Origin of the sequence: Enterococcus sp. DIV0546 (genome assembly GCF_051712785.1) — a bacterium.
GTDB classification, from domain to species: Bacteria; Bacillota; Bacilli; order Lactobacillales; family Enterococcaceae; genus Enterococcus; species Enterococcus faecalis.
In genome coordinates this window covers 2,221,614-2,278,865 of record NZ_JBIOPO010000001.1, presented here as the reverse complement: position 1 = coordinate 2,278,865, position 57,252 = coordinate 2,221,614, and the positions used below count along the sequence as shown (strand labels likewise).

59 protein-coding genes, 1 tRNA gene, 2 pseudogenes and 2 riboswitches (2 of these 64 running past the window's edge) are annotated in these 57,252 nt (G+C 37.4%); of the genes and pseudogenes, 52 read left to right on the top strand and 10 right to left on the bottom strand.

The features are described from left to right. The 7 genes from IGJ24_RS11035 to IGJ24_RS11005 all read left to right on the top strand — a co-directional run. A protein-coding gene (locus IGJ24_RS11035; RefSeq protein WP_002359399.1) for a peptidoglycan D,D-transpeptidase FtsI family protein crosses the window boundary here: on the top strand, positions 1–554 show its 3' portion. It extends 1,582 nt beyond the left edge of the window; 554 of the gene's 2,136 nt are visible here — the last part of the coding sequence; its start codon lies beyond the left edge, outside the window; the stop codon is at positions 552–554. 125 nt (positions 555–679) lie between these two features. Continuing rightward, on the top strand, positions 680–829 hold the full coding sequence (rpmG, locus tag IGJ24_RS11030; protein WP_002356321.1) for a 50S ribosomal protein L33: 150 nt from the start codon (positions 680–682) through the stop codon (positions 827–829). Between the two features lie 95 nt (positions 830–924). Continuing rightward, positions 925–1,014, top strand: a tRNA-Ser gene (locus IGJ24_RS11025). Between the two features lie 89 nt (positions 1,015–1,103). Further along, positions 1,104–1,355 carry a hypothetical protein gene (locus IGJ24_RS11020; RefSeq protein WP_002382470.1) on the top strand — a complete coding sequence of 84 codons (252 nt, stop codon included), beginning with the start codon at positions 1,104–1,106 and terminating at the stop codon, positions 1,353–1,355. Positions 1,356–1,610: 255 nt separating this feature from the next. After that, positions 1,611–2,675 carry an FUSC family protein gene (locus tag IGJ24_RS11015; protein WP_202562638.1) on the top strand — a complete coding sequence of 355 codons (1,065 nt, stop codon included), beginning with the start codon at positions 1,611–1,613 and terminating at the stop codon, positions 2,673–2,675. 716 nt (positions 2,676–3,391) lie between these two features. Then, positions 3,392–3,772 (top strand): hypothetical protein, encoded by a 381-nt coding sequence (locus IGJ24_RS11010; RefSeq protein WP_002362349.1) that lies wholly within the window; start codon positions 3,392–3,394, stop codon positions 3,770–3,772. Positions 3,773–3,864: 92 nt separating this feature from the next. After that, on the top strand, positions 3,865–4,992 hold the full coding sequence (locus IGJ24_RS11005) for a lysozyme (protein WP_010777904.1): 1,128 nt from the start codon (positions 3,865–3,867) through the stop codon (positions 4,990–4,992). Between the two features lie 569 nt (positions 4,993–5,561). On the opposite strand, the pseudogene IGJ24_RS11000 reads toward IGJ24_RS11005, so the two are convergent. From IGJ24_RS11000 to IGJ24_RS10990, 3 genes and pseudogenes are all read right to left on the bottom strand, one after another. Continuing rightward, a pseudogene (locus IGJ24_RS11000) lies at positions 5,562–5,742 on the bottom strand (glucosyltransferase domain-containing protein); the annotation flags it as partial. Between the two features lie 253 nt (positions 5,743–5,995). After that, positions 5,996–7,549 carry a hypothetical protein gene (locus tag IGJ24_RS10995; protein WP_289865787.1) on the bottom strand — a complete coding sequence of 518 codons (1,554 nt, stop codon included), beginning with the start codon at positions 7,547–7,549 and terminating at the stop codon, positions 5,996–5,998. A gap of 89 nt (positions 7,550–7,638) precedes the next feature. After that, entirely contained in the window at positions 7,639–8,214 is a 576-nt protein-coding gene (locus IGJ24_RS10990) for a DUF805 domain-containing protein (protein ID WP_002356327.1), read from the bottom strand. A 165-nt stretch (positions 8,215–8,379) separates the two neighbouring features. On the opposite strand from IGJ24_RS10990, the gene IGJ24_RS10985 reads away from it, so the two are divergent. The 8 genes from IGJ24_RS10985 to IGJ24_RS10950 all read left to right on the top strand — a co-directional run bounded on the left by IGJ24_RS10985 (position 8,380) and on the right by IGJ24_RS10950 (position 14,447). Continuing rightward, positions 8,380–9,150, top strand: a complete 771-nt coding sequence (locus IGJ24_RS10985; RefSeq protein ID WP_002356329.1) for an alpha/beta fold hydrolase — start codon at positions 8,380–8,382, stop codon at positions 9,148–9,150. An 87-nt stretch (positions 9,151–9,237) separates the two neighbouring features. After that, positions 9,238–9,780 (top strand): 5-formyltetrahydrofolate cyclo-ligase, encoded by a 543-nt coding sequence (locus IGJ24_RS10980; protein WP_002425449.1) that lies wholly within the window; start codon positions 9,238–9,240, stop codon positions 9,778–9,780. 10 nt (positions 9,781–9,790) lie between these two features. Beyond that, positions 9,791–10,501: a rhomboid family intramembrane serine protease gene (locus tag IGJ24_RS10975; protein ID WP_002362481.1), complete on the top strand. Its 711-nt coding sequence runs from the start codon at positions 9,791–9,793 to the stop codon at positions 10,499–10,501. 17 nt (positions 10,502–10,518) lie between these two features. Beyond that, a complete protein-coding gene (locus IGJ24_RS10970) occupies positions 10,519–10,737 on the top strand; it encodes a YqgQ family protein (RefSeq protein WP_002356332.1) in 219 nt (72 codons plus the stop codon). Continuing rightward, positions 10,738–11,709: an ROK family glucokinase gene (locus IGJ24_RS10965; RefSeq protein ID WP_002356333.1), complete on the top strand. Its 972-nt coding sequence runs from the start codon at positions 10,738–10,740 to the stop codon at positions 11,707–11,709. Positions 11,710–11,724: 15 nt separating this feature from the next. Then, on the top strand, positions 11,725–12,123 hold the full coding sequence (locus tag IGJ24_RS10960) for a rhodanese-like domain-containing protein (protein ID WP_002356334.1): 399 nt from the start codon (positions 11,725–11,727) through the stop codon (positions 12,121–12,123). A gap of 121 nt (positions 12,124–12,244) precedes the next feature. Next, complete coding sequence (locus IGJ24_RS10955; protein ID WP_002359411.1) at positions 12,245–12,595, top strand: DUF488 domain-containing protein; 351 nt, start codon at positions 12,245–12,247, stop codon at positions 12,593–12,595. Between the two features lie 13 nt (positions 12,596–12,608). Next, complete coding sequence (locus IGJ24_RS10950) at positions 12,609–14,447, top strand: FAD/NAD(P)-binding protein (RefSeq protein WP_289865788.1); 1,839 nt, start codon at positions 12,609–12,611, stop codon at positions 14,445–14,447. A gap of 162 nt (positions 14,448–14,609) precedes the next feature. Here the strand turns inward: IGJ24_RS10950 and IGJ24_RS10945 are convergent, their stop codons facing one another. Then, positions 14,610–14,777 carry a DUF3042 family protein gene (locus tag IGJ24_RS10945; RefSeq protein ID WP_002356337.1) on the bottom strand — a complete coding sequence of 56 codons (168 nt, stop codon included), beginning with the start codon at positions 14,775–14,777 and terminating at the stop codon, positions 14,610–14,612. A gap of 267 nt (positions 14,778–15,044) precedes the next feature. Here IGJ24_RS10945 and galE point away from each other — a divergent pair, with 267 nt between their 5' ends. The 8 genes from galE (at position 15,045) to thiD (ending at position 22,561) form a co-directional block, all read left to right on the top strand. Continuing rightward, on the top strand, positions 15,045–16,037 hold the full coding sequence (gene galE / locus IGJ24_RS10940; protein WP_002388439.1) for a UDP-glucose 4-epimerase GalE: 993 nt from the start codon (positions 15,045–15,047) through the stop codon (positions 16,035–16,037). Then, a complete protein-coding gene (locus IGJ24_RS10935) occupies positions 16,018–17,268 on the top strand; it encodes a UDP-glucose--hexose-1-phosphate uridylyltransferase (protein WP_025191025.1) in 1,251 nt (416 codons plus the stop codon). The genes galE and IGJ24_RS10935 overlap by 20 nt, the downstream gene beginning before the upstream one ends. Before the next feature lie 71 nt (positions 17,269–17,339). Beyond that, positions 17,340–19,100, top strand: coding sequence for a DNA polymerase III subunit gamma/tau (dnaX, locus tag IGJ24_RS10930; RefSeq protein WP_104845939.1), 1,761 nt, complete (start codon positions 17,340–17,342; stop codon positions 19,098–19,100). A gap of 20 nt (positions 19,101–19,120) precedes the next feature. Further along, positions 19,121–19,435, top strand: coding sequence for a YbaB/EbfC family nucleoid-associated protein (locus IGJ24_RS10925; protein WP_002384048.1), 315 nt, complete (start codon positions 19,121–19,123; stop codon positions 19,433–19,435). 147 nt (positions 19,436–19,582) lie between these two features. Next, positions 19,583–19,671: riboswitch (TPP riboswitch) on the top strand. A 140-nt stretch (positions 19,672–19,811) separates the two neighbouring features. Further along, positions 19,812–20,300, top strand: coding sequence for an energy coupling factor transporter S component ThiW (gene thiW / locus IGJ24_RS10920; RefSeq protein ID WP_002376474.1), 489 nt, complete (start codon positions 19,812–19,814; stop codon positions 20,298–20,300). Further along, a complete protein-coding gene (locus IGJ24_RS10915; RefSeq protein ID WP_289865789.1) occupies positions 20,284–21,102 on the top strand; it encodes a hydroxyethylthiazole kinase in 819 nt (272 codons plus the stop codon). Before thiW ends, IGJ24_RS10915 begins: the two co-directional genes overlap by 17 nt. Continuing rightward, positions 21,099–21,734, top strand: a complete 636-nt coding sequence (thiE, locus tag IGJ24_RS10910) for a thiamine phosphate synthase (RefSeq protein ID WP_289865790.1) — start codon at positions 21,099–21,101, stop codon at positions 21,732–21,734. The genes IGJ24_RS10915 and thiE overlap by 4 nt, the downstream gene beginning before the upstream one ends. Continuing rightward, positions 21,731–22,561, top strand: coding sequence for a bifunctional hydroxymethylpyrimidine kinase/phosphomethylpyrimidine kinase (thiD, locus tag IGJ24_RS10905; RefSeq protein ID WP_002362487.1), 831 nt, complete (start codon positions 21,731–21,733; stop codon positions 22,559–22,561). The genes thiE and thiD overlap by 4 nt, the downstream gene beginning before the upstream one ends. Positions 22,562–22,653: 92 nt before the next feature. On the opposite strand, the gene IGJ24_RS10900 is transcribed toward thiD, so the two are convergent. Beyond that, positions 22,654–23,010, bottom strand: coding sequence for a winged helix-turn-helix transcriptional regulator (locus IGJ24_RS10900; RefSeq protein ID WP_002356348.1), 357 nt, complete (start codon positions 23,008–23,010; stop codon positions 22,654–22,656). Between the two features lie 144 nt (positions 23,011–23,154). On the opposite strand from IGJ24_RS10900, the gene IGJ24_RS10895 reads away from it, so the two are divergent. Beyond that, positions 23,155–24,345 carry an MFS transporter gene (locus IGJ24_RS10895; protein WP_289865791.1) on the top strand — a complete coding sequence of 397 codons (1,191 nt, stop codon included), beginning with the start codon at positions 23,155–23,157 and terminating at the stop codon, positions 24,343–24,345. 51 nt (positions 24,346–24,396) lie between these two features. Here the strand turns inward: IGJ24_RS10895 and IGJ24_RS10890 are convergent, their stop codons facing one another. Together IGJ24_RS10890 and IGJ24_RS10885 are read right to left on the bottom strand one after the other, a co-directional pair. Further along, positions 24,397–25,758 carry an MFS transporter gene (locus tag IGJ24_RS10890; protein WP_002382490.1) on the bottom strand — a complete coding sequence of 454 codons (1,362 nt, stop codon included), beginning with the start codon at positions 25,756–25,758 and terminating at the stop codon, positions 24,397–24,399. A 163-nt stretch (positions 25,759–25,921) separates the two neighbouring features. Further along, positions 25,922–26,707 (bottom strand): TraX family protein, encoded by a 786-nt coding sequence (locus tag IGJ24_RS10885; RefSeq protein ID WP_002362333.1) that lies wholly within the window; start codon positions 26,705–26,707, stop codon positions 25,922–25,924. 178 nt (positions 26,708–26,885) lie between these two features. Further along, positions 26,886–26,976: riboswitch (TPP riboswitch) on the top strand. A 104-nt stretch (positions 26,977–27,080) separates the two neighbouring features. Here IGJ24_RS10885 and IGJ24_RS10880 point away from each other — a divergent pair. The 14 genes from IGJ24_RS10880 (at position 27,081) to dinB (ending at position 38,180) form a co-directional block, all read left to right on the top strand. Further along, positions 27,081–27,644: an ECF transporter S component gene (locus IGJ24_RS10880; RefSeq protein WP_289865793.1), complete on the top strand. Its 564-nt coding sequence runs from the start codon at positions 27,081–27,083 to the stop codon at positions 27,642–27,644. Next, positions 27,641–28,999 (top strand): ABC transporter ATP-binding protein, encoded by a 1,359-nt coding sequence (locus tag IGJ24_RS10875; RefSeq protein ID WP_002379779.1) that lies wholly within the window; start codon positions 27,641–27,643, stop codon positions 28,997–28,999. Before IGJ24_RS10880 ends, IGJ24_RS10875 begins: the two co-directional genes overlap by 4 nt. Further along, positions 28,990–29,643 carry a CbiQ family ECF transporter T component gene (locus tag IGJ24_RS10870; RefSeq protein ID WP_002362491.1) on the top strand — a complete coding sequence of 218 codons (654 nt, stop codon included), beginning with the start codon at positions 28,990–28,992 and terminating at the stop codon, positions 29,641–29,643. Before IGJ24_RS10875 ends, IGJ24_RS10870 begins: the two co-directional genes overlap by 10 nt. Before the next feature lie 11 nt (positions 29,644–29,654). Then, positions 29,655–30,317, top strand: coding sequence for a thiaminase II (gene tenA, locus IGJ24_RS10865; protein WP_085443702.1), 663 nt, complete (start codon positions 29,655–29,657; stop codon positions 30,315–30,317). A gap of 175 nt (positions 30,318–30,492) precedes the next feature. Continuing rightward, a complete protein-coding gene (gene recR / locus IGJ24_RS10860) occupies positions 30,493–31,089 on the top strand; it encodes a recombination mediator RecR (protein WP_002356363.1) in 597 nt (198 codons plus the stop codon). Between the two features lie 208 nt (positions 31,090–31,297). Then, positions 31,298–31,936: a dTMP kinase gene (gene tmk / locus IGJ24_RS10855; protein WP_002356366.1), complete on the top strand. Its 639-nt coding sequence runs from the start codon at positions 31,298–31,300 to the stop codon at positions 31,934–31,936. Between the two features lie 19 nt (positions 31,937–31,955). Then, a complete protein-coding gene (locus tag IGJ24_RS10850) occupies positions 31,956–32,285 on the top strand; it encodes a cyclic-di-AMP receptor (protein ID WP_002356367.1) in 330 nt (109 codons plus the stop codon). A 1-nt stretch (position 32,286) separates the two neighbouring features. Further along, positions 32,287–33,237: a DNA polymerase III subunit delta' gene (gene holB / locus IGJ24_RS10845; RefSeq protein WP_002404418.1), complete on the top strand. Its 951-nt coding sequence runs from the start codon at positions 32,287–32,289 to the stop codon at positions 33,235–33,237. Between the two features lie 116 nt (positions 33,238–33,353). After that, a complete protein-coding gene (locus tag IGJ24_RS10840) occupies positions 33,354–34,193 on the top strand; it encodes a PSP1 domain-containing protein (protein WP_002356371.1) in 840 nt (279 codons plus the stop codon). After that, positions 34,186–34,533 carry a DNA replication initiation control protein YabA gene (locus IGJ24_RS10835; protein WP_002356372.1) on the top strand — a complete coding sequence of 116 codons (348 nt, stop codon included), beginning with the start codon at positions 34,186–34,188 and terminating at the stop codon, positions 34,531–34,533. Before IGJ24_RS10840 ends, IGJ24_RS10835 begins: the two co-directional genes overlap by 8 nt. Before the next feature lie 111 nt (positions 34,534–34,644). Further along, a complete protein-coding gene (gene rsmI / locus IGJ24_RS10830; protein ID WP_002359438.1) occupies positions 34,645–35,517 on the top strand; it encodes a 16S rRNA (cytidine(1402)-2'-O)-methyltransferase in 873 nt (290 codons plus the stop codon). A 14-nt stretch (positions 35,518–35,531) separates the two neighbouring features. Next, positions 35,532–36,194, top strand: coding sequence for an ABC transporter ATP-binding protein (locus IGJ24_RS10825; RefSeq protein WP_002359439.1), 663 nt, complete (start codon positions 35,532–35,534; stop codon positions 36,192–36,194). Then, positions 36,178–36,936 (top strand): ABC transporter permease, encoded by a 759-nt coding sequence (locus IGJ24_RS10820; RefSeq protein WP_002356377.1) that lies wholly within the window; start codon positions 36,178–36,180, stop codon positions 36,934–36,936. The genes IGJ24_RS10825 and IGJ24_RS10820 overlap by 17 nt, the downstream gene beginning before the upstream one ends. Positions 36,937–37,064: 128 nt before the next feature. Continuing rightward, entirely contained in the window at positions 37,065–38,180 is a 1,116-nt protein-coding gene (gene dinB, locus IGJ24_RS10815) for a DNA polymerase IV (RefSeq protein ID WP_023894966.1), read from the top strand. A gap of 44 nt (positions 38,181–38,224) precedes the next feature. Here the strand turns inward: dinB and nrdG are convergent, their stop codons facing one another. Beyond that, complete coding sequence (gene nrdG / locus IGJ24_RS10810; RefSeq protein ID WP_002356379.1) at positions 38,225–38,821, bottom strand: anaerobic ribonucleoside-triphosphate reductase activating protein; 597 nt, start codon at positions 38,819–38,821, stop codon at positions 38,225–38,227. A 32-nt stretch (positions 38,822–38,853) separates the two neighbouring features. Next, the gene (nrdD, locus tag IGJ24_RS10805; protein ID WP_002385686.1) at positions 38,854–41,037 is read right to left on the bottom strand and encodes an anaerobic ribonucleoside-triphosphate reductase; all 2,184 of its coding nucleotides are present in this window, start codon (positions 41,035–41,037) and stop codon (positions 38,854–38,856) included. Between the two features lie 405 nt (positions 41,038–41,442). On the opposite strand from nrdD, the gene IGJ24_RS10800 reads away from it, so the two are divergent. The 11 genes from IGJ24_RS10800 to IGJ24_RS10750 all read left to right on the top strand — a co-directional run bounded on the left by IGJ24_RS10800 (position 41,443) and on the right by IGJ24_RS10750 (position 52,959). After that, the gene (locus IGJ24_RS10800) at positions 41,443–42,210 is read left to right on the top strand and encodes an ABC transporter ATP-binding protein (RefSeq protein ID WP_002356382.1); all 768 of its coding nucleotides are present in this window, start codon (positions 41,443–41,445) and stop codon (positions 42,208–42,210) included. Continuing rightward, positions 42,200–44,296: an ABC transporter permease gene (locus tag IGJ24_RS10795; protein ID WP_016633788.1), complete on the top strand. Its 2,097-nt coding sequence runs from the start codon at positions 42,200–42,202 to the stop codon at positions 44,294–44,296. The genes IGJ24_RS10800 and IGJ24_RS10795 overlap by 11 nt, the downstream gene beginning before the upstream one ends. A gap of 203 nt (positions 44,297–44,499) precedes the next feature. Continuing rightward, positions 44,500–44,649 carry a teichoic acid D-Ala incorporation-associated protein DltX gene (locus IGJ24_RS10790; protein ID WP_002356384.1) on the top strand — a complete coding sequence of 50 codons (150 nt, stop codon included), beginning with the start codon at positions 44,500–44,502 and terminating at the stop codon, positions 44,647–44,649. Positions 44,650–44,663: 14 nt separating this feature from the next. Continuing rightward, the gene (gene dltA / locus IGJ24_RS10785; protein WP_002368807.1) at positions 44,664–46,184 is read left to right on the top strand and encodes a D-alanine--poly(phosphoribitol) ligase subunit DltA; all 1,521 of its coding nucleotides are present in this window, start codon (positions 44,664–44,666) and stop codon (positions 46,182–46,184) included. After that, the gene (gene dltB, locus IGJ24_RS10780) at positions 46,181–47,386 is read left to right on the top strand and encodes a D-alanyl-lipoteichoic acid biosynthesis protein DltB (RefSeq protein ID WP_016616063.1); all 1,206 of its coding nucleotides are present in this window, start codon (positions 46,181–46,183) and stop codon (positions 47,384–47,386) included. The genes dltA and dltB overlap by 4 nt, the downstream gene beginning before the upstream one ends. 32 nt (positions 47,387–47,418) lie before the next feature. Beyond that, positions 47,419–47,655: a D-alanine--poly(phosphoribitol) ligase subunit DltC gene (dltC, locus tag IGJ24_RS10775; RefSeq protein ID WP_002356389.1), complete on the top strand. Its 237-nt coding sequence runs from the start codon at positions 47,419–47,421 to the stop codon at positions 47,653–47,655. Then, positions 47,655–48,929 (top strand): D-alanyl-lipoteichoic acid biosynthesis protein DltD, encoded by a 1,275-nt coding sequence (gene dltD, locus IGJ24_RS10770; protein WP_016615049.1) that lies wholly within the window; start codon positions 47,655–47,657, stop codon positions 48,927–48,929. The genes dltC and dltD overlap by 1 nt, the downstream gene beginning before the upstream one ends. A gap of 212 nt (positions 48,930–49,141) precedes the next feature. After that, a complete protein-coding gene (locus IGJ24_RS10765; protein ID WP_010823133.1) occupies positions 49,142–50,224 on the top strand; it encodes a M42 family metallopeptidase in 1,083 nt (360 codons plus the stop codon). A gap of 20 nt (positions 50,225–50,244) precedes the next feature. Further along, a complete protein-coding gene (locus tag IGJ24_RS10760; protein WP_002356392.1) occupies positions 50,245–51,036 on the top strand; it encodes a DUF975 family protein in 792 nt (263 codons plus the stop codon). A gap of 145 nt (positions 51,037–51,181) precedes the next feature. Further along, complete coding sequence (locus IGJ24_RS10755) at positions 51,182–51,922, top strand: MBL fold metallo-hydrolase (protein WP_002356393.1); 741 nt, start codon at positions 51,182–51,184, stop codon at positions 51,920–51,922. A gap of 32 nt (positions 51,923–51,954) precedes the next feature. After that, positions 51,955–52,959, top strand: a complete 1,005-nt coding sequence (locus IGJ24_RS10750; protein ID WP_010817611.1) for a lipoate--protein ligase — start codon at positions 51,955–51,957, stop codon at positions 52,957–52,959. Between the two features lie 75 nt (positions 52,960–53,034). On the opposite strand, the pseudogene IGJ24_RS10745 reads toward IGJ24_RS10750, so the two are convergent. Beyond that, positions 53,035–54,437: pseudogene (locus tag IGJ24_RS10745) on the bottom strand (IS3 family transposase). A gap of 652 nt (positions 54,438–55,089) precedes the next feature. Here IGJ24_RS10745 and IGJ24_RS10740 point away from each other — a divergent pair. The 3 genes from IGJ24_RS10740 to IGJ24_RS10730 all read left to right on the top strand — a co-directional run. After that, positions 55,090–55,779 carry an O-methyltransferase gene (locus IGJ24_RS10740; RefSeq protein ID WP_082153371.1) on the top strand — a complete coding sequence of 230 codons (690 nt, stop codon included), beginning with the start codon at positions 55,090–55,092 and terminating at the stop codon, positions 55,777–55,779. 240 nt (positions 55,780–56,019) lie between these two features. Then, a complete protein-coding gene (gene ahpC / locus IGJ24_RS10735; RefSeq protein ID WP_002356396.1) occupies positions 56,020–56,583 on the top strand; it encodes an alkyl hydroperoxide reductase subunit C in 564 nt (187 codons plus the stop codon). A gap of 96 nt (positions 56,584–56,679) precedes the next feature. Further along, positions 56,680–57,252, top strand: the 5' end (the start) of a protein-coding gene (locus tag IGJ24_RS10730; RefSeq protein ID WP_289865612.1) for an FAD-dependent oxidoreductase. It continues 1,110 nt past the right edge of the window; the window shows 573 of its 1,683 coding nt (coding positions 1–573); it begins with the start codon at positions 56,680–56,682; its stop codon lies beyond the right edge, outside the window.

Here is a 57,252-nt window from a genome sequence, read left to right as displayed (position 1 = left end):
ACTTTAAGGATTCGTCATCTGCGCCACAAGGCGGTAATCTTCTTGACCTATCTTTTGGGCAATATGATACCTATAGCGCGTTACAATTAGCACAGTACGTTTCCACTGTCGCAAATAATGGCATCCGCGTACAACCCCATGTGGTAGAAGGAATCTATGGCAATGATGAAAATGGAGCTTTAGGAAAAATTTTAAAAGAAATTGAACCAAAAGTTTTGAATAAGGTGAATATTTCTGAAGACCAGATAGGAATTCTTCAACAAGGTTTCTATAATGTGGTAAATGGAACTAGTCCTTTTACAACTGCACGTGGTTTAAAATCAGACAAGTTTTCGATTGCTGCTAAAACAGGGACCGCCGAAACGCAAGCAACAGATGCTAATGGAGTAAACCATACAACGGTTAATAGTAACTTGGTGGCTTATGCGCCGTACGAAAATCCTGAAATTGCAATTAGCGTTGTTTTACCACACTTAAATGATGAATCTTCCAAACCAAATCAAACGATTGCCAAAGAAGTTTTAGAAGCGTATATGGAAATGTACAAAAAATAAAATTTGTAAAGTAGTTCTACTTTACAAATTTGCCCAAAAGGGTAGTCAAATGACAAAAAAAATGGTATGATATTCAAGTCTAAGAAATCTCTTGGAAAGATCAATTATTAGTAGGAGGGGAAAACATGCGCGTAAACATCACTTTAGAGTGTACTTCTTGTAAAGAACGTAACTACTTAACAAATAAAAATAAACGTAACAATCCTGATCGTTTAGAAAAACAAAAATATTGCCCACGTGAAAGAAAAGTTACTTTACACCGTGAAACTAAATAATTTAGTTAGATAGAGCCTAGAATCCTTGTTGTGTAAGGGTCTAGGCTTTTTATCTATTGATTCATTACATGTTCATTTGTAGATGGAATGTAGAGGGAGGATTACCCAAGTTTGGCTGAAGGGGACGGTCTCGAAAACCGTTAGGCGAGTAACATCGTGCAAGGGTTCGAATCCCTTATCCTCCGTACCGAGAAGCAGTTGAGTTATTAGTTGCAAATAAAACGACAGAGACGTACACTTAAAGTAGAAAAATACTTAAGAAGAGGTGTCTATTATGTCAAACTATGAAGAAAAAGAAGCGCAAGCATTAGCAAAAATTGCCGACGTTTTGAACAAATTGGATGCAAGTTTAGAAGAGTTGGGCTCGCTAGATGAGGATACAAAAAAACATAGTATGAAGAAATGGATTGTTGAAAAAAAAGCCATTCATGAGATTAAAAAAATTGCACACGAAGCTGGTAAGTATGACAAGTATGATGAAAAAGAATTAGAAAAAGAAATGGATCTGTTGGAAAAGTTTATGTAAAAAAGCGCTAGCTTTTGTTCAACAGTTATTTAATTTTGAGTCTAGAATTAATCGTTTTGATTTTTTCTAGGCTTATTTTTTATGAAGTAAGCAAATCGTATCGGGAGAGGTATTGAATTAAGAAATAAAGCATGTATTGATTCAGAAAAAAAGTTGTAGTAAAATGTTCGTCACAACTACTTTTCTTCTGATTTCATAGAAGGAAAAGTTGGAATAATGAATTGAGAAGAGTCGATTTTTAGGAGATGATTTTAGGTGACTTTTTATCAATTATTGCAGTTAGATCCATTTATTTTAAAACAAAAAATTCATCAAGCGGACACTAAAAAACAGCGGAGATATTTTTGGCGCGCCTTGTTAATAAGGGATATCTTATTAGTTTCGTTTGCGATTTTATGGGTGTCGACGATTACTTTTTTCTTTGGAAAAGCTATAGCGCCTTTTTCAATTGTATTATTTTGTTTGCTGTTGAGTATCCGTTTCGTCTCATATGGCTACAGGGAAAAACAGGCCTTGCTTAGTTTAGGAATCGTGTTAACAATTCTAGGTGTTAGTCCACTAATTTCACTGATTTCTGTATCATTTTTACAATGGGGTCTTCATTTTATCTGCTTGCTGGCATTGTTTTTCTTAACTGGTAAAAACCCTAAAATGGGTAATCCTGGCTTGTATACGTTCTCCTACTTATATTTAGTTGGCACGGTTCACTATCAATCGTTTCAGCAATTAGAACAAACTTTCTTTGTATTAGTGTTTGCTTATCTACTTTTAGCTTTTGTTTATCATGTGAAACATAAAAAATTGGATCAAGATATTACTTTTATACAGATGGTTACAGAAAATGGTTTTTTTAATCAAAGAAATATTTGGTTTGGTTATTACGCTTTAGGCATTAGCTTATTACTTTTTATAGGAACGCACCTTCAGATTGACCGCTTTATGTGGGCAACATTTGCTAGTTCGTCATTATTTTCTGGGTATGATACGTTTAAATTGTCTGAACGAGCCAAAGAACGAATAATAGGGGTCGTTATTGGTTCTCTAGTATCGGCTATCTTGTTATTTTATTTACCAACGAACCTACTTGGTATTTTAGGTGGACTTTGTTTAGGTTTATGCACATCTTATAAAAGTAAAACGATTTTCAATTGTGTTGGTGCTATCATGGCAGCTTCTATGATATTTGGGCTAGAAACAAGTCTTTACTTAAGAATTTTGTTAAATATGTTGGGGCTAGCTTACGGTTTGCTTTATCATTTTGTCTTTGTAAAAACTATGTCCTATTGCAATCGCAAAGAGTGGCTGAAATTGTCTGAATAAAAGGAGCCTAACATTCTTTCTTGAAAGAATGTTAGGCTCCTTTTATTTTTAAATAGAATCATTGACTATATTTTTTGTAAATAAGAGTTTAAAAGTGGCAGAAGCTGGTTACTAATTTGGCTACCAAATGGCTACACAGGATAGTATAGGTAAGGTATAGGTAAGGATAGTATAGGTAAGTATAAAGTAGGATATAAACAAATGAATTCAGTGAACACAAGTTACGTAGTAAAATTGTATTTTTGAAAGATAAGTAGAAGTAATTTCATATTGGGAATTTATTGGGAAATTTTAGTATAGTCAACATGATAAATTAGTAGTATAAAGAATCTCTGAAAATGAATTATCAACGCTATAGATGCTTGTTTATATAGCTAAGTTTTCAGAAATAGAATGTTCAATATCTTTAAATCAAGTTAAGTATATTTAAGTGGAAAAACAGAATCGCTTAAATCTAAGAAAAAGAATAAGTTTTGTCATTATAGATCGCTTAAGGAGTGGTCTATTTTTGTATATAAAATAATCTAGGAGGTGGACAGTTATTGATAAAAGGGAAAAATAGGAGAGGTACAAACGAATAAGTTAGATTTTGAAAATGAATGTGATCAAAAATAAGAGTAGATGGATAAAAGGAATACATGGAGGATGAACATACTATTTCTATTATCTGTAAAAGTTCTACAAATAAAATATTAAGTGGTTAGAGGAGAGGTACAATGAAAGCTGGAATAAAAAAACATATTCGACAATTATTATGGGATTATCAACATATTGAAAAAAAATTACAAGAGTACGAGGATGTTATGTTAATGAATCGTAATCCTTTTTTAGAATACCCTGTAGAGCAACCAACTGAAAAAATAACTATCAGTCAAATTGCATTTCATAAATTATTTTTACAAACGGTAGAAGATATCTTAGCTGATTCTACAAGGGATGTACAGGATATCTTTTTAGTGAAATATAAAAATGGTTATCCATATAAAAAGAATGAATTTGTTGCTTGTGAGACGTTTTTGAGCGAGTCTACAATTGCTCGACGAGATACAGAATTTATCCATGAAATTGCTTATCGACTGGGTTGGTACGAAATTTGACAAAACGAAACAGGTCAATTCAACTATACTAGGTTTATGAACATATGTTCGCCGTGGACGCACGGAATAATGATTTAAGGAGGTAAATATAAGTGGTAAAAACAATTGGAGAAGTACGTAGTTACCTAGATAGTCTTATTGGAACAATAACTATTGATAAGTCAGACCGTTCTCTTGATGGCCAATGCGTAAGTTTAATTAAGAATTTACTAGAATTTCTCGGAGCACCTAATCCATATGCTGCAAGAGGACATGCAAAAGATATTCCGTCTACGTATGTTCCTCAAGGTATTGCGAAAACAGGCTTAGGAACACTAAATATAGCAGTTAATCGCTATGGCGGTAGCGGATACGGACACGTTTGGGTAAAAATTGGTTCTGATAGTTGGCAAGCAAATTGGGCTGGCAGACCCGTAAAGAAAAATGTTGGTGAAGATCCTATTACAGACATTTTAAATTTAGATCAATGGATTTCAACAGGTAGTAATCCGGTTGATGAAGAAAAAGCTACGACCTTAGGATCAAATGGGGAAGCGCTAATTAAAAAATTTGAAGATTGTCGACTTACAGCCTATGATCTTGGCGATGGTATGATTACTATTGGTTGGGGGCACGCTGAACCAAAAGGGCAAACAAGATTAATCCCAGGAGTAACTAGATGGTCACAAGTGCAAGCAGATAGTCAGTTTTGGAAAGATATAAAAGTTTATGAAAGTGCAGTAAATAGCTACTTTATCCGTTCTTTTAATCAAAATCAATTTGACGCAATGGTAAGTTTTACTTATAACAATGGTACGGGAGTATTTGCAAATTGGAATTGGGATAGAAATGCTTCTAATAGCTATATCACTGAATCATTTGCAAATTATATTAATAAAGGAACTGAATATGAGGAAGGATTGCGGCGACGTCGTCAAGAAGAAATTAACTTATTTAATAAACCAGTGAGTAATGAAGATTCTAGTTCGATACTAAATACAGAGGAGGAAGATGAAATGATTAAATTAACAGTTGTAGAAGGACTATATAAGGGAACAAAAGGCTATCTATATAATGGTCGATTTATCGTAGGTGGAAATACGGGAGACTATAACATTGTTTATCAAAAATTAAGATTGATGGAATCACAAGGTAAAATTAAACCAATCAATGATGATATTAATACTGCTGAATACGAAAAATTAATTAACATTTTCCCATCTTACAAAAATTCTAAATAATTGAGTAAAACAATCTTGATAAAGTTATTTAAGTTCTATTCAACAAATTTACTTAAGTTGTAATTTAAGTTTTTTTAAGCACAATATCTTGTGCGCGCTGGCTTATTATTCAATTTTTTTATGGTCGATGTATTTTCTAAATAGTATATTGTAATTAATAGACGGCAATGCCTCCATATCCGAAAGCACAGTTATGCTCGGATATGGGGGCTCTTTTTTTTTGAGGAAAAAGAATGGATGAACTATCGTATTTAAGTTGACAAGCATAGTTTGACTCATTTTTTTCCGTAGGTAAGTGTGATGTAAATAAACTTGAACATATTAATTACTAAAGATTAAAGGAGTTTACTAGACTAATATCTAAAATAAAAAAAGACGTTGCCCTGATTGGCGAAAATGAAGTCGATTTCTAGGACATAATACAATTCAGATTTATAATTTCGCTAGGAGAAGTGAAGAATATATATCTGAAGAAAATTCATTTGAAAGAGAAGCTGAATAGTGTGAAACGGTAGCTGAATTTTCTGATGATAATAGAACTGCTATATTATAGTAGTTTCGAAAACAAAAGAATATAGGAATAGAATAAAATGGTCAATTTTGAATGCATAGTCTGTAAAAGAAATTTTAAGATTATTTAACTGAGCAAAATACAATGCCATTAAAATCTTGAATAAAATTAAGGTGCACGCAAATACAAAAAAATGATTGGTACATAGTAAACGTAAATATCAGTAACAAAAATCCAAATGATTAGAAAATTTTTTAGAACGAAGTAAAATGGTTCACTAAATAATTGACTGGTTGGAAAAACGTTTGGAATAATGATTAAAGCCCTTTTTTAGATAAATGAATGACTAGACTAAAATCATATAGTTACTATATCTCGAAAAGTTATACTATTAATAAATGAAAAATACTAATTCACTGTACAAAATGAATATTTTTTTGATTGAAAAATATCATTTAAGTAGTTTGAAATATATAAATAACTTATCTTTACTTAATTTTTGTCCAGCGTATCTCTCAACCCCAGCCAACCACTCGCTGATAACAAGTACCAAAACGGCATAAACTGGATTAGATAGCGAGAGCGGCCGCCTTCAAAGAGCAATAAATACAGAATAGCTCCAATGAAAGCTAATTTTAAAATCGCGTAGTTATTTTTTGAATCTTTTAGAGGGATACTGAACAATAGACCTAGTAATGTGAGTAAATAGAAAAAATGCATATAAATTCGTAGATAGTTACTTTTTTGATTTTGCGGATAATACAGTGACCGCAAGTGTTCTTGCCAACGATTTTTAGAAGGTGTTTCTGGGATTAAATCACCGCCATCCCAACCCCAGTCAAAATCACCATTGGCAGTATTATGACGATTTTTTTGAGCCAGAAAACGGAGATAACCGAAGAATCCTTTATTTTTTAAACGGTCTTGAATCGTTTTTATGGTATAAGCTTTTTTGGCTTCTTGTGTAGGCAACTGATTTACTGCTTGTGTATCTGCATCATTGTAACCGCCAGTTCCCGTCAAACCCATCATTACAAAAAGTGTCCAAGGTTTGGCTTGTTCTTTATCGATTTCCGTAATCGTTTGTTTTTCCACAAAAAATTGAAAACTATAATATGCGCTGGCGAAACCAGTCAGTAAAAAGAGAGCAACCACGGTTAATTTTACGATAGACTGTTTGTTCCGATTTACTAAAAGAAGTTGCAGCACTTTGATACAACTAAATGCAATAAAAAAGATAATAGACGAAGGTTTCATTAAAAAACACCAAGCTAGGCCAATTCCAATAAACAGTAATAAACAATATTTTACGAAGGGAGGGGAAACCTGGTCAAAAAGGCTATATGCAAAAAAGACTAGGTTGATGAACAATAAGACGGCCGTATCTGTATAAGGCGTTAGTAACCATGGAGATAATCCGAAAGAAAGAAAAAATAAACTGTAAGCAACGAAGGCCGTTAATGGATTAAAGACACGTTTAGAGGCATGATAAAAGAGAAATAAACTGCTATTAATAAACAAGCAATTAACCGCTTGCCAACTAAACCAAGTATTGCTCCAGCTCTCTGTTACATCAATGAAACGCAAAAATTTATTAAGGTAATACATCATGAAAAAGAAAAATTCGTTATTGGGGTTTAAAGAAAGTACGATTTTTGAATAATTCCTATTTTCAGTGGTAATACTATGAAAGTTGTCAAAAACATCCCAACCAATCGGCACAGTAATCTGCGTCAGGAGTAAAAGTTGCAGTAAAAATAAACTGATCAAACTACCAATAATAACCACACGATCATGGGCTTTTATTAAGTGCCAGAGCACTTGAATCTTAGTGTAAAGAAATTTTTTGTTTTTATAAATAATCAACAATAGAATAATTAATAGAGGAAGTAAAACAAGCAAGTGCTTAGGCTTTTCCCAAAGAATTTTTACCAGCGAATAGGGAGAGTTAATTGCGCCGTAAAAGACAAATAAAATAAAAAAAGTAAAAATATAATTTTCTAGATTCAGAATCCGTTTAAAAGTAGCCATATTTTCTCCTTCCATTTTTTAGCTAGACTAGTTCTTATTTTATCATAAAGATTTTAAAATAAGAAAAAAGCCCTTCTTTTAAAAGAAAGGCTTAAAACTTTTCCTTACTTCACTTCTTTGTAACGGAAGAAGAAGCGTAAGACGCTATTTTGGCTAGTTGTTGTTAGTTTATCTGTCGGTAAGACTGTTAGTAAGAAGAAAAACAGACTAATCACAAGAGTGAAAAATAAGAAGACAGGACTGCCACCTGTTATCACAGTATCTGTTTGAACATCATATTTCAGTGTTGACATAACAGAGAAAACTTGTGTATAGCTACAGGCAATAGAAAGTAGATATAAAACAAGCACGCCCCAACCTGTCATCCCAGCATCACGATACCGACGTACACACATTGCCCACGTTGGTAATAATAAAGCTAACCATAAAACAAGTGCAAAAAGCATCAACGGTAATAAGTTTCCAAAATCATAGGTTTCAAAATATTCAGCTGCTAAAATTGCTGACACGGCTTTGCCGACAATGGCAATATAAAAAATAAGTGCTAAAATGCTTAATACCAATGTCATCCACCAATAACCAGCACGTGTGGTCCGACCTTTAAAATCAACATATCCACGAAAATAATCTTTAAAAGCTTGTCCAAATGTTACTTTACCTTTTTCCTCAATTTTAACCATAAAAACACCCCTTTGTATTTAATAAAATGATTATAACGGAAAGTAATAAAATAGGAAAATGCGAATTCGCATATTTTGTGGTTTTTTTGATAAATCATATAAAGAGCAGGTTTTATCAAAAAACGGTAAAATAAGAGAAGATATTTTATAATGGAGGAATCATGAATGAAAATCAGTATTAGACATCGCTACATAGCAAAAATTCCAGCATTAGAAGTGACAACAGAAGAGCAAAAAAACGAAGCATTACCTTTAATTGTTTACTATCATGGTTGGCAATCAGCTAAAGAATTATCTTTAACACAAGCAAGAAAATTAGCACACGAGGGGTTTCGGGTCATTTTACCAGATGCCATGAACCATGGAGAAAGAAAAACAGGACCTATTTCCACGATTCCATCGATTACATTTTGGAGTAGCATTCAATATAATTTGATTGAATTTCCAGTAATTATCCATCATTTTCATAAATTAGGGTTGATTAAAGAAAATTGGATTGGCGTGGGTGGTGTATCCATGGGCGGTATTACTACCAGCGCTCTTATGACCCAACATCCTGAGATTCAAGCTGCCGCTTGCTTAATGGGAACACCCTATCCGGCGCGCTATATTCAGCGAGTGATTCAACGGGCGAAAGAATTTGCTATTTTTGTACCTAAAGACTTGCCACTGTTGCTAAGTTGGGTACATCAATACGATTTATCACAAACGCCAGAAAGACTACAAGAACGACCGATGCTGTTTTGGCATGGAACGGAAGATGAAAAAATTCCCTATGAAGACATGGCTGATTTTGAACAATTAGTGTCTGGGAAAACGTATGCGAGAAATACGCAATTTATAACGGAAATCGGTGAGCGGCATTTAGTGAAAGGAGAAACAATGGATTTGGTTGTTGACTTTTTTAAAGAAGCGTCAAAAACGTTAGAAAAATAACGGGATTTTTCAAAGAGAAAAGGGGAATCAGCTTGTTTTTTAAGAACACTTTCTATAAACTTAACAGAAAAGGGGTTGAAGGTGTACATGGAGAAAAACAAGTTGAGAAAAGTGGGCTTAACTGCCCTAGAATGGCTAAAACAACATCCAGAAATTAAACAACATAAAGAATCAAGTCTCTATGAACAGTTGTTTGCTAGTCAGCAATGGCAACAAGCACAAACAATCGGAATGATTCGGTCGTTACCGCTAGAATTATCAACACAGCCAATTTTCGAACGGGCCATGCAAGAGGGCAAGCAAGTGGCGGTGCCGCGAACATTTAAAGGAGGCAAAATGCACTTTTATCAAGTCTTTCCAGAGACGGTTTATGACACCAGTGCATTTGGCGTGGAAGAACCTCCATTAACAGCGGCAGAAATAACAGCTACAGCGATTGATTTATTGATTGTGCCAGGGATTATTTTCAATCGTGCTGGCTATCGAATAGGCTTCGGCGGTGGTTTTTATGATCGTTATTTGGAACATTTTTCGGGCCATTCATGTAGTTTAGTTTTTAGTGAACAACTCCATGAACAATGGCAACCAGAAGCGTTTGATCAGCCAATCGAACAATTATTTATACAATAGGAGGAATGGAATGAACTATCAAACAGAAATGAAATTGAAACGGCTAAAAAATCAGCCGTTCATTACGTATGCCCTTTTAGGTATTTCAATCATTGTTTTCCTTGGATTGGAATTAACTGGAGGATCAGAAAATATTTTAAACTTAGTTAATTGGGGGGCAATGGTTCGTCCACTGGTAGCTCAAAATCATGAATACTGGCGGTTTATCACGCCAATGTTTCTTCACATTGGGTTTATGCATATTATTTTGAATATGGTTACTCTTTATTATATCGGCGCACAGGTTGAGGCAATTTATGGGCATTGGCGCTATTTGGGAATTTATTTATTGAGTGGGATTGCTGGAAATATCGCCAGTTTTGCCTTTGGGACACCCAACAGTGTCTCAGCGGGTGCTAGTACAGCGCTTTTTGGTTTGTTCGGCGCATTTGTTATTTTAGGACGCCATTTTAGAGACAATCCAGCGATTATGTATATGGTGCAACGCTATTCAATGTTTATTGTGATTAATTTGTTATTTAACTTGTTTAGTAGCTCTGTAGATATGATGGGTCATGTTGGCGGTCTAATTGGTGGACTATTAGTCGCGACGGCTTTTGCTGTTCCAAATCGTGAAGAAGCATTTAATAAGCACGAGCGAATTATGGCCACGTTAATTTTTATTTTTCTTGTCGTAATTTGTCTGTTATTGGGTTTTAAAAAATACGGTTTACCTGTATAATAAGGAAGTGTTTTCGTATGGAAACGTTATATGATGTACAACAACTTTTTAAACAGTTTGGGATGTATATTTATGTCGGTGCACGGATTTATGATATTGAGTTAATGATGATTGAATTAAAAAAATTGTATGAAGGTCAATTGGTAGACCGAGATACGTATTTACAGGCCCGGCATATTTTGCAAAGAGAGCATCGAATAGAAGAATCTAGAGGGAAGCAGAAAGGAATCGACTAAATGGATAAGAAGATTATTGGGATTGATTTAGGTGGAACGACCATCAAATTTGCTATTTTAACAACCGATGGCGTTGTTCAACAAAAATGGAGTATTGAAACGAATATTTTAGAAGATGGCAAGCATATTGTGCCATCAATTATTGAAAGTATTCGTCACCGTATAGATCTTTATAATATGAAAAAAGAAGATTTTGTGGGAATTGGTATGGGAACACCAGGAAGTGTCGACATTGAAAAAGGAACTGTTGTAGGTGCCTATAATTTAAACTGGACGACTGTACAGCCTGTCAAAGAACAAATCGAATCTGCTTTAGGAATTCCGTTTGCCTTAGATAATGATGCCAATGTTGCCGCTTTAGGTGAGCGTTGGAAAGGCGCGGGGGAAAACAATCCCGACGTGATTTTTATTACTTTAGGAACAGGTGTCGGCGGAGGCATTGTTGCAGCGGGAGAATTGCTCCACGGTGTTGCTGGCTGTGCTGGTGAAGTTGGGCATGTGACGGTTGATCCTAACGGCTTTGACTGTACCTGTGGGAAACGTGGCTGTTTAGAAACTGTTTCTAGCGCCACTGGTGTCGTTCGTGTTGCACGTCATTTATCAGAAGAGTTTGCAGGTGACTCTGAACTGAAACAAGCGATTGATGATGGACAAGATGTTTCGAGTAAAGATGTTTTTGAATTTGCTGAAAAAGGCGATCATTTTGCTTTAATGGTTGTGGATCGTGTTTGCTTCTATTTAGGCTTAGCCACAGGAAACTTAGGGAACACGTTAAATCCAGATAGCGTGGTTATCGGTGGAGGTGTTTCTGCAGCAGGAGAATTTTTACGTAGTCGTGTCGAAAAATATTTCCAAGAATTTACTTTCCCACAAGTTCGAAATAGTACAAAAATCAAATTAGCAGAGCTAGGTAATGAGGCCGGCGTCATTGGTGCCGCTTCACTAGCATTACAATTTTCAAAAGAGAAATAGAGAGGGCTTTTTAGAATGAGTATTTTATGGGTAATCAATGGCATTTTGCTAGTTATTGTACTAGCGATGGTATTCAATGAATTATATTTGAAAATTATGGTGAAACGTTCAGCAAAAATGCTGACGGAAGAAGAATTTAAAGAAACAATGCGTAAAGCACAAGTGATTGACGTTCGTGAGAAAGATACATTTGATGCTGGGCATATTTTAGGGGCGCGCAGCATGCCATACAGCATGTTAAAAACAACAATTGGTTCTCTTCGTAAGGATCAACCTGTTTATCTTTATGATCAGAAGAAAGCTTTAAGTATCCGAGCAGCTAATTTATTACGCAAAAATGGCTATACTGATATTTATATTTTAAAAGGCGGCTATGATGGCTGGACTGGGAAAGTGAAAAAGAGAAATAGTTAATAACAAAAAGAGTTGGTCTTCATTGAGACCAACTCTTTTTGTATAGGAAAGCTTAATAGAGATGTTGCTTTTTGTCAGTCCTCACTTTTTGAGCTACAATAAAGAGAAGAGGTGAAGGCAGATGATTCAAATCAAGCGAGCATATGAAGCACCGACAGAGCAAGATGGCTACCGTGTTTTAGTTGACCGTATTTGGCCACGAGGAAAATCCAAGGAATCTGAAAAGTTAGATGAATGGCTCAAAGAAGTGGCCCCAAGTACAGAGCTACGGAAATGGTTTAATCATGAAGCAAATAAATATCCTGAGTTTAAACAAAAATACCAAGAAGAATTGAAACATGAGCCAACTGCCACAGCATTTAAGCAGTTACAGACGATTGTAAAAAATCAGCCAGTAGTCACGCTGGTCTATGGGGCGAAAGATACAGTGCATAATCAAGCGGTTGTCTTAAAAGAATTATTAGAAAAATAGAGTAGGTGATTGGATGAAAATTGCAATTGTAGGTGCTGGACCCAGAGGCTTATCAGCTGCAGAACGAGTCATTGAATGGGCTCGTAAAACGGAAATAAATGTTCAGCTCACGTTGTTTGATCCATACGGTCCAGGTGGGAAAATTTGGCGAGCAGAGCAACCTAATTATTTATTAATGAACACCGTGATTAGTCAAGTCACTTTATTTACAGATGAATCTTTTAGTGGCGAAGGACCAATTGTTAAGGGCCCTACTCTCTATGAATGGACCCAAACAGAAGCTGCGCAGTACATTCAACAGAAACAACCCTATAATTATCTTGAGTTGTTGAAAGAATGTCATCGCTTTGGACCGAATGATCACTGTTCGAGAGCTTTTTATGGCATGTACCAAAAATGGTTCTATACGTATTTAGCCACGCGATGTAACGAACAAACATCGCTGACGTTTTTTAAAGAGCCAGTAACTGCTGTGCGGGCAGGAGAGGATAACTATTATGTGTACACCCAATCCATTGAGTTTACGGCAGACAAAGTAATTTTAGCTTTGGGTCACCAAGAAAATGAATTAACGACTGTTGAACAAGAGCTTGCGGACTACGCCAAGGAGCATCGTTTGTTTTATTCTTCTCCTAAAAATGCGGCGGATGCTTTATTGGCACTTGCCAATATACCCGCAAAACAACCCGTTGTGTTAAAAGGCTTAGGTTTGGCATTTTTTGACTATTTATCTGCCTTGACGATTGGCCGCGGGGGTGTTTTTTCTCGTCAAAATGGCCGCTTACGTTATGAACCTTCTGGAAGAGAGCCTATTATTATTGCTGGTTCTGGTCGCGGTTTTCCTTCTCATCCTCGAGGGATTAATCAAAAAGGCTACGGGGAAGCCTATCAGCCTGTTTTTTTAACCGAAACGTATTTAGCTGAATGTCGTAAAAAAATACAGGTTACAGGCGCAGAGTTTTTTGGGTATTTAAAAAAAGAAGTGGAATATGTGTATTACACTTGCTTAATCGAAGAAAAATATCCGCATCTTTCTAAAGAGGCCTTTCAACAGCTGTTTATTCAAACCAAGGGAGCGCCAGAAAGCTTAGCCCACTTTGAAAAACAAGATTGGTTTGATTGGCAAGCGTTAGAACATCCTGAAACAAAGAAAACCACTCATGAAAGTTTTCGGTCGTTTTTACTAGAGTATTTAAAATGGGATATTCAAGAAGCAGAGAAAGGCAATCTTAGCGGTCCTTTGACCACTGCTTTAGACAGTTTAAAAGATTTAAGAGATCAGATTCGCTTTGTTTTGGATGAAGGATTATTAACGAATGACGAGAGTCAAAAGTGGTTGTGGCATTGGTTTACCCCGTTGAATACCTTTTTGTCAGTGGGACCTTCTGTTGAAAGAACAGAAGAGCTACAGGCGTTAGTTGAACTGGGATTGGTCACGATTCTGGGGCCAGAAATGCGTGTCGAAATGAAAGCGGGTCAATTTATTACTTATGCTAATTTGTTTCCGGAAAATCGGTATAATAGTCACTTTTTAATTGAAGCACGCATTCCCAAAGTTAATAATGAAAAAAGTTTGAATCCTTTAACGAGGCAGTTGTTAGCCGATAAGCTAGCTACGCTCCATCAACTGGCATTAGCTGATGGTCAAATAGTCAAAACAGGTGCACTCTTGATTGTGCCTGCCACGAATCAAGTCATCACAAAAGATGGGCAGGTGACGACAGGCCTTTTTAGTTGTGGTATTCCAACAGAAGGGATTCATTGGTTAACAGCCGCTGCAGCTCGTCCTGGTGTGGATCCTTGGAATATGCGTGATATGGATCGGATTGCTGCTACTATTTTTAATAGTTAAGAAAAATAGTCAGCTCCTTTGGTAAAAAAGAAAGCATAACAAGTGGTCATCCATCGCTTTGATGGATGACCACTTGTTATGCTTAAGAGAATCAACCGAACCAGAAGCGCTCCTGTTGATTTCTTGGCGTTAGATTTTTTATCTCAACGTCACAGCTATTTTTTAACGTGCAATACGCTTACGCATCGCTTTTTTACGGTTTTCTTCAATCATATCTTCTTTTTCTTCAATTGGATCAATGACTGTTTTTTTAATAGTTGTAGCCACACCGGCTAAAGCAGCAACTGTGATAGCAGTACCGACTAACATACCTGATACAAATTTTTTCATCGTTCATTCCTTCTTTCAAATTGTATTTGTTTCTATTATGACGGAAAAAAGTAAAAAAATCCAATAGTTACAATGATTTTTCATAAACTCTACGACTAATTTAGAGATTTGTTAAAATTTACCAAGTCTTTTCTGTATTTTTATAGGAAAAATGAATAAGGAGAAATGGCCAAATTAAATCCTGTTTACAAAATGAAATAATTCAGAAGTAAACCTTATTTAATGGTACAATAGAAAAAGAAATTAGAGAGTAAAAGGAGCGTATTTATGTCTATTTTAGTATTAGGTGGCGCAGGCTACATCGGCTCACATGCCGTCGATCAATTAATTTCAAAAGGATATGCCGTTGTGGTTGTTGATAATTTATTAACGGGACATCGTTCAGCAGTTCATGAACAAGCGACTTTCTATGAAGGCGATATTCGTGATAAAGCTTTTTTACGTAGTGTCTTTGAAAAGGAATCAATTGAAGGGGTGTTGCACTTTGCGGCCAATTCTTTAGTAGGAGAATCCGTGGAGAAACCGTTAATGTATTTCAATAACAATGTTCATGGCACTCAAATTGCCTTGGAAGTCATGCAAGAATTTGGAGTGAAACACATTGTTTTTTCTTCCACAGCGGCCACTTATGGCGAACCAAAAGCAATGCCTATTACAGAAGAAACCCCAACGAATCCTAAAAACCCGTATGGGGAAAGTAAATTAATGATGGAAAAAATCATGAAATGGTGCGACAACGCTTATGGAATGAAATATGTTGCTTTGCGTTATTTTAATGTTGCGGGAGCAAAAAAAGATGCCTCAATTGGTGAGGATCACACGCCAGAAACGCATATTGTGCCAATTATTTTACAAGTGGCATTAGGCCAACGAGCAGAGCTAAGTATTTTTGGGGATGATTATGATACACCAGATGGCACGTGCATTCGAGATTATGTTTATATTGAAGACTTGATTGCAGCACATATTTTGGCTTTAGAATACTTGAAAAATGGCGGAGAAAGTGACGTCTTTAACCTTGGTAGCAACAACGGCTATTCTGTTAAAGAAATGTTAGATGCTGCTCGCGAAGTGACAGGTCAAGAAATCCCTGCGACAATCGCGCCACGCCGAGCAGGGGATCCTAGTACGTTAATTGCTTCTAGTGAAAAAGCCAAACGAGTTTTAGGCTGGCAACCAGAAGTAACTGAGGTCAAGGACATTATCGCTACCGCTTGGCAATGGCATCAAGCTCATCCACATGGATATCAAGAAAAGTAATAGGAGGAATGAATCGATGACCACGAGTCAAATGATTGCCGATTTTACCACACTTGCTATTCAAGCAGGTGGTTGGATGGAATTGGATCGCTTATATCTTCAGAACCGTTTATTATCAATGATTGGTGAACAAGAATTAGGCGAAGTAGACATACGGCCTGTGGCAACACCCGCCGCTGATTTGGCGGAACAATTGTGTCAAATTGCGAGTGCCAACCAACTTGTAAAAACAGAGCAACAAAAAGAACAGTTCATGGTGCAATTGATGGATTTGTTAACACCGCCACCTTCTGTGGTTAATGCTTTTTTTGCACAACATTATGCTAAAGAGCCACAAGAGGCTACCGAGTATTTTTACCAACTTTGTCAAAAAAACGGTACGGTCATTGAACAGGAAAAACCTGTTGTTTTTTCAACAGTCTATGGTGATTTTTTAGCAAATAAGGTCCACAGTGAGGCGCCAAAAGCAACGCTCTCTGCACAAAACTATCCCCGCTGTGAATGGTGCATGGCAACAGAAGGCTACCAGGGAAGTCAGCAATTTCCTGCGACTACGAACCATCGAGTGATTCGAATGAACTTAGATGGCGAAAGCTGGGGGTTTTCCTTTGTAAAACAGGCACAATATCAGCAACAAGGTGTGATTGCGTTTGAAAAACATCAGGCAGCGAAACGTTCAGTTAAGACTTTTCAGCAATTGTTGAAAATTGTTGAGGTCTTTCCTCATTATTTTGCTGGGATTGATGCTGACTTTGAACAAAATGAGCATGTCTATTATCAAACGGGTTTGCAACAATTTCCATTAGCCGAAGCGAGCATTTCAGAATATGTTGAGTTAGCTAACTATCCTTTAATCAACGCAGGAATGGTGAATTGGCCAGTTGCGACATTTCGCCTAGAGGGACCGAATGCGTCAGAAGTTGCCCAAGCCGCAAATGATATTTTTGAGCAGTGGCAAACGCTGAAACTGCCAACGGATGAGATACAAATCGTTGCACGACGAAAAGAACTTTTATATGTCATGGACTTAATTTTTAGTCGACCTCAAGCAAAGCCTTCGTTAACGTTAGCAGAAGTCCAAGGTTTAACGACTTGGAGCAACCAGAAAACGCAGGCACTTGAAACGGTCGCTTCAGCGTATCAACAGCGACTAAAAGAAGCCAGTGCGTTTGCAGAAACAAGTGAAGGAAAAGCGGCTTTTTTAGCAATGGTTGCACCAGTGACTCGTTAAAAGAAAAAAGATGCCGAATGACTAAAAATCACGTATAATAGATAAGAATGAAAAATAAGGGAGGGTAAAAAATGGCTTATCAAGCACTTTATCGGGTCTGGCGTTCACAACGTTTCGATGACGTAGTAGGACAAAAAGCAATTACTCAGACACTGAAAAATGCGATAGTGCAAAAGAAAACATCTCATGCCTATTTATTTACTGGCCCTCGTGGTACAGGTAAAACCAGTGCCGCAAAAATTTTCGCTAAAGCGATTAACTGTAAACATAGTCAAGATGGTGAACCTTGTAATGTTTGTGAAACCTGTGTAGCCATTACGGAAGGTCGTTTAAATGATGTCATTGAAATTGATGCGGCGAGTAATAATGGCGTGGAAGAAATCCGTGATATTCGTGATAAAGCAAAGTATGCACCGACACAAGCCGAGTACAAAGTTTATATTATTGATGAAGTTCATATGCTATCAACAGGCGCGTTCAATGCACTTTTAAAAACCTTGGAAGAACCACCACAAAATGTTATTTTTATCTTAGCAACGACTGAACCACACAAGATTCCGTTAACGATTATCTCACGGACTCAACGCTTTGATTTTAAGCGAATTAGTACGCAAGATATCGTCGATCATATGGCCCATATCATGCAGGAAATGGCTCTCGATTATGAGGAACAAGCCCTTTATGTGATTGGGCGTGCTGCGGAAGGTGGGATGCGAGATGCCTTGAGTATCTTGGATCAAACGATTTCCTTTAGTGATGAAAAAGTAACACTGGAAGATGCAATGCAAGTGACAGGCAGCCTAACCTATGAAATGATGGATCATTATATTCGGTGTTGTGTCGCTGGTGATGTTGAACGAGCATTAGAAGGCTTGGAAAGTATTTTAGGCGAAGGCAAAGAAGCGCGCCGTTTCTTAGAAGATTTGTTATTATATTGTCGAGATTTGCTGATGTATCAGCAAGCACCGAAGTTATTAGCAGAAAAAGCAGGAACTTTGACAGAAGCATTTAAGGAACTAGCTACACAAACGTCTGCTGAAAAAATCTACCAACTAATCCAAATTTTAAGTGACACACAAAATGAAATCCGCTTTACCAACAATGCGAATATCTATCTGGAAGTAGCCACTGTCAAATTGGCTAAAACGGTGCAACCCAATAAACACAACACGCCAGAAACAACTAATCAAGGTGGTAGTGCAGAGGGAAATCCAGAATTAGCAGATTTACAAAATCAAATCGGGCAACTGAAGAAAGAACTGGCTGAATTAAAGAAACACGGTGTAACTGCCAAAGAAGCAGATGCGCCACGTCAACAAGCACGACCACAAGCGCCAAAAAGTTCGTTCCGCGTACCCACAGAACGGGTATATCAAGTCTTAAACGAAGCGACGAGAACACATTTAATGAATGTGAAAAATGTCTGGGAAGACTTACTGCAAACATTATCTGTGACTCAACGAGCGATGCTAAAGGCTAGTGAACCTGTCGCAGCGAGTCCTAAGGGCATCGTGGTGGCATTTGACTATGAGATTGTTTGTGCTCGTGCAACAGATGATGAAGAGATGCAGTTAGCTTTCAATAATAATTTAAGCCGTTTGATGGACTATACACCAGAGATGGTCTGCATTACTAGAGAAAGCTGGCCAAAACTAAGACAAAGTTTTATTAACCAAAATCAGGGCAGTTTGAATCATTCTGAACCTGAAAATGAAATGGCTCGTCTAGCGGACGAACCGCCTGTAACAAATGAACATTCACAAGAAAATCCAGTAGTAGATGAAGCAATCGCTATGTTTGGTGAAGAGCTTGTCGAAGTACTAGATGATTAATATGAAGGAGTAGAGGAATTATGATGCGAGGAATGGGCAACATGCAAGGCATGATGAAACAAGTACAAAAAATGCAAAAAGAAATGGCCAAAGCGCAAGAAGCGCTAAATGAAAAAGAATTTATCGGTGAAGCCACCAATCAACTTGTGACAGCGACATTTACTGGTGATCGCACAATGAAAGATTTGATCATTAAAGAAGACGTGGTTGATCCTGAAGACGTTGATATGTTACAAGATTTAGTCATTATGGCTGTCAACGATGCGTTAGTAAAAATTGAAAAAGAAACCGAAGCAACTTTAGGTAAATACACCAAAGGAATGCCAGGATTCTAAAAAATAAGACAAACGAAAGTATGAAAAACGTCATGCCCAAAAAATCGAACTTTTTGGGCATGACGTTTTTTCTATTTTTGTGGGAAAACTCTTTGGCAATTTTAGTAGTCGCTTCCAAAAAACTATGCTATACTAAAGCCAATTGAAGAGAAACATTTGGGGTGCTATTAGCTGAGATTATACCCATGGAACCTGAAACAGTTAGGACTGGCGCAGGGAAATGTCTTGAAATTTTGACCGATTATTGCACCCAACTACGTTTATTTGTGGTTGGGTTTTTCTGTCTTTTTCAGTCGCGCCTCCTTTTGCTTCTCGCAGAAAGGAGTTTTTTTACGTGGAAAAAAATCGAATCCACAGAGTTACGTTACTAGCTTTAATGATTGCGATGGACGTCGTATTATCGCCGTTAATGCGAATTGAGGGAATGGCCCCTATGTCCAGTGTCATGAACATTATTGCCGGAGTTTTATTAGGTCCTCTTTACGGAACGATCATGGCACTTGTCTGCGGCTTAATCCGTATGACATTCTTAGGTATTCCGCCATTAGCGTTAACAGGTGCCGTCTTTGGCGCGTTTTTTGCTGGTTTATTTTATCAATGGGGACAAAAATTAGGCTGGTCGATGCTAGGGGAAATTTTTGGGACAGGCATCATTGGCTCGTTATTGTCCTATCCTGTAATGGTTTGGTTTACTGGCAGTAAGCAGAATTTTTATTGGTTCATTTATACACCACGATTTATTGGTGCCACACTGATTGGTTCAGTGATTGCTTGGCTTGTCTTAGTAAAACTGAAAGAAACTCGGGTATTTAAACAAACACAGGAATTATTTTTAGGAGGGTACTTTTATGAAAACAAGCGTTAAGTTTGAAACGATTTTTCCACTGACAACGGCACCATTAATTCAGTGCATTACGAATGAAATTACGTGTGAGTCTATGGCGAATGCATTACTTTATATTGATGCTAAGCCCATTATGGCAGATGATCCCCGGGAATTTCCGCAGTTGTTTCAGCAAACCAGTGCCTTGGTTTTGAATTTAGGCCATTTATCACAAGAACGAGAGCAGAGCTTGTTAGCAGCTAGTGATTATGCTCGGCAAGTGACTAAACCGACCGTGGTCGATTTAGTCGGGTATGGCGCCAGTGATATTCGAAATGAAGTCGGGGAAAAGCTGGTGCACAATCAGCCAACCGTTGTGAAAGGAAATCTTTCAGAAATGCGGACTTTTTGCCAGTTGGTGAGTCATGGTCGAGGAGTAGATGGCAGTCCTTTGGATCAAAGTGAAGAAGCAATTGAGGAACTGATTCAGGCTTTACGTCAACAAATACAAAAGTTTCCCCAGACGGTATTTTTAGCAACAGGGATTCAAGATGTTTTGGTTAGCCAAGAGCAAGTGATTGTCTTACAAAATGGCGTTCCTGAGTTGGATTGTTTCACTGGCACGGGCGATTTAGTCGGCGCATTAGTTGCCGCTTTATTAGGTGAAGGCAACGCGCCAATGACTGCGGCAGTAGCCGCAGTGAGCTATTTTAATCTTTGCGGAGAAAAAGCCAAGACTAAGAGCCAAGGGCTGGCCGATTTTCGCCAAAATACGTTAAATCAGTTATCTCTTTTAATGAAGGAGAAGGATTGGTTTGAGGCGGTGAAAGGACGAGTGCTATGAGAGAGCAATTGAAAGTTTATTTGGTGACAGGTCGGTATGATTTTAGTGATACTGAATTTTTAAAACGAATTGAAACTGCTTGTCGCAGTGGAGTGACATTGGTCCAACTGCGCGAAAAGGAAGTGTCAACACGGCGCTTTTACGAATTAGCAGTGAAAGTTAAAGCGGTAACAGATGCGTATCAGATTCCGTTGATTATTAATGATCGTGTCGATATTTGCTTGGCAGTGGATGCGGCAGGTGTGCATATAGGGGATGATGAATTACCGGTTGCTCTTGTGCGAAAACTGGTTGGGTCCACAAAAATCGTAGGTGTTTCAGCCAAAACGGTGGCACGAGGAGTTGAAGCGGAAAACGAGGGCGCCGATTATTTAGGCGTGGGCGCAATTTTCCCCACAACGACTAAGGACAGTCCGTTAACTTCATTGCAGACACTTTCTGAAATTGCCGCAGCAGTCACGATTCCTGTTGTAGCGATTGGTGGAATCAAAGAAGAAAATATAGAACAACTTATGGGAACGGGAGTGGCTGGTGTTTCACTGGTCAGTGGAATTATGCTGGCTGAACAGATAACCGAGAAAGTTCAAGGGTTGATGCATGTAACGGAGCGAATGTTGGAGGCGAGAAAATGACCGAATATAATTTGACCCCACAAGTAGTCACGATTGCTGGTTCTGATTCTGGTGGGGGAGCTGGCATGCAAGCAGATTTAAAAACATTTCAAGCACGGCAGGCATTTGGCTTAAATATTGTCATTGCATTGACGGCACAAAATACGTATGGCGTGCAAGATAGCTTACCGATTCCTAGTTCATTTATTGATGCACAATTTCAATCACTGGCGGCTGATTTTAAAATTGGGGCAGCGAAAACGGGGATGTTAGCAGATAGTGAGCGTGTCGAAGCTGTTGTTCGCAATTTGCAGAAAGTTGATTTTGGTCCGTTGATTGTCGATCCTGTAATGGTGGCTAAAGGTGGACATCATTTGTTAGAAGCCGAGGCAGTTCAAACGATTAAAGAGCAACTGTTGCCATTAGCAACGGTCGTGACACCTAATTTACCAGAGGCGGAAGTTTTACTAGAGACGACCATCAAGACAGAACAAGAAATGCAGACCGCAGCAAAAAAATTACAGCAATTGGGCACAAAAAATATTATTATGAAAGGCGGACATAGCACAAATCAACAAGCGGCTGATTATGTGTTAATGGAAGACGGTTCGAGCTTTTGGCTAAGTGCACCACGAATTGTAACGAAAAATACTCATGGAACAGGAGATACTTTTTCAGCGTGTATCGCAGCCGAATTAGCAAAAGGCACGCCGTTAGAAGCGGCGATTGTGATTGGCAAACAGTTTATACAAGGGGCCATTAGCCAAGCAATCTCTGTTGGACATGGTCACGGACCTACTAATCATTGGGCCCAATTAACGCAAGATATTCAAGTTATTAAAGCATAAGAAGAGCCTGGGGAAAAATCTAAAATGATTTTTCCCCAGGCTTTAAATAGCTTAAAGTTCCCTCTTAATATAGTTTATAAACGTTTTGTTCACTAATCTTCACATTTTAAATAAATTTCTTGGCCTTGTTCTTGCAAATGAGCCACGTGGGATTCTCCCCAATTACATAAGTTATCTAAGACAGCAGAGAGGCTTTGACCATAATCGCTTAAATAATATTCGACTTTTGGTGGAACTTGGTTGTAAACTTTTCGCTCGATAATGTTGTCTTCTTCGAGTTCCCGTAATTGTTGTGTCAGCATTTTTTGACTAATGCCAGTAATACCGCGTTTTAAATCGCTGGGGCGCATGGCACCGTGCCGTAAATTACACAGAATAATTGGTTTCCATTTGCCGCCAATAACATCCATCGTTGCTTCGACACCAATCGCATATGTACGAGTTTCCAAAAAACATTCCTCCTTAATAGGTTGATAATAAACAAAAGTTACTAAAAGGTACCTATGATACAAAAAAGTAGGTACTTATCAAAATTTCAATCTTAGTATATAGTAATTTTTGTTGAAATTCAAATGTTTTTTAGGAGGAAGAGAATGGAAAAGAAAATTTCACCAAATTTAACGCTCTTTGCATTAGCTATCAATGCTTTCGCAATCGGTTCAACAGAATTTATTAGTGTGGGTTTATTACCAATGATTGTTAAAAGTTTTCATATTAGTCTTTCCCAAGCAGGTTTGACTGTTTCTTTATACGCTTTAGGTGTGACGATTGGGGCGCCGTTATTAACAATTTTGACAGGAAAATGGAATCGTCGCTCATTAATGCTAGGGATTATGATTCTTTTCATTAGTGGGAATTTAATTGCTGCATTTGCGCCAACGTTTATTATTTTATTGGTAGGGCGGATACTTTCTGCATTGGCGCATGGTATTTTCATGTCTATTTCGACTGTCATCGCCGCAGATGTTGTGCCGCCGTCACGTCGAGCCAGTGCCATTGCTATTATGTTTACGGGCTTAACGGTTGCAACAGTGACTGGTGTACCTTTAGGGACGTTTATTGGGCAACAAACAGCTTGGCATATGTCCTTTCTTTTTATAGCCAGTATTGGCTTGGTGGGACTGATTGCTAGTTATTTTTTAGTTCCCAAAAATTTACCGATACCAGGGAAGGTTGACTTAAAAGGAATCACGCGGATTTTTACGAACAAACCCCTCGTTTTATCTTTTCTAATTACTGCTTTTGGTTATGGTGGAACGTTTGCTGCATATACGTACTTGTCACCGTTATTGGAAAATTTAGGCTTTTCAGCCAACGCGGTAGTGATTATTTTAGTTGTTTATGGCATAATGGTCGCAATTGGCAATACAGTAGGTGGTCACTGGGCAAATAAAAAACCTTTAGATTCGTTAGTAAAAATGTTTAGCTTATTAATTCTGTCCTTAGTCTTTTTATTCATTACTGTTTTAATGGATAACAGTCTTCTAGGCTTATTAGCAAGTTTGATGTTGGGCCTATTTGCCTTTATGAATGTACCTGGTTTACAACTATATGTTGTAGAATTAGCGGAAAAGTATGTTCCAGAAGATATCACTTTGGCCTCAGCTTTTAATATTGCAGCCTTTAATATTGGGATTACCGTCGGCTCAATGACAGGTGGGGTGGTCACAGATCATTTATCAGTAACATATACACCGATTTTTGGTGGTTTTATCGTGCTAATTGCTGTCTTGTTCGTACTTTATATTCGGAAGCAAGAAGAACAAAAAAACAACTATCTTTAGAAAACTAAAAAAAGCAGCTGGTCACTATGGAACTGACCAGCTGCTTTTTTTTTAAGCTTTTTTGCGGAAATAATTCCAGCAAGCAATTAAAACAATTACTAATAAGGTTAACAAGAAAATCAGAGAAATGAGGGAGCCCATCGTTGTCCCCTGAGCAAAATTATCTGCGTGGTCTTGAGCGATATTAATAATCGTCGCTACAATGGCCGTCGCAATAGCGCCAGAAAATTGTTGAAGTGTATTAAATAACGTATTGCCGTCGCCAAAATCTTTCTCCTCTAACAAGCTCATACCAGTCGTCATCATATTACTGTATGCAAAACCTAGACCAATCATATAGGTAACATGTCCAGCGACGAATCCTAATAAAACAGGCATCTCTAGTAAAATTGTTAAAGCTAGCCAACCGATTGTCGCCAAACTTAAGCCAAATAATATAGGTTTTTTAGCGCCGTATTGATCCAACACTCGTCCAGAAAGTGGTGCCAAAATGGCCCCGACTGTAGCACCTGGCAGCATGACTAGCCCAGCTACAAACGCATTTTTTCCAAGGACGATTTGAACAAAGTTTGGTAAGACAAAGGAAATACCTAACAATAAGAATTGACAAACTAAAAAGCCACATAAAAATAAAACGAAGGCGGGATTTTTTAAAATTGTCAAACGAACTAGTGGCTGTTCAGCGGTTGTTGCTCGTTTATAAAAAATAACAAAGCCAATAACGGCTGCCAGAAGTGAAAGCCAGCCAAACAATGTACCAATTTTACTTAAAAACATCAACAAACCACTAAATAACAGGGCAATACCAATTAAACTAACCAAATCAAGAGTGGTGGTTTTTTTAACAGGTATTTCTGGAATAGCAGATAATCCCATAAACAAAGAAAGCAGTAAAATAGGAATTAAGAATAAAAAGATGGCGTGCCAAGACAGGGAAGATGTTAAGATTCCACCATACGTTGGACCAATGGCTGGAGCAATTGAAGTGGTCAATGTGCCTACCCCCATCATCGTTCCTCGTTTTTCCAGCGGGGTAAAGTTCAAAATAATATGAAACATCAGTGGCAAAGCAATCCCAGTGCTAGCCCCTTGGAAGAGTCGGCCTAATAACAAGATACTGAAAGATGGCGAATAGACATCAATCGCTAAACCAATCAAAAAGAAAAGATTCGCAACGATAAATAAGCGTCTTAGCGAATAGGTTTTTAATAAATAATTGGATAAGGGCACCATGATAGAAATAACTAATAAATAAATCGTTGTCACCCACTGCACGGTACCGGTGGAAACACCAAATTCCTTTGTTAATGTCGGAAAGGTTACATTCATTGCTGTTTCAATTAATACGCCAGCAAAAGACATAATTCCTGTCGCTAAAACGGCAGGGAATAATCGTACGTTTTTTTGTTCCATTTAATCACCTCTATAGTTTTCATTTTTTCGTAAAAAAATAGAAGCAGTTTCTATAAAAATAGAAACCGCCTCTCTCTCGACACGCAACTTGCGTGTTATCTGTACGATTTGTTTACATGTTGCATTGTAAACAGTTTTTAGGCAATCGTCAAGCAGAAAATAATTAACGTTGCATGAAGAAACTAATAATTGCAAAAATAGCAATGTGAGCTGGATAGAAAATATAAAAGAAATTCCGCATGCCACGGCCTTTTTCACCATTATAAAGAACAATTGGAATCGCTGCTAAAATCATCATCCATTGGTGGTTCACCCCGAATAGTTCTTGGAAATTATAGCTGGCTGCTGAAATCAACGCAACAACGCCAATCGCTGAAATTTGTAACCATTTTTTGCCATGGAATAAATAAAAAGCCACGGCCAAGAGAACAAATAAAAACCCACCTTCTGTCATCATTAGTGATGGCACAATCAGATTGAAAAGTTGGAAACCAATTAAGATAGCAGGGTTGCTTAATATGTCTGGAGAACTAAAAACAACGAGAGGTAGAGCACTGATTAATAAAGGCACAATAAACCAAAGAAGCCCTTTACCAATTTGTTTTTGTTTAAAATAGTCCATAGACTGCATGTAGACCGTACCTAAAAATAACGTCCCAAAAATATTATTGATAATTAAGCCACCTGTTGAAAAATACGCATTTAAAATGCCGTTCAGAATCCCCATAATCCAGAAGCCTAACAATAACCGGAACATGTATTTTCGCCGATTGCTTGTGTGAATGAAGCCTTCAGAACTTTCAAATAAGAAAATAGGTGCAGCAATTCGTCCAATCCATCCGAACCAACCAGGCACGCCTAAAAAACTAAAAAATTGCAATAGATGGTCAAAGACCATTGAAATAACCCCAATGACTTTCAAATGAAAGCCAGTTAATGTTTTACCCATAGTATAAACGCCTCTCTTTCATAAAGAACAATATAACAAAGTTCATAAAAACCAACCATTTATTTGCCTAACAGTTATCTTACAAAATTGTTTGATTTCTTCAGCTTTTGATGAAAGAAAAAAGTACCAAGACTAGTTTTTATAATTATTCTATGCTATAGTAAAAGTACATTTTAATAAAAAACATTTGGGGTGCTGTTATGGCTGAGATGATACCCATTGAACCTGATGCAGTTAGTACTGTCGCAGGGAAATGCCGATTTACTTTGATTTTTCACGCACTCATTCTGTCCTAGGATGAGTGTGTTTTCTTTTATCAGGGTTTATTTAAGTCACTCCTTTTGCTTTTTGTTAAGAGAAAGGAGTTTTTTTATTGAAAAAATGGTCATTGCAACAAGTCGTCTTACTCGCTTTTTTAGCCTTTTTGTTTGGCGGTGTTTTTATGGGGGCAGGGTTCCTCTATGCGTTATTGAATGCTGCGCTGTTACCATTAGGCCTGAGTCCATTTGCCAATGAGCTTTTATTTGGAATGTGGACCATGGTGGCACCAATTGCAGCGATGCTGATTCCACGAGCGGGAAGTGCTGTTTTGGCGGAAGTTTTAGCCGCTTTGGCAGAAATGCTTTATGGTTCGTATTTCGGACCTAGTGTATTAATTTCTGGTGTGATTCAAGGCCTAGGTAGTGAAAGTGGCTTTTTTGTGACACGCTACAAACGGTACGATACACTAACGTTATTTTATAGTGCGATTGGGACGACTATTTTTAGTTATGTGTATGAATACTTTAAGTTTGGTTATGGCAATTACGGTCTGGGGATGAACATTGCTTTAATTAGCGTTCGGTTCGTTTCTATTTGTTTCTTTGGTATTTTATTAACGAAAGTTATTTTACGAATGTTTCAGTCTGCGCAAGGGTTAGCTGTGAAGGCAAAATGAATAGTATCCAATTAAAAGCTGTGTCCTTTTCACGAGAACAACCCTTGTTTGAAAAGACAAATTTAGCAATTCCTCAAGGAACGTTTTCCTTATTAATTGGCGATAGTGGTAGTGGAAAATCAACGCTCTTACGATTGATTGCCGGATTTGCTCCGCTTGATTACCAAGGAGAAATTTTGATTGAAGGAATGGAACGCCGACAATTATCAACTCGTGAAAAGGCGCAAAAAATTGGCATGCTGTTTCAAAACCCCAGTCAACAATTTACAATGAAAACCTTGGAACGAGAACTGATTTTTGCTTTAGAAAATTTAGGAATCTCGCCTGAAGAAATGAACCGAAAAATCCAAACAGCGCTTCAACTTGTTCAGACTCAAACCTTATTCACACGAGAATTAGCGACGTTATCTGGTGGTGAAAAACAAAAAGCGGCGTTGACAGTTCTGCTAGCAATGAACCCAGATATTCTTTTATTAGATGAACCTTTTGCAAGTATTGATCCAACCTCTCGAAAACAATTTATTCAAATTTTAGCAAGACTCCATCAAGCAGGCAAAACGATTTTGGTGTGCGACCACGATTTCAACGATTACGCTGATGTTGTGGACCAAGTCGTCACGTTGAAAAACGGCCAGTTTGAAAAACAACCGTTGACGTTTATCAAAACAAAACCGCAGACATTTCAGCTTACAACTTCTGTGGTAAAACAACCAATGCTCCAATTGAAAAATTTTCGTTTGTCTCAGGGAAAACGAGTGCTACTTGAAGAAAAAGAAGCGCTTTTGTTTAAAGGAATTACCACGTTGACGGGGCCAAATGGGGCGGGAAAATCCACCTTATTAAAAGCCATCGTTCAGAGACAAAAATATCAAGGGAAAATGTTCTTGGCAGGCCGCCGCTTGCGGGCTTCAAAAAAATTGTATCAACACATGACATTAGCGGTGCAACAAGCCAATCGTCAGTTTGTCACGTTGACTTTACGAGAAGAGCTTTTGTTTGGTCAGAACATGACAGCAGAAAAAAGAAGAAAACAAGAGGAAGCCTTAACTTTTTTAGGTTTAAAAGAAAAACTAGAGCACAGTGTTTTTCAACTAAGTGAAGGGCAAAAAAAGATGGTGCAATTAATTAGTTTGCTGAGCTTAGATTTGGACTGTTTACTTTTAGATGAACCTTTTGCTGGATTAGATGAGCGAGCATGCAATTATTTTGTTGAATGGATCAAAGAAAAAAGTGCGCAACAAGATTTTCTAATCGTCACGCATCGGCTAGAACCTCTCTCTGGCGTGAGCAATTACCGAATAGAATTGCTGCAGCAACAACTGATTATCTGGCAGGAGGGAACCACATGCAAATAAAGCAAACAAATGCAGCAATTTATGCTTCTTTGATTCTTATTTTGACCTTTGAATTATCTTTTTCTCAGTCAATTTTGGCAAATTTGGCGGTTTTTATGGGTTGTGTCATTTTTTTAATAGGCCAGCGAAAATCCCGCTTACTGCTTTGGTTATTTTTCTTGCCACTTTTACCAGCAATCGGGACGTTTTGGTCTATTTATTTGCATGGTACGAGTAGTCAACAAGCCTGGCTTTTGTTTAGTCGAACGTATGCCTTTGCCGGTTTAGGACTAGCTTTTGCTGTAGGCGTTGATTTTGAAGAATTATTGTTGTTATTGGAACAAAAGGGGCTAGCACCAAACTTTGTTTATGGAATTTTAGTGGTGGTTCACGCCTTACCGGAAGTGAAAAGAGAAATTAATGATTTAAAAGAAGCGAGCCTACTCCGTGGCAAAACGTTTCATTTTTGGTCGCCGATGCTTTATGTAAAAACACTCCTCGTTGCTGTTTCTTGGCGAGATAAATATACGGAAGCAATGTCTGCCCATGGCTATGAAGAAGGAGCCACCAGAAGTCGAAAAGAGCATTTTGTGTCAGCAAAAGTCAGTCTTGGGCTTGCTATTTTGATCATCATTTTTACCAATTTGTTTATTTTTCTAACGTAAAGGAGAAACCTATGACATTTACAGAACAAGCCAAAGATCAAGCGCAAGCTTCTTGGCAAGGGAGTTTTCAGCATCCTTTTATCACAGAGTTACATGAAGGAACCTTGAGTCCAACGATTTTTCGCTACTATTTAATTCAAGATCATTACTATTTAAAACACTTTAGTCAACTTTATCGCTTGATTGCGGCACAAACGCAACAACCTCGATTGAAAAAATTACTCTTAACAAATGCGGAAAATCTCGCGTTGGGCGAATTAGCTATTCGTGAAACTTTTTTTGAAGAACTAGCGATTACGAAAGAAGAAGTTGCAGCGACACCGATTGCACCAACCGCTTATCACTATGTTTCTCATATGTATCGCCAACTTATTGAAGGAACGCCTAAGACGGCCGCAGCAAGTATGTTGCCTTGTTCTTGGCTCTATCAAGAAATTGGTGCACAGTTAGTCAAACAACACTCACCAGAGCCACTGTACCAACGTTGGATCGAAACCTATGCTGGGGAGGAAGCGTACCAACACGTCCAAGAGGAACGCCAACTGTTAGACCAATTATATGAAGAAAGTTCACCACAAGAACAAGCAGCTATGATCACCGCTTTTGTTATCAGCAGTGAGATGGAATACGCTTTTTGGGAAATGGCCTATACACACGAAACCTGGATTGGTTAATACAAAAACAAGTCGTTTAGTGCTCGTAACTAACGACTTATTTTTGTATTAGAAAGCAGTAATTGTCAGTTGCTTTTTTGACAGGGCGTGATAAGATATTCAGTGACGCAAAATCTGTTGTAACTCGCTCAGTAATAACAGAAACGCCTTGCTAAGAAAGGACTGTAGAAGCCTCATGAATTATCCAGAACCGATTGCAAAATTGATTGAAAGTTATATGAAATTACCAGGAATTGGTCAAAAAACAGCGACACGGCTTGCTTTTTATACAATTGATATGAAAGAAGAAGATGCTAATGCTTTTGCAAAAGCGCTAATTAGTGTCAAGAGAGATCTCCATTTCTGTAGTATTTGCGGAAATATTACTGAAGAAGATCCTTGTGAAATTTGCCAAGATAAAAATCGTGACCGTAGTATTATTTTAGTAGTGGAAGAACCAAAAGACGTTATGGCAATGGAAAAAATGCGTGAATATCAAGGCTTGTATCACGTACTCCACGGGGTGCTTTCACCGATGGAAGGAACAGGACCAGAAGATATTAATATTGCCTCTTTGATCAAACGATTGCACGATGATGAAGTGAAAGAGGTCATTATAGCAACAAACGCTACCACTGAAGGAGAAGCGACGGCGATGTATTTATCACGGCTCATTAAACCAGCTGGAATCACCGTTACTCGTTTGGCACACGGCTTGTCTGTCGGCAGCGATATTGAATATGCAGACGAAATAACCTTGCTAAAAGCAGTCGAAGGACGTCGAGAAATTTAAAAGAAACATCGTTGGAAAAAGAAGTTGAAATCGAAGTAGGTCGTTTCTGTGAGAAAATGTCGCAGTTCAAGCTTTTCCGTACTTCTTTTTCAGTTTCTTTTTTTCAGCGGATGCATCACTTTAAATTGGACATAAGGATTTCAATTAGACTGATAGAGCAAGATGAAGTATAATAGATACAAGTAAAAATTGATTGGAGTTTTCGCACGTGCAGGGTATTTTTATCACATTTGAAGGTCCAGATGGCGCTGGCAAAACCAGTGTTTTGAAGGAAGTTTCTGAAAGATTAGCTAAAGAGTCAAAACGAAAAATTGTCACCACAAGAGAACCAGGCGGCATACCGATTGCCGAAAAGATTCGAACAGTTATTTTAGATCCAAGAAATGACAGAATGGATGAGCGAACAGAAGCTTTACTTTACGCAGCTGCTCGTCGTCAACATTTAGTGGAAAAAATCTTGCCAGCTTTGGAAGCGGGTCATTTAGTCCTATGTGATCGTTTTGTTGACAGCTCATTAGCCTACCAAGGCGCTGGGCGTAGAATTGGGATTGCACCCATTGCTTCAATTAATGCGTTTGCGACAGAAGGTGTCTCACCAGATTTTACAATTTATTTAGACGTTGACTCAGATACTGGCTTACGGCGGATTCAAGAAAATCGAACACAGCAAATTGATCGCTTAGATTCAGAAGGATTAGAATTTCATCAACGTGTTCGTCATGAATATTTGAAATTAGCAGAAGAAAATCCACAACGTATCAAAAAGATTGATGCACGGATGAGTTTAGAACTTGTCGTAGAAGCAACGTATCAGGCGATTATTGAACGTTATCCAGAAAACTTTTAATTATAGGAAGGTGTAGACCATGAAGATTATTTTAGCCATTGTACAAGACAAAGATAGTAACCGATTAGCCAACGAATTTATTGATGCCAATATTCGTGCTACAAAATTATCCTCAACAGGTGGATTCTTAAAAGCGGGAAATAGCACATTTATTATTGGGATTGATGATGAACGTGTCGACGAAACATTAGCTTTAATTAAAGAAACATGTCAATCAAGAAAACAATATGTTTCAACACCTGTGACTTTAGATATCACAATGGATGGCCAAATTCCTTATCCTGTGGAAGTTGAAGTAGGCGGCGCTACTTGCTTCGTCTTACCAGTTGAAGGATTCCATCAATATTAAGATGAATGAAGCACAACAGCTACAGCAAATGCAACCTTTGCTGTACAAGCAACTCCAAAAAAGTTTTGAGCATGGTCGTCTTGCCCATGCTTATCTTTTTGAAGGAGATACAGGAACTGGAAAACAAGAATTTGGCTTATGGATGGCGAAACATGTCTTTTGTACGAATTTAGTAAATCAACAGCCTTGTAACGAATGCCATAATTGTGTGCGGATTAATGAAAATGAACATCCAGATGTTTTAAGAATTGCGCCAGATGGGCAAACCATCAAAGTGAACCAAATCCGTGAATTAAAAGCGGAGTTTTCTAAAAGTGGGGTCGAGACTGCTAAAAAAGTTTTCTTAATTCAAGAAGCAGATAAAATGAGTACCGGCGCAGCCAATAGTCTCTTAAAATTTTTAGAAGAACCAGAAGGGCAAATTTTAGCTATTTTAGAAACCACTTCGCTTTCTCGAATTTTACCAACGATTCAATCACGATGCCAAACCTTACATTTTCAACCATTAGTCAAAAAAACATTAATTGATCGCTTAATCAAACAGGGGATTGGTGAAAAGACTGCAATCCTTTTAGCTGAGCTGACAAATAGTTTTGAGAAAGCAGTTGAAATCTCTCAAGATGAATGGTTTAATGAAGCTAGGGAAATCATTTTGCAATGGTTTAATTATCTAAAAAGTAATGATTTACAGGCATTTATCTACGTTCAGAAGAAAATGGTCAAAGTATTTAAGGAAAAAGAACAACAAGCGCTTAGCTTTGACTTGCTCATGGTTTATTACCGTCAATTATTGGAAGAAAGTGTTGCGACACAGCAAGCCAAAAAAGTAACGGAAGAGCAGGCGGAACGGTTGGCGCTAATTTTGAAAGCACGCCAAAAATGGACTGCCAATGTTAGTTGGCAAAATGTTTGTGAACAATTAGTTATCCAAATGATTCACCCTAAATCATAAAGGAAAAAAGTGCCAAGTGGCATTCAGTTTCATAATATAGTAGGAACTTAGTTGTTTCAGCAAGTTCCTTAACCGATTGAAGCGACGTTCACTTGAACTAGATTAGGAGGAATAAAATGGTAGAAGTAGTAGGAGTTCGCTTCCGTGAAGCCGGTCATATCTATTATTTTGCTCCTGGAAAATCTGAGTATATTTATAATGAGAAAGTACTCGTTGAATCTCAACAGTCAAAACAATTAGCTACTGTTGCTATTCCTAAAAAAACAGTCGATTCAGACGATTTACCAGAGGACCTAAAACCCATTTTAAATAAAGCAACAGCCAATGATTTAGAAAAAGAACAAAAAAATTTGGCTGATGCAGAAGCTGCCAAAAGCATTGCCAATGAAAAAATTCGAGCTCATGACTTAAAAATGAAATTAGTGCGAGTAGAATATACCTTCGATCGTAGCAAAATGATTTTTTACTTTACGGCAGATGGGCGAATTGATTTTCGTGAATTAGTCAAAGACTTAGCGGCTATTTTCCGGACGCGAATTGAGTTACGTCAAATTGGTGTCCGAGATGAAGCGAAAATATTAGGTGGCATTGGCCCTTGTGGCAGACAACTATGTTGCTCAACATTTCTAGGAGATTTTATGCCAGTTTCAATCAAAATGGCTAAAGATCAAGGGCTATCTTTAAATCCTGTTAAAATTTCGGGATTATGTGGCCGCTTAATGTGTTGTTTGAAATACGAAAACGACGAATATGAAGCCGCTAAAAAAGAATTACCAGATTATGGAAAAGAAGTAATAACACCAGATGGCAAAGGTAAAGTCGTCGGGTTGAATCTATTAAGTCGGATTGTCAAAGTTCGTCTGCATGGTCGTGAAATCGCAGCGGATTATGATTACGAAGAAATCAAAGAAGCTACTGCGAAAGTTGCTGCTGAAAAAGGTGATCAAAATGGATAAACGTTCGCTCTATGATGGATTAAATTCGTTGGAAACTGATTTAGACAGTTCCGTGACACAATTAAGAGAAATTAAAGCAGCACTCCATGAGTTGGTAGAAAAAAATACCACGTTGGAAATCGAAAACCAACGCTTACGGGAGCATCTCCAAGAACTGAATAAGTTAGCAGGAAATACAACTGAAACTGAAAAACAAGAGCTATCAAAATCACGTATGAATTTGGAAAAACTTTATGAAGAGGGCTTCCATGTCTGCAATATTTTATATGGTTCAAGACGTGAAAATGATGAAGAATGTGCCTTTTGTCTTGATGTTATTTATGGGGAACGTACGCGTTAAGTCTAGTGGACACTGCAAATAAAAAGGAAAGGTTTGGTTTGACAGTCAATCGATTGTCAAATCAAACCTTTATCTATTTATAGAACGAAAAAGGAAAATGAGGGATGCGCTATGCAAAAACAGAAAAGTTTTGATAAGCAAACAACAAAAGGAAAATTGTATCTTGTCCCAACACCGATCGGCAATTTAGAAGATATGAGTATTCGTTGTTTAAACATATTGAAAGAAGCAACGGTGATTGCTAGTGAGGACACAAGAAACACACAAAAATTGCTAAATCATTTTGAGATTACAACGCCACAAATTAGTTTACACGAACATAATTACAAAGAGCGAATTCCTCAACTGATTACACGATTGCTGAATGGTGAAACGATTGCCCAAGTTAGCGATGCAGGTATGCCTTCAATTAGTGATCCTGGTCATGAATTGGTTACAGCATGTCTTGAAGAAGAACTGGCAGTGATTGCCTTGCCAGGACCTACGGCAGGAATGACCGCCTTGATTGCCTCGGGCCTTTTACCACAGCCATTTACGTTTTATGGTTTTTTACCAAGAAAGAAAAAGGAACAGAAAGACGTGTTATCAGCATTAAAAGAAGAACGGCCGACACAGATTTTTTATGAGTCCCCCTATCGGATTGCTAAAACGGTCGCAACGTTTGCTGAAGTCTATGGTCAAGAACGTCCCGCTGTGATTTGTCGAGAATTAACGAAACTTCATGAAGAGTATTTGCGTGGTACCTTAGGAGAACTAACAGAATATTTAGCAGAAAATACGCTAAAAGGCGAGTGTTGTTTATTAGTTAGCGGATTTACTGGTGAGAAAGAGACAATAGCAGCAATGCCAGCTATTTCCCTCAAAGAACATGTACAAGTTTTAATGGAGGAAGAGGGACGGAGTTCAAAAGAGGCAATCAAAGAAGTGGCCAAATTGAGAAATGTAAAAAAACAAGAAGTATATAAAGAATATCATTCCATTTAAAAAAGGAGAGAAACATGAGTAATTTATTGCGAGCAGAAGGCGTGTCTTATCAAGTAAATGGTCGTAGCATTCTTTCTGATATTGATTTGTCATTTGAAACAGGCAGCAATACAACAATTGTTGGTCCTTCAGGTAGCGGGAAAAGTACATTTTTAAAAATTTTATCTTCATTATTAAGTCCTACAGAAGGCGAAATTTTTTATCAAGAAGCGCCAATTACTACAATGCCAATCGAAACATACCGCCAAAAGGTTTCTTATTGTTTTCAGCAGCCAACTTTATTTGGTGAAACCGTGTATGATAATTTATTATTTCCATTTACCGTCAGACAAGAAGCGTTTAATCAGGAAAAAGTCGTGGCATTGCTCCAACAAGTGAAATTGCCCGCTGCTTATCTTGAAAAGAAAATAGCCGAACTCTCTGGTGGTGAGCGACAACGGGTTGCTTTGCTACGAAACATTATTTTTGTACCAGATGTTTTATTATTAGACGAAGTTACAACGGGATTAGATGAAGAAAGCAAACAAATTGTCAATCAATTGTTAAACCAATTAAACAAAGAGCAAGGAGTCACGCTGGTTCGTATCACGCATGATACCGAAGAAATTCAGCAAGCACAGCAAGTGATTCGTATTGTAGCAGGAAAGGTGGCGCCGACAGATGGATTTAGCAGTTAATAATTTATCCTTATTTTTTTCAGCCATGCTAGTAGTGGTCGCATTAATTATTAGTACTAAAGAAAAATTAGGTTTTACCAAAGATATTATTATTAGTGTGATTCGAGCAGTCATTCAATTAGTCGCAGTCGGCTATTTATTAAAATATGTTTTTCAAGTCAATAACCTGATTTTAACGCTCATCATGGTTTTGGTGATTGTTTCCAACGCAGCCTTTAATGCAAAAAAACGCAGCCAGCAATTACAAAAGGGCTTTTTGATTTCTTTCATTGCAATTGGTTGTAGTACAGGAATTACCATTGGTATTTTGATTTTTTCTGGTTCTATCAAATTTATTCCTTCTCAAATCATTCCTATCAGTGGGATGATTGCCAGCAATTCGATGGTGGCAATTGGTTTATGCTATCGCAATTTAGATACTCTTTTTCAAAACCAACGGCAAGCGGTAATGGAGAAACTAGCATTAGGTGCAACTATCAAACTCGCCTCTTTACCAATCATCCAACAAAGTGTGAAAACCGGGATGGCGCCGACGATTGATTCTGCCAAAACTGTCGGAATTGTTAGTTTGCCTGGGATGATGTCAGGCTTAATTTTTGCGGGCGTTGATCCTGTCCATGCGATAAAATATCAGATTATGGTGACTTTTATGTTGCTATCAGCAACAAGTATTGGTTCAGTGATTGCAACTTATCTTGCCTATAAAGGCTACTATAATCAACAAAAACAATTGGTTGTTTAATTAAAAAGCTGGAAATCTGTGTTTATAACTTCACGGATTTTCAGCTTTTTCTGGTTGAAATAAAGAAGTTTCAATTTGAAAAAGAACGGACGTTCGTATATAATGGAGGGAGGAGGCGAATCAAAATGATGAGCGAATTACGTTTTCCCTTAAAAAAAGATACGTCGAGAAAAATTATACATATAGATATGGATGCGTTTTTTGCTTCAGTTGAAGAACGAGATCATCCAGAGCTAGTAGGACATCCGTTAGTTATTGCGCGCCATCCAAGTGATACTGGGGGCAAAGGAGTGGTGACCACAGCGAATTATATTGCTCGACAGTACGGTATTCACTCGGCTATGAGTGCTCAAAAGGCGTATGAACTATGTCCAAGTGCCATTTTTAAGCCAGGTAATTATCAGAAATATAGTGAAATTTCTCAAGAAATCCGTGAAATTTTTCGCCGCTATACAGATGTGATTGAACCAGTATCTATTGACGAAGCGTATTTAGATGTAACTGAAAATAAGGTCAACAGTAAGTCGGCTATTAAAATTGCGAAAATGATCCAGTATGATATTTGGCATGAATTACAGTTAACTTGCTCGGCAGGTGTTAGTTACAATAAGTTTTTAGCCAAGTTAGCATCAGATTTCCAGAAACCAAAGGGCCTGACGGTTGTCTTACCAGAAGAGGCCGAAGATTTTTTGAAAGCATTACCGATTGAAGATTTCCACGGAATCGGGAAAAAAACAGTGCCTAAAATGCATGAACTAGGGATTTTTACTGGAGCAGATTTATACAAGCAAGATGAGATGACGTTGATTCGGTTATTCGGTAAAATGGGTTATTCATTGTATCGTAAAGTCCGTGGTATCCATGATGCGCCAGTTCAAGTGACTAGAGATCGTAAGTCGGTAGGCAAGGAACATACTTACGGCACCCCTTTAACGACGGAAGAGCAGGTTACGGCTCAATTGAGACAATTAGCAGCAGGGGTTGAGCGTGCATTGCAACGAGTGCAAAAACATGGCAAAACAGTAGTCCTAAAAGTTCGTTATACTGACTATACGACGATTACGAAACGTGTGACATTACCTGAATATATTTCTAAAAAAGAAGAACTTTTCTATCAAGCGAATTTAATTTGGGAAGATATTTTAGGTTTAGAACAAGGAATCCGTTTATTAGGCATTACTTTAACGAATTTAGATCCACTAGCGTATGAAAACATTGTTTTACCTTTATGGGAAAAAAGTTAGCCCTTTAGACACATCCTCAAGAGATGGCTAAAGGGCTAACTTTTTTAAATTGATTTTTTGATTTGTTCATAAGACGTTTCGGCGTCATGACATTTTTCCCAAATAACAGCTTTGCCAGCAGCAAGTGATTTGGGTACATCAATAATCCGTTGATTACTACTGCCACGAAATTGTAAATTTAAATTACGTTTTGCCAGTTCAAAACGCCCATCGACTAAAATGTCAATTGAATGGAGTAGTTCAAGCTTATCAGGCGTTTCTAAAAGTAGTTCTTCAAAGGTATACCCAGACCAAGACCAGATATCTTTGGCTGAGCCAAATGTTTCCCGCACACGTTTGACTACACTAAGACAAACATCTGTATTCAGAAAAGGTTCACCACCCAAAAGAGTCAAACCTTGGACATAGTCATGGGACAAATCTTCAATAATTTGATTCATTAAAGATTCTGTAAACGGCGTACCGTAATTGAAATTTTGGACAGCTTTGTTAAAACAACCTTCACAAGCAAAGAGACAGCCGCTCACATATAAACTATTGCGTACACCTTCGCCATCAACAAAGTTGAACGCTTTGTAATCGGCAATCTTTTTTTGGCTGTAGTCTTCGGTTTTCCATTCTTGTGGTTTCGGATTACGCATCAGCAAAACTTCTTTCTATAGAATAATCGAGTTTAATTTTTTAAATGTTTAACACGAGAGGAAATTTCTTTGTGACGACCATGTACCATTGGGCGAGCTTGCGGGTTACCTAAATAACCACAAGTCCGTTTAACGACATCACAAGTCTTAGGATCATGATTGCCACATTCTGGACATTCAAAGCCACGTTCAGTTGGATGGAAGTCCCCTTCAAAACCACAGGCATAACAATGATCAATTGGCGTATTGGTTCCTAAATAGCCAACTTTGTCATAAGCGTAATCCCAGACAGCTTCAAGTGCTTTGGGATTTTGCTGTAACATGGGGTATTCACAGTAGTGGATAAAACCACCAGAACAATATTTTGGATAATCCTTTTCAAAATCAAGTTTTTCAAAAGGCGTTGGATTTTTGCGTACATCATAATGGAAACTATTTGTGTAATATTCTTTATCTGTAATATTTTCGACGATGCCAAATTTTTCAGTATCTAAACGGCAAAAACGGTCAGTCAAGCTTTCGCTCGGTGTAGAGTAGACACTAAAATGATAGCCGTATTCGTTGCCCCAGTTGTCGGCATTTTTTTTCAGTTCTTTTAAAATATCCAGTGTAAAGTTTTTGGCCTCTTGATTGTCCTCCCAAGCACCGCCGTAAAAGGCAGAAGCCACTTCATACAAGCCAATATAGCCAAGCGAAACCGTGGCACGTTTGTTTTTAAACAGTTCATCTACGGCATCCTGTGTAGCTAAACGTTTTCCAAATGCACCATACATGTATAAAATCGGTGCATTCGCTGGTTTAGCTTCTTTAACACGTTCAACCCGATAAACCAAAGCATCTTTAACGATCGCCAAACGTTCATTTAAAATTTGCCAGAACTTTTCTTGGCTTCCTTGCGCTTCTAAAGCGATTCTTGGTAAGTTCAAGGTCACAACGCCTAAATTCATTCGGCCAACATTTACTTCTTCACCTTGTTCGTCTTTCCAGCCTTGTAAAAAGGAACGACAGCCCATTGGTACCTTAAAACTACCTGTTAGTTCAACGATTTTATCATAGTTTAAAACATCAGGATACATGCGTTTCGTTGCGCATTCCAGTGCCAGTTGTTTAATATCGTAATTTGGATCAGTAGGTTGCGCATTGACGCCGCGTTTAATTGTGAAAATCAGTTTTGGGAAAATAGCTGTTCGTTTTTCAATCCCTAAACCATTAATTCGGATTTGTAAAATCGCCCGTTGAATTTCTCGCTCAAACCAGTTGGTACCTAAACCAAATCCCAGAGAAGTAAAAGGGGTTTGTCCATTGGAAGTAAATAAAGTATTAATTTCATACTCAAGACTTTGCATGGCATCAAAAATATCTTTTTTCGTTTTCTTCCGAGCGAATGCTTTTTGGCGTTCTTCTCCTTCAATCCATTCTTGCGCATCTGCTAAATGTTTTTCATAATTACGTTCCGCAAAAGGCGCTAATAATTCATCAATCCGATCGGCAGAGCATCCACCATATTGACTGGAAGCTACATTGGCAATAATTTGAGAAATTTGTGCAGTGGCTGTTTGAATTGATTTTGGTGATTCGACATCAGCGTTCCCAATTTTAAAGCCATTGTTTAGCATGCCTTTAAAATCAATTAAACAGCAGTTTGTCATGGGCGTATATGGATGATAATCTAAATCGTGGTAATGAATGTCGCCTTTTTGATGGGCATTAGCCACGTGTGAAGGCAACATCTTTAAACCAATTGATTTTCCAACAATCCCAGCGGTTAGATCACGTTGCGTATTAAAAACGTCACTGTCTTTGTTGGCATTTTCGTTCACGACAGTCTGATCTTTATTAATTAATTTGCCGATAGATACATTAATATCAGTTGCTTTACTACGCTCAAAATCACGTTGGGTTCTGTAATGAATGTATTCTTCGGCTAAGGCATATTCATTGTTGGATAGCAGAGTATGTTCCACAATATTTTGAATTTCATAAATTTTTACGTTATTGGTAAAACGTTCGGCAATTTCTCGATTGACATCGGCAACAATCGATTGGACTTTTTGATGTGTCAAAGGAGTGACTTGGTCATGTATTTTTTGTTCAGCTTTGATCAAAGCATCGTATATTTTTTGATCATCGAAAGTCACTAAACGACCATCTCGTTTGACGACTTTAATTGTTGAGAGATTAACATCCTCGGCTTTTTCATCAGTAATCTTCATCATTTTATCCAGCTCCTTATATCTCGTTAGTAACTATCCTAATACAAAGGTCGGCTAAATTCAATCGATATATTGCGTATTTTTAGTAAAATATCGCTAGACAAACACTATATATTGTGCTTGCGCTGTTTTGAAAAAATATGAAAACAAATGAAGAAAAGGATTGAGCAAATTTTTTTGCGTGAAAAAAATTCTTTGTCCAAATTAAAAAACAGCAAAGATTTTTTTGCCAAATTGCTAAAAGCAACACTAAAAAATAACAATTATTAAATAATAATTGTTTGCGGATTTATTCACGAAATGCCAATTATTCTTTGACTACCGAACGATATTGTAAGATAAAACGATGTTCATTCAGATTTTTTCTTGGTAAAATAAGAGTAATAACAAAACGTTGGAGCGAGAGAAATGAAAAAAATTGTAGAAGTAAACCATGTCAGCAAGACATATGGTCGTTTAAATAATAAAACAGAAGTATTAGATAATATTTCGTTTACCGTTGATGAAGGCGAATTTGTGGGGATTATGGGTCCCAGTGGTGCTGGGAAATCGACACTGTTGAATGTCTTATCCTCGATTATTTTGCCAACCGCAGGAATCGTGCGCATCGCCGGACAAGATATTTTAAAAATGCGAGATAATCAATTAAGTGATTTTCGAAGAAACGAAATGGGGTTTATTTTTCAATCGTTTAACCTAATTGATACGTTAAATGTGAAGGACAATATTCTGTTGCCTTTAGCTGTAGAAAAAGTTTCATTAGAAGAAATGGATAAACGTTTGTTACATGTGACTTCGATTTTGGGGATTCAGGAGCTTTTATCTGCTTATCCACCAGAGATATCTGTGGGACAAAAACAACGGGTAGCAGCTGCTCGTGCTTTGATTACGAACCCTAAAATCATTTTTGCAGATGAACCAACTGGCTCGCTGGATTCAAAATCAGCAACAGAATTGTTGAAATATTTAGCTGAAATTAATCTACATGATGATGCCACAATTTTGATGGTGACACATGACCCGTACACGGCTAGTTTTTGCAATCGCATCTTATTCATTAAAGACGGTGCGATTTTCTCAGAAGTTGTTCGTCAAGGATCACGTAAGGAATTTTTTAATCGTGTGATAGATATGCAAGCAACGATTGGTGGAGGCGGGCGCGCAAATGATTTTTAAACTATCATTAAAAAATTTAAAAGCTCATGTACCTAATTATCTGGTTTATTACATTAGTATGACTTTTGCAGCGGTCGTTTATTATTGTTTCCGTGCGATTGCTTACAACCAGCCTCTTGTCGCAGGTGCAGGCCGTGATATCGAAATTAAGCGATCTTTAGGACTCGGTAGTACCTTAGTCACCATTATTATTTTGGGCTTTATGTTGGCAGCAAATCGTTTTTTTATAGGAAAACGTAGCCAAGAAATTGGCTTGTATCGATTAATTGGCTTGAGAAAGAGCCAAGTTTCACTAATTTTTTTAGTGGAAAATTTAGTTTTAGGCTTTGTTTCACTAATTAATGGGATTATTTTAGGAGTGATTTTCACCAAGTTGTTTTCAATGATTTTAGCCAAAGTTATGTTTTTAGAAGTCCCCAGTTTCTTCTATATTTCTTGGCGTTCCGTTATTGAAACCGGTGTAGCTTTTGCATTTATGATTTTGATTGTCTGCTTAAGAAGTATTTGGATGATTTATCGTTATCCATTGTCGCAGCTTATGCACCAAGAAAAAATTGGTCAAATTAATTATAGTCGTTTAACGAAACGGCGGCAGTTTCTAGGTATTTTAGGACCTATTTGTTTACTGGCTGGTTATTTTATTGCGTTTGATTTTCGGAATTTAGCGACAGGTATTGTGTATAAACAATTAAATGATTCATTGGATATCTCGATTCCGATGATTATTACATTGACGCCTTTTATCATTTTGGGTCTATGTGTGGTGGGAACGTATTTATTTTTCCGTTATACCATGTATTTTATCATTCGCTTATTTAATCATAGAAAAAAATGGTATTACCAAGATTTACGCATGATTACTTTAGGCAATGCCAAACGCTACTTATTTAAAAGTAGCAAAACACTCACTGGTTTGACCTTATTAATTGCGACAGCCTTGAGTGGGATTGGCGTGATGGTTTTTGTGTATACGATTAGTATGCACACGGTCAACAGTGATGGTCCCGTGGACTTTTTAGTTTCACAGGAAAGCTATCCTAAATTGAAGAAAGTTCTCGATGAAGCGAAGGACACCAAAATAAAAAATGAAGTGATACTTTCTTATAAAATTACTGGAATTGAACGCAGTTTGCGAATTGGTCAAGCGCAAGAGGAACAAGAAACGATTGAAGCAGTTAATGTTTTATCCTTCTCAAATTACCGCAACTATCAAAAAATTAATCCTTATTTAAACGATTTACATTTAAAAAATGACCAAAGTGTTATCTATATGGATAGCTTTACCAATATTTTAAGTGGTATGTCTCGTTATGAATCGAAACTGCAATTTGTTGAAGGAGAGAAGGCACAACTGCAACAAGTGCTGCCTAACTATCTAGGTAATTTTTTATTGCAATATTCCTTACCAACGATTGTCGTTTCCGATGCCCTTTATCAGAAAGTGACAAAAAATTCCATTCAGTATCAGATTAACGCCGTAAATGTTGACACGAAAAGCCGTGAAAAACTTTATGAAGCCGTAAATAAACAGATTGCCACAGAATGGCAAGCGCCAATTTTGTATAAGTATGAAAAAAATAACCAGCAGTTGAGTGGTTTTGCCAAACAAATGCCTAACGAAGAGGTAAAGAATACACAAGATGATGTCACAGAAACTTGGCGGCTAAATATGAATGATCGCTACGCCTCTTTACGCTATGAACGAAAAATTAACGGCTTGACTTTATATGTCTCCATGTTTGTGGCAATTTTAGCGTTGTTTATTACGGGCAGTATTTTGATGTTACGACAACTCTTTTCAGCTGTAAGTGAGCGTCAAGATTACGTGACTTTAAAACGGATGGGTGTTTCTAGTAAAGCGATAACTAAGCAAATTTATCGACAGAATAGTTTGATTTTCTTTCCGCCGATGGTCATTGGGATTTTGCATACTACCTTTGCCATTTATTTGCTAAGCCAATTTATTAAGAGTCCAGGATATTTGTTAGTATATCTTTCTTGTGGAATCTTAATAATTGTTTATCTAATTTTTTATATTTTAACGTCTGCCATTTATGCGCGGATGATTCGACACATCCATTTTTAAAAAACTGTAAAAGCCGTTGTGAAGCGGTTTTTACAGTTTCTTTATGCGAAAAAATTATGAGAGTTCCGTTTATGAAAATCATGAAAATTTAAGAAGTGACGAAATTGTTAGTTTTTTTATTAAATTGTAAGAAATTTCAATGGACTTTGCTGAAATATAGCATAAAATAATGGATAGCGATTAACCTTAGGAGGTGAATGATAATGAAAACAACTTTTCAGAAAATTCTCAATAACGAAAGTCTTAAATTCATCGGTAAAACGTTATTTTATTCTTTCATTGTCATTGCATTAATTTATCTTTATCATTACAAGAATATCAATGGAGGAACCTTCATTTATAACGAGTTTTAAGGAGGCGGCTATATATGGAAAAAGTAATTAATATGATTCAAACGATTGATGAATGGGCACGTAAAGAACCCCAACGTCCTGTTTATTTAACCGAAGAAAAAGTCTCTACGTATGGAGAGTTAAAAGAAAAGTCAGACAATCTAGCCGCTTATTTAGCTGAGCTGAAAACGGACAAGTCAGCGATTGTCGTATACGGAGAATTAGATTTTGAAATGATTGTGAGTTTTCTAGGCGCATCGAAAGCTGGTTTTAGCTATATCCCCATTGATGCACATACACCAAAAGAACGCATTGAACTAATTCTAAACGTAGCCAAACCAACCGCAGTGATTGCTGTGCATGAATGGCCTGAGTTAGCCACCGAAGTGCCAGTAATTACGGCGGAAGAATTAACAGAAATGATGATGCATGCACCTCGACATGCGCCTGCGTTGACGCCTGTCACAGGAGCAAGTAATTACTATATCATTTTCACTTCAGGGACAACTGGCGTACCAAAGGGTGTGCAAATCAGCCATGATAATTTAGTTAGCTTTACGAATTGGTTGTTGCAAGATTTTGGTTTAGAAGAAGGGGCCCGCTTTTTAGCACAGGCACCTTATTCGTTTGATTTATCGGTGATGTCTATTTATCCCGCATTGGCGTTAGGCGGCTCATTAACTCCGTTACCCAATGAAATCATTAACGATTTTAAACAATTATTTACGCGTTTGCCACAATTAACAATCGACGTCTGGGTTTCAACACCGTCCTTTATTGAATTGTGTCTAATGGAACCAAGCTTCGATGGTGAACATCTACCAGCACTGCGCACGTTTTTGTTCTGTGGAGAAGAATTACCAAAACCAACGGCTGAGAAATTAGCCGCTCGTTTCCCAACTGCGCATATTTATAATACGTATGGGCCGACAGAAGCGACTGTAGCGATTAGTGCCATTGAAATCACTCAAGAAGTTTTAAAAAGTGTCCAACGTTTACCAATCGGGTATGTGAAAGAGGATACGCAAATTTATATTATGGAAGGCATGTCAAAATTACCTGCAGGTGAAATTGGTGAAATCGTCATTGCTGGACCAAGTGTTTCCAAAGGCTATCTAAATAATCCTGCGAAAACAGCTGAAGCTTTTTTCCAATTAGATGGCGTACCAGCTTATCGCACAGGCGATGCTGGAAAGTTAGTCGATAACCTATTGCAGTATGAGGGACGCTTAGATTTTCAAATTAAATTGCATGGCTACCGCATTGAGTTAGAAGAAGTAGATCATCACTTAACGAATGTTTCCTACGTGAAACAAGCAGTCGTTGTGCCGAAATATCAAGGAAATAAAGTCCAACAATTAATTGCCTATGTCGTTCCGCAAGCACATGAATTTTCAAGTGATTTTCAATTAACTAAGGCAATTAAACAAGAATTAGCCACGTTGACAATGGACTATATGATTCCGCAAAAATTTGTATATGTTGAACAATTACCTTTGACAAGTAATGGCAAAATTGATCGGAAAGGGTTGATGAATGAGGTGAATGCCACATGATGAATTTTCCTCATATGATTCCCTATAATGCGCCGTATTACTTTGTTCTGCTAATTGCGGCCTTGTTGCCGATGATTTTAACTTTAGCCATTAAAGGGACACGTTGGCCTTGGTACCAAACACTCGTGACACTGGTCTTTCTATATATCAGTTTTGGTGGCGAATTTTGGCAACAAGGAGTCGCTCTGATTGTATATGTTATTTATCAAACATTACTAACGTGGGGCTATGCGGCTTATCGAAAAAATAAAAATGCAGGTTGGGTCTTTTATCTGGCTGTCTTTTTAGCTATATTACCGCTTGTTTGGGTGAAAGTTTCTCCCTTCATGACAGGCAAAACAACCTTACTTGGCTTTTTAGGGATTTCTTATTTAACCTTTAAAGCGGTCCAAGTGGTCATGGATTTACGGGATGGCGTAATGAAAGAATATCATCCGTTTCGTTACATTCAGTTTCTCTTGTTCTTCCCGACTATTTCTTCAGGACCCATCGATCGTTATCGGCGCTTTGAAAAAGATTTGAAAAACCCGCCGAGTGCGGATAAATATTTAGACTTTTTAGAAAAAGGAATTTTTTATTTATTTCTAGGATTTTTATATAAGTTTATTATCAGTCATTATCTTGGTGGTGTCTTTTTACCACATGTGGAAAAAATGGCCTTGGCACAAGGTGGTTTATCCTGGTGGACAGTCGGCTATATGTATAATTACAGTTTGTATCTATTCTTTGATTTCGCAGGCTATAGTTTACTGGCCGTTGGCACAAGTTATTTAATGGGCTATGATACACCAATGAACTTTAACAAACCGTTCCTAAGTTGGAATATTAAAGAATTCTGGAATCGTTGGCACATGACCTTATCTTTTTGGTTCCGTGATTACATTTACATGCGCTTAATGTTTTTCTTAATGAAAAAGAAAGTCTTTAAAAGTCGGATTGTGACTTCTAATATTGGTTACTTTGCGTTGTTCTTAATCATGGGCATTTGGCATGGATTAACGTGGTTCTACATCGCTTATGGGCTCTACCATGCAACACTAATTTGTGTAACAGATGCTTGGCTACGTTTTAAGAAAAAACATAAAGACAAGATACCATCAAACAAATTTACACATGCATTTGCAGTCTTTTTAACTTTCCAAGCGGTTTGTGTCAGCTTCCTGATTTTCTCAGGATTTTTAGACAAACTATGGTTTAAATAAACAAAAATAAAAATATAAAGGGGCAATTTACAATGAACATTCAAGAAACAGTATTAAACATTTTAGAAGATATTACAGGAACAGACGAAGTTGTGAACAATCAAGACATTCAATTATTTGAAGAAGGATTATTGGACTCTTTAGCGACGGTTCAATTATTAGTAGAAATTGAAGGACAATTAGGAATCCAAGTTCCTGTATCAGACTTTGACCGTGAAGTATGGGGAACACCAAAACAAATCATTCAACAAGTGGAAGCTTTACAATAATGTCTAGAAAAAAACGACTAATCAGAATCTTAGGTCCAGTGCTTTGTTCAGCGGTCTTGGTTGCAGTGTTCTTTTTTGCACCGTTCAGAATCAATTTAACTTCCGAAAAAACGTTGAAGGAAGCATCAACGTCAATGGCACCGAACGTTTTAAAAGGCAATGTGATTAAAAACAAAGCAGTGGCTTCTGGTAAATATGTTCCTTTTTTTGGCTCTTCTGAATTAAGTCGATTTAGTGCTTTCCACCCTAGTGTGCTCTCTGAAAAGTATCAACGGAACTACCGACCGTTTTTACTAGGAGAAGCGGGCACACAGTCATTAACCCAAGCAATGGTCATTCATTCGATGGGCGATGCGATTGCCAATAAGAAAGCGGTCTTTATTTTATCTCCGCAATGGTTTGTCAAAAAGGGTGTACCTAATGATAGTTTTGGTGCACACTATTCACAATTACAAACCTATCAATGGTTAGCTAATTTAACCGAATTAACCAGCGGTGACCAATATCTAGCACAACGTTTGACCAAATTTCCAGTTGTTCAAAAAGACAAAGTCTTAATGGAAACCTTGGCAAATCTGCAGGCAGGGCAACTTCCCCAACGCTCTCAACGAGATTATTTTATAATGAATCTCCGTTTCTTGAATCGTGAAGATGAATTGTTTAGCCAAATTGGCATGGTTAGCAGAGAACCAATTGTTGAAAAAGATATGAAACAATTACCTGCTACGTATAATTTTAATGAATTAGATCAGCTAGCTGGAAAAATTGCGGTAAAAGCCATTAATAATAATAAATTTGAAATTAGTAACGGTTTTTATCGCCAACGGATTAAACCAGTTTTACCGAAATTAGCTCATTCACAAAAGAAATGGGATTACCGTTTTTCTCCAGAATATGGTGATTTCCAAGCTGCGTTAGAACAGTTAGCAGAAAAAAATGTCGATGTTTTATTTGTAATCCCACCTGTTAACAAACGTTGGTCGGACTATACGGGCTTGTCACAAGATATGTTGCAACAAGTAGCACGCAAGCTGAAATATCAACTTCAAGAGCAAGGGTTTACTAACATTGCTGACTTCTCAACATGTAGTAATGAACGCTACTTTATGGCGGACACGATTCATTTAGGTTGGCGTGGTTGGCTCGCTGTTGATCGTCAAGTAGATGAATTTATGAAACAACCTGCGTCTAAAAAGTTAGCGTATCAAATTGATGATCGTTTTTATCAGACAGATTGGCAACAACAAAATCCATTGGTCTTACCTCAATTTTAAGAAGGCAAGATGGATCAAGTACCAATTATCTGAAGCGGACTAGAAGCGCTTCGTAACAATGAAAATAGCCTGTACCTGCCGTTGAATAACGAGCGTGCAGGCTGTTTTTTCGTTTATTTTTAGTGGAGAACGTTGCTCAATTTATTTTTTGTAAGTATTTTTTTAGTTCGTGGTATAATGGATAAAATTGGTTTTTGAGGGGAGTTATTTTTATGGATGTAAAAGAAGAAAAAATGTTAATTGATTTAACAAGTGCTAAAGGGATTGCTGGGAATGAAGACGAAGTACGTTCGTTATTTAAAAAGTATGCAGCACCGTATGCGGATAAATTTTTATATGATGGCCTTGGCAGTATTATTGCAAAAAATGTTGGTGATAAAGAAGGACCAAAAGTCTACATTTCTGGGCATATGGATGAAGTCGGTTTCATGGTTACCCAAATCACAGAAAAAGGCTTTTTAAAATTTCAAACCGTTGGCGGTTGGTGGGGGCAAGTTATGTTGGCCCAACAAGTTCAGATTAAAACTACGACTGGTAAGGTTTACCATGGTGTCATTGGGTCTAAACCACCGCATGTGTTAACAGCGGAAGTTCGTAACAAACCCTATGAGATTGCAGATATGTTTATTGATATTGGTGCAAGTAGCGATCAACAAGTTGCAGAATGGGGGATTCATCCAGGGGATATGGTGACACCATATATTGACTATCGTCGCATGAATGATACAAAATTTTTATTGGCAAAAGCGTGGGATAACCGAATTGGTACGGCCGTTTCATTAAAAGTTTTAGAAAATTTAGCGACAGAAGGGCACCCCAATATTTTATTTGCAGGCAGTGATGTGCAAGAAGAAGTCGGGCTACGCGGTGCGCAAACAAGTACGCATCTTGTGAATCCAGACATAGCGTTTGCTTTAGACACAGGAACAGCTGGTGACACACCAGGAATGACACCTAAAGAAGCCGACTCTGTTTTAGGTGAAGGGCCACAAATTTTGATTTATGATGCATCAATGATTCCGCATAAAAAATTACGTGATTTTGTTATTCAAGTGGCGGAAGAAAATAACATTCCCTTCCAATATACAGTGATTACAGGGGGAGGTACGGATGCTGGCCGCATGCATTTAACGCGCAACGGGATTCCATCATTAGCCATCACGGTGCCTGTTAGATATCTGCATTCACATACCTCAGTTATTCATGAAGATGATTATTTCAACACAGTCAAATTAGTCACAGAAGTGGTGAAACGTCTAGATAAAGAAACAGTCGCTAAATTGACTAGTTATTAGTTTCAGAAAGGATGGAATGAATGAAAAGTTTAGTAACAAATTCGCAACATCGTGCCAATGCTCGCAGAGCCCTTGATGGGCAATGGGGGATCATGGCTTGGTTAACTTTCTTAGGAGTGGTTTTACAGAGCTTCTTAACATCGATTGTGCAAAATTTATTTTCTGGTGAAAATCAAGTTTTTCAAAGTAGTTTTGCCGCAGTATTACTGCAAATTTTTGTTTTATTCGCGTTAAGTTATGCGCTATATTACGCAGCCTTGAAGGTGTTACGTGGTGAAAAGGTGCGGGTCAATATTTTAATGAGTGTTTTTCAAGGAAAATATTATGGTCCGCTATTTGTGGTCAACCTACTTCAAAAAGTACTTGAACGTGTAATTGGTTTGTTATTTTTGTTACCAATTTTATTTGGGGCAGGGACAACCTTGTATTTCAAATTGATGTTTAATACAGTTACACCAGAGGAAATCCAAGCCTTTTTCTTAAATGATTTTTCCTTTTTCCTAGCGTTTGGCGTTGCCTCTATCTTAATCTTTTTAATTGGCTTATTTGTGAGTGGCGTTTTTCAATTTGCTGTGTGGCTACGTTTTGATAATCCAGAACTGCCAATTATGATGGCGTTGAAACAGGCGTTATATTTAATGAAAAATCGTTTTTGGCAATATTTATGTTTACAATTTTCTTTTATTGGTTGGTATATTGTGGGCTTTTTAGCTATTGGTATCGGTCTATTATGGGTGATTCCTTATAACTATGTAGCGTTAGCTAGTTTTTATCAAACTGCCTTAGAAGAAAAAGGTTTAGCCGAAGAATAAAAAAGAAGCTTGAATCCTTCGTTATCTCGACAAAGGGTTCAGGTTTTTTCTTTGGTCTTTTTGTGAAAATTTAAGCGTTTTAACCTCGTTTTTCCGTTATTTTATGGTAACATGGAAGTATCGTATTGAAGGAGGTTGTCCACACATGAAATTGACTGTCTTAGGCTGTTTAGGTGCTTATCCATACAAAGGAGAAGGAACGAGTTCCTATTTGTTAGAATCTGAAGGCTTTCATTTGCTTATTGATGCAGGCAGTACGACATTAGTGCGTTTAGAAAACTATCTAGATCCATTGAAATTAGATGCTGTCATTCTGTCGCATTACCATCATGACCATATCGCAGATTTAGGTGTTTTACAATATTATCGTCAGCTTTATCCAACGCTGGAACCGACGCCTATTTTGCCAATATATGGCCATACACAAGATCAAATGCATTTCAAAGAACTAACGCTTCCTAACGTTTCCGAAGGGAAAGAGTATTTTGAAGCAGAAGAGTTGGCAGTAGGACCATTTTTAATTACTTTCATGGAAACGATTCATCCTGTCACTTGTTACGCGATGCGGATTGTTGAAAAAGCGACTGGCAAAGTCTTTGTCTTTACAGGAGACTCTGGTTACTTAGCAAGTTTTGAAGACTTTGCAAAAGACGCTGATTTATTCTTAGCGGATACGTACTTATTTGAAGGTAATGAACGACATCATGCACATTTTACGTCAAGAGAAGCGGGTGAAATTGCCAAAGCAGCACAAGTCAAACAATTGATGTTGACCCATTTACCACAACATGGGTCATTGGAACAACTACGTGAAGAAGCGCAAAACTATGCTGGAACGGAAATTCCAGTGACATTAGCCCAACCAGATTTAACAGTTGAGATTTAAAAAAGTAACTATACCAAGGGAGAGAACCGATTGTGATTTTTGTACCGAATGAAAATAATGACCCACGAGTGAACTTAGCAATTGAAACATATTTGTTAACAGAAATGCCTTTAGATGAGCCCATTCTTTTATTTTACATTAACGAGCCGTCAATCATTATTGGCCGTAACCAAAATACAATTGAAGAAATTAACAAAGAATATGTAGATGAGCACGGCATTCATGTTGTTCGTCGCTTAAGTGGCGGCGGCGCCGTTTATCATGATCATGGTAATTTGAATTTTAGTTTTATTATGCCAGATGACGGCAACTCTTTCCGTGATTTTGCGAAAGTTACCCAACCAATTATTCAAGCATTGCACGACTTAGGCGTTGAAGGTGCCGAATTAAAAGGGCGCAATGACCTAGTGATTAATGATATGAAGTTTTCAGGAAATGCGATGTACGCTACCAACGGCCGCATGTTTGCACATGGAACCTTAATGTTTGATAGTGATATTGATGAAGTTGTAAATACATTGAAAGTACGGAAAGATAAAATCGAATCTAAAGGTATCAAGTCTGTTCGTTCACGGGTAACAAACATTAAACCATTTTTATCTGAAGATAAACAAGAGATGACAACGGAAGAATTCCGCCAAGAAATTCTTTTGAAAATTTTCGGCGTAGATTCGATCGACCAAGTTAAAACGTATGAATTAACTGATCAAGACTGGGCGGCTATTAACAAAATTTCAGAGCAATACTATCGCAATTGGGATTGGAATTATGGTAAATCACCTGCATTTAACTTAGAACGTCGCCATCGTTTTCCAATTGGCTCAATTGAAATGAAAATGAATGTGGCGGATGGTGTCATTCAAGAAATTAAAATCTTTGGGGACTTCTTTGGGCTTGGTGAAATTAAAGATGTTGAAGATATTTTAACCGGCGTGAAATATGATAAAGCTTCTTTAGAAGAAGCCATTGATCAAATTGACGTTAAAAAATACTTTGGCAATATCGAAAAAGAAGATTTGCTTGGGTTAATTTATTAAAAAAAAAGACAGCCGTTTCATGTAGTGACCCCAAAAAGTTAGACTTTTATAGAGTGGATTTTTCCACTCTATTTTTTATGCAGTTTTTTGATTGAATTGTCGAAATTCTACTGGGCTTTTCCAGTTAAGTTTTTCCTTGATTCGGTGATGATTGTAATAATAAATGTAGTTCTCAATTGCTTCTCTCAATTCATTTTGACTTTGATAGATTTTTCCATAGTACACTTCTTGTTTTAGGATACTGAAGAAATTCTCCATAGGAGAATTATCTAAACAGGTTCCTTTTCGAGACATACTTTGAAAGATATTGTTGTCCTTTAATGTTTGTATATAGACATTCATTTGATAAGCCCAGCCTTGATCAGAGTGAAAGGTGCGCCGATAGGGACAATCATTTGTTTGAGAAATTGCTTCTTTCAGACCTCCCATAACTGTTTTACCATTTGGTTGAGTAGAAAGGCTATAGCTTAGAATTTCACTATTATACATATCCATAAATGGATCTAAGTATAGTTTTTTCTGACGAAAGATGCCTGCGTTATCTGCTTCAAAGTACTTAAATTCAGTTGTATCAGTTGTAATTTTTTGATGAGGAACAGAAGTTTTAAATCGGCGACGAATCAAATTTTTAGCGATTTTACCAACGGTTCCTTTATAGGAATTATATTTTCTGGATTTCTTAGTAAAAGCTTTGACTTGTAACTTTAACTTTTGTATTAATCGCTGGACTTTCTTTTTATTCACTTGAAATCCACGTCGTTTCAATTCTTGGGTCATCCTTCTATAGCCATAATGTTGATGTTTTTTACGAATCGCTTGAATTTCTTCTTCAATGATTTGTGTTGAAGCTGTTCTGTCGAGGCGTTTTTGCCAGTACATGTAAGTAGATTTTGGAAACCTTAGGGTTTCCAAAATATCTTTTAATCGAAAGTGTCTTCGGAGACTGTGAATGATTCGTGCGATTCGTTCATTTTTTGTTCGTCCTCTAAACGCAGTCTCCTCAATTCTTTTAAATAGGCATTCTCAATTTTTAACATTCTATTTTCTTTTTCTAGTTTCTCTACTTGAGATCGTTCACTTGGTAGTGGTTGGGGTTCATTTCGTTTCTTTTTAGACATGGTAGGTGGACGTCCTTTCTGTTTAGAGAGTCCCTCTATACCAAACTTCTGATACGTTCTAAGCCAATTCGCAATCAATGATGGATTGTTCATTTTTAGAAGATTAGCTACTTCTTGATAGGACAACTCTGTTGTTAAATATAACTCTAACGCATCTAGCTTAAATTGAACAGAGTAATTCTTATTTTTTCGACTGCGAAGTAGGCCTTCTTCACCAAGTTCTTTATAGGCATTTATCCATTTGCTTATTTGAGAACTATCTTTAAACCCATACTTCTTTGCGAGAAACCTTAGACCTCCTTGACCAGATAAGTAGTCATGAACAAGTTTAAGTTTAAATTCAAAACTGTATTTTGCCATACAAAAAAACCTCCAAAAGTTAGATTTCTAGGTCTAACTTTTGGGGGTCGGCTCATTCAAACGGTTGTCTTTTTTCTAGCTAAAAATAATTTTTAGCTTTTAGAAAGGTAGTGCTATGTGCAAAATCGTCGAAACGATTTTTATCAGGGAACTATCAAATAGCTCGCCTGCATATGTACTTGAACCAAGTCAAGTCCGGGAATTTGGTTATGTGCTTCACTATAAATCACTATCTGTAAAGAGTATACAAGATTTCCTTTCTTTTGTGATATCAAATTTTTACAGACAAAGTAGTAAAATTTGACGTTTCTTATTTTGGCAAGGTTATAGGCTTGTTTTGGGGCTTGAAATAGCAAGAATTAATAGTGATTTAAGGGAAAATATTAACATATGTAGAAGTATTTTTATAAGAAATAACGAGAAAAAATCAATAAGTATGTTCTTGAGGGCTACTTTTTGACGTTTTCTAATTAAAACTTAATAAAAAATAGCAGAAACAAAGAAAAAATGTGCTTACAAGAAGTAATCCGCATTTAGCTAGGAAGTTAAGAATGTGCATGTTATTTTCAAACAAATAATAAGAATCCTATTTCAATCCTTTACAGAGGAACAAGGACTTCGTATAATAAAGGGACGAAAAGGAGCGAAAGTGATGAGAAACGAAATGATGCATCGACCAGTCGTTAAACCAGAATTGGTTGAGTATATGCGTACAAAACAAAAGAAACTTCCCGGAGAATTAGGTGCAGTGGAGGCGGAAGCCAATGAAGCAGGGGTGCCGATTATTCCGCACGAAACAGTAGTTTTTCTACAATTTTTGCTAGGACAACTAAAGCCCAAAAATATTTTAGAAATCGGGGCAGCAATTGGTTTTTCTTCAAGCTTGATGGCCCAATTTGTTGGTGAAGATGGTCACGTGACCACGATTGATCGTTTTGACGTAATGATAAAAAAAGCGAAGAAAACCTACCAACGCCTAGACTTAGAAGAAAAGGTCACTCTTTTAGAAGGACAAGCAGCTGAGATTCTACCAACGTTGGAAGGACCTTATGACTTTATTTTTATGGATAGTGCCAAATCAAAATACATTGAATTTTTACCTGAATGTTTACGGTTGCTACCAGTTGGCGGCGTTTTAATGGTGGATGATGTATTTCAAGCTGGGACAATTTTAGACCCTGCTGAGGAAGTACCGAAAAAAAATCGAGCGATTCATCGTAAATTAAACCAATTTTTAGATGTAGTCATGACGCACCCTGATTTAACTTCTACTTTAGTTCCTCTTGGTGATGGAGTTATTTTAATTACCAAAGAGAAAGAAACGATTATTTTAGATAGTTAAAGAATGTCTTCACAAAAAGAAAGCGAATCATTAAAAAGCAAGTTCTTTTAATGATTCGCTTTCTTTTTTATGTTATTTAAAAAGTTATCTCGCTATTTCTAATTGAGAATGATAATCATAAAATTCTCAATAGGACAGTATTATGTGTTAATAAAACCTCTTTTGTTTATAATTATTCTATTGACGGAATAATTATAAACTGTTATCCTTAAAGAGTAAAAAAACAGAGGAGGAACGACAATGAATTTAATTAATCAAAAACTTTTTGACTTTGAATGTGATGCCTATCACGATGGTGAATTTACACGAGTATCAACAGAAGATATTTTAGGAAAATGGAGTATTTTCTTCTTTTATCCAGCTGATTTTTCTTTCGTGTGTCCTACGGAATTAGGGGATATGCAAGAGCATTATGCGCATTTACAGGAATTAAATTGTGAGGTTTACTCTGTTTCAGAAGATAGTCATTATGTGCATAAAGCATGGGCTGACGCTACAGAAACGATTGGAAAAATTAAATATCCAATGTTAGCCGATCCCAACGGTCAACTTGCTCGTTTCTTTGGCGTTTTAGATGAAGCTTCTGGAATGGCTTACCGTGCTTCATTTATTGTGAGTCCAGAAGGTGAGATCAAATCTTATGAAATCAACGACATGGGTATTGGTCGTAATGCTGAAGAACTTGTTCGTAAATTAGAAGCTTCTCAATTTGTAGCAGAACATGGTGATAAAGTTTGTCCAGCCAATTGGCAACCAGGAGAAGAAACAATTGCGCCAAGCTTAGATTTAGTTGGTAAAATTTAAATTCACTTTGTAAATAGAGGTCAAAGAGTTGGATAAAACAGAGAAAATGTTTTGTTCAGCTCTTTTTCTGAAACACAGAAGAAAGAGGAGAAGCAAGTGACAGAAGAAATCTACGATTTGATTATTATTGGTGGCGGATCAGCTGCTTTATCTGCAGGTATCTATGCAGGTCGCGCAATGATGGATACCTTAATTATTGAAAAAGACAAAATTGGCGGACAGGTAACGACGACTTCTGAAATTGTGAACTATCCAGCGATTCGTCACACAACAGGTCCAGAACTAATGGAAGAAATGCGCATTCAAGCACAAGACTTCGGTGTAACTTTTACAAAAGACGAGATTATTGATGTTGATTTTAGTCAAACGATAAAAACTGTTCAATCGGCGAGTCAAACCTACCAAGCATATGCAGTATTGATTGCGACAGGGGCCTCTGCTCGTAAAATTGGTTTCCCTGGTGAAAGTGAATTTACAGGACGCGGCGTGGCCTATTGTTCTACTTGTGATGGGGAGTTTTTCCAAGGCCTAGATATTTTTGTGATTGGTGGCGGTTATGCAGCAGCGGAAGAGGCCGTTTATTTGACACGTTACGGTAAATCAGTAACGATGATTATCCGAGAACCCGATTTTACATGTGCAAAATTAACTGCGGAGGCGGCCAAAAAT

What these genes read in the sequence shown, in the direction of transcription:
- rpmG (WP_002356321.1), top strand. Translation starts at nt 680, where the DNA reads ATGCGCGTAAACATCACTTTAGAGTGTACTTCTTGTAAAGAACGTAAC.
- IGJ24_RS11020 (WP_002382470.1), top strand. Translation starts at nt 1,104, where the DNA reads ATGTCAAACTATGAAGAAAAAGAAGCGCAAGCATTAGCAAAAATTGCC.
- IGJ24_RS11010 (WP_002362349.1), top strand. Translation starts at nt 3,392, where the DNA reads ATGAAAGCTGGAATAAAAAAACATATTCGACAATTATTATGGGATTAT.
- IGJ24_RS10995 (WP_289865787.1), bottom strand. Translation starts at nt 7,549, where the DNA reads ATGGAAGGAGAAAATATGGCTACTTTTAAACGGATTCTGAATCTAGAA.
- IGJ24_RS10990 (WP_002356327.1), bottom strand. Translation starts at nt 8,214, where the DNA reads ATGGTTAAAATTGAGGAAAAAGGTAAAGTAACATTTGGACAAGCTTTT.
- IGJ24_RS10985 (WP_002356329.1), top strand. Translation starts at nt 8,380, where the DNA reads ATGAAAATCAGTATTAGACATCGCTACATAGCAAAAATTCCAGCATTA.
- IGJ24_RS10980 (WP_002425449.1), top strand. Translation starts at nt 9,238, where the DNA reads ATGGAGAAAAACAAGTTGAGAAAAGTGGGCTTAACTGCCCTAGAATGG.
- IGJ24_RS10975 (WP_002362481.1), top strand. Translation starts at nt 9,791, where the DNA reads ATGAACTATCAAACAGAAATGAAATTGAAACGGCTAAAAAATCAGCCG.
- IGJ24_RS10970 (WP_002356332.1), top strand. Translation starts at nt 10,519, where the DNA reads ATGGAAACGTTATATGATGTACAACAACTTTTTAAACAGTTTGGGATG.
- IGJ24_RS10965 (WP_002356333.1), top strand. Translation starts at nt 10,738, where the DNA reads ATGGATAAGAAGATTATTGGGATTGATTTAGGTGGAACGACCATCAAA.
- IGJ24_RS10960 (WP_002356334.1), top strand. Translation starts at nt 11,725, where the DNA reads ATGAGTATTTTATGGGTAATCAATGGCATTTTGCTAGTTATTGTACTA.
- IGJ24_RS10955 (WP_002359411.1), top strand. Translation starts at nt 12,245, where the DNA reads ATGATTCAAATCAAGCGAGCATATGAAGCACCGACAGAGCAAGATGGC.
- IGJ24_RS10950 (WP_289865788.1), top strand. Translation starts at nt 12,609, where the DNA reads ATGAAAATTGCAATTGTAGGTGCTGGACCCAGAGGCTTATCAGCTGCA.
- IGJ24_RS10945 (WP_002356337.1), bottom strand. Translation starts at nt 14,777, where the DNA reads ATGAAAAAATTTGTATCAGGTATGTTAGTCGGTACTGCTATCACAGTT.
- galE (WP_002388439.1), top strand. Translation starts at nt 15,045, where the DNA reads ATGTCTATTTTAGTATTAGGTGGCGCAGGCTACATCGGCTCACATGCC.
- IGJ24_RS10935 (WP_025191025.1), top strand. Translation starts at nt 16,018, where the DNA reads ATGGATATCAAGAAAAGTAATAGGAGGAATGAATCGATGACCACGAGT.
- dnaX (WP_104845939.1), top strand. Translation starts at nt 17,340, where the DNA reads ATGGCTTATCAAGCACTTTATCGGGTCTGGCGTTCACAACGTTTCGAT.
- IGJ24_RS10925 (WP_002384048.1), top strand. Translation starts at nt 19,121, where the DNA reads ATGATGCGAGGAATGGGCAACATGCAAGGCATGATGAAACAAGTACAA.
- thiW (WP_002376474.1), top strand. Translation starts at nt 19,812, where the DNA reads ATGATTGCGATGGACGTCGTATTATCGCCGTTAATGCGAATTGAGGGA.
- IGJ24_RS10915 (WP_289865789.1), top strand. Translation starts at nt 20,284, where the DNA reads ATGAAAACAAGCGTTAAGTTTGAAACGATTTTTCCACTGACAACGGCA.
- thiE (WP_289865790.1), top strand. Translation starts at nt 21,099, where the DNA reads ATGAGAGAGCAATTGAAAGTTTATTTGGTGACAGGTCGGTATGATTTT.
- thiD (WP_002362487.1), top strand. Translation starts at nt 21,731, where the DNA reads ATGACCGAATATAATTTGACCCCACAAGTAGTCACGATTGCTGGTTCT.
- IGJ24_RS10895 (WP_289865791.1), top strand. Translation starts at nt 23,155, where the DNA reads ATGGAAAAGAAAATTTCACCAAATTTAACGCTCTTTGCATTAGCTATC.
- IGJ24_RS10890 (WP_002382490.1), bottom strand. Translation starts at nt 25,758, where the DNA reads ATGGAACAAAAAAACGTACGATTATTCCCTGCCGTTTTAGCGACAGGA.
- IGJ24_RS10885 (WP_002362333.1), bottom strand. Translation starts at nt 26,707, where the DNA reads ATGGGTAAAACATTAACTGGCTTTCATTTGAAAGTCATTGGGGTTATT.
- IGJ24_RS10875 (WP_002379779.1), top strand. Translation starts at nt 27,641, where the DNA reads ATGAATAGTATCCAATTAAAAGCTGTGTCCTTTTCACGAGAACAACCC.
- IGJ24_RS10870 (WP_002362491.1), top strand. Translation starts at nt 28,990, where the DNA reads ATGCAAATAAAGCAAACAAATGCAGCAATTTATGCTTCTTTGATTCTT.
- tenA (WP_085443702.1), top strand. Translation starts at nt 29,655, where the DNA reads ATGACATTTACAGAACAAGCCAAAGATCAAGCGCAAGCTTCTTGGCAA.
- recR (WP_002356363.1), top strand. Translation starts at nt 30,493, where the DNA reads ATGAATTATCCAGAACCGATTGCAAAATTGATTGAAAGTTATATGAAA.
- IGJ24_RS10850 (WP_002356367.1), top strand. Translation starts at nt 31,956, where the DNA reads ATGAAGATTATTTTAGCCATTGTACAAGACAAAGATAGTAACCGATTA.
- holB (WP_002404418.1), top strand. Translation starts at nt 32,287, where the DNA reads ATGAATGAAGCACAACAGCTACAGCAAATGCAACCTTTGCTGTACAAG.
- IGJ24_RS10840 (WP_002356371.1), top strand. Translation starts at nt 33,354, where the DNA reads ATGGTAGAAGTAGTAGGAGTTCGCTTCCGTGAAGCCGGTCATATCTAT.
- IGJ24_RS10835 (WP_002356372.1), top strand. Translation starts at nt 34,186, where the DNA reads ATGGATAAACGTTCGCTCTATGATGGATTAAATTCGTTGGAAACTGAT.
- rsmI (WP_002359438.1), top strand. Translation starts at nt 34,645, where the DNA reads ATGCAAAAACAGAAAAGTTTTGATAAGCAAACAACAAAAGGAAAATTG.
- IGJ24_RS10825 (WP_002359439.1), top strand. Translation starts at nt 35,532, where the DNA reads ATGAGTAATTTATTGCGAGCAGAAGGCGTGTCTTATCAAGTAAATGGT.
- IGJ24_RS10820 (WP_002356377.1), top strand. Translation starts at nt 36,178, where the DNA reads ATGGATTTAGCAGTTAATAATTTATCCTTATTTTTTTCAGCCATGCTA.
- dinB (WP_023894966.1), top strand. Translation starts at nt 37,065, where the DNA reads ATGAGCGAATTACGTTTTCCCTTAAAAAAAGATACGTCGAGAAAAATT.
- nrdG (WP_002356379.1), bottom strand. Translation starts at nt 38,821, where the DNA reads ATGCGTAATCCGAAACCACAAGAATGGAAAACCGAAGACTACAGCCAA.
- nrdD (WP_002385686.1), bottom strand. Translation starts at nt 41,037, where the DNA reads ATGATGAAGATTACTGATGAAAAAGCCGAGGATGTTAATCTCTCAACA.
- IGJ24_RS10800 (WP_002356382.1), top strand. Translation starts at nt 41,443, where the DNA reads ATGAAAAAAATTGTAGAAGTAAACCATGTCAGCAAGACATATGGTCGT.
- IGJ24_RS10795 (WP_016633788.1), top strand. Translation starts at nt 42,200, where the DNA reads ATGATTTTTAAACTATCATTAAAAAATTTAAAAGCTCATGTACCTAAT.
- IGJ24_RS10790 (WP_002356384.1), top strand. Translation starts at nt 44,500, where the DNA reads ATGAAAACAACTTTTCAGAAAATTCTCAATAACGAAAGTCTTAAATTC.
- dltA (WP_002368807.1), top strand. Translation starts at nt 44,664, where the DNA reads ATGGAAAAAGTAATTAATATGATTCAAACGATTGATGAATGGGCACGT.
- dltB (WP_016616063.1), top strand. Translation starts at nt 46,181, where the DNA reads ATGATGAATTTTCCTCATATGATTCCCTATAATGCGCCGTATTACTTT.
- dltC (WP_002356389.1), top strand. Translation starts at nt 47,419, where the DNA reads ATGAACATTCAAGAAACAGTATTAAACATTTTAGAAGATATTACAGGA.
- dltD (WP_016615049.1), top strand. Translation starts at nt 47,655, where the DNA reads ATGTCTAGAAAAAAACGACTAATCAGAATCTTAGGTCCAGTGCTTTGT.
- IGJ24_RS10765 (WP_010823133.1), top strand. Translation starts at nt 49,142, where the DNA reads ATGGATGTAAAAGAAGAAAAAATGTTAATTGATTTAACAAGTGCTAAA.
- IGJ24_RS10760 (WP_002356392.1), top strand. Translation starts at nt 50,245, where the DNA reads ATGAAAAGTTTAGTAACAAATTCGCAACATCGTGCCAATGCTCGCAGA.
- IGJ24_RS10755 (WP_002356393.1), top strand. Translation starts at nt 51,182, where the DNA reads ATGAAATTGACTGTCTTAGGCTGTTTAGGTGCTTATCCATACAAAGGA.
- IGJ24_RS10740 (WP_082153371.1), top strand. Translation starts at nt 55,090, where the DNA reads ATGAGAAACGAAATGATGCATCGACCAGTCGTTAAACCAGAATTGGTT.
- ahpC (WP_002356396.1), top strand. Translation starts at nt 56,020, where the DNA reads ATGAATTTAATTAATCAAAAACTTTTTGACTTTGAATGTGATGCCTAT.